Annotated in this window: 56 protein-coding genes, 1 tRNA gene, 1 pseudogene and 1 other annotated feature (1 of these 59 running past the window's edge); of the genes and pseudogenes, 48 read left to right on the top strand and 10 right to left on the bottom strand. The window is 44.5% G+C overall.

From position 1 onward, the window contains the following. From B5G33_RS10370 to B5G33_RS10335, 9 genes are all read left to right on the top strand, one after another. Positions 1-169 carry the 3' portion of an ABC transporter ATP-binding protein gene (locus B5G33_RS10370; RefSeq protein WP_087417598.1) on the top strand. The gene continues 719 nt to the left of window position 1, outside the view, so 169 of the gene's 888 nt are visible here — the last part of the coding sequence; the start codon falls outside the window, past its left edge; it ends in the stop codon at positions 167-169. After that, positions 99-1,427: an ABC transporter permease gene (locus B5G33_RS10365; RefSeq protein ID WP_204247372.1), complete on the top strand. Its 1,329-nt coding sequence runs from the start codon at positions 99-101 to the stop codon at positions 1,425-1,427. The genes B5G33_RS10370 and B5G33_RS10365 overlap by 71 nt, the downstream gene beginning before the upstream one ends. Next, on the top strand, positions 1,384-2,004 hold the full coding sequence (locus B5G33_RS10360; protein ID WP_087417596.1) for a hypothetical protein: 621 nt from the start codon (positions 1,384-1,386) through the stop codon (positions 2,002-2,004). Before B5G33_RS10365 ends, B5G33_RS10360 begins: the two co-directional genes overlap by 44 nt. A 59-nt stretch (positions 2,005-2,063) precedes the next feature. Next, positions 2,064-2,417, top strand: a complete 354-nt coding sequence (locus tag B5G33_RS10355; protein ID WP_087417595.1) for a nucleotidyltransferase family protein — start codon at positions 2,064-2,066, stop codon at positions 2,415-2,417. After that, on the top strand, positions 2,402-2,824 hold the full coding sequence (locus B5G33_RS10350) for a HEPN domain-containing protein (RefSeq protein WP_087268256.1): 423 nt from the start codon (positions 2,402-2,404) through the stop codon (positions 2,822-2,824). The genes B5G33_RS10355 and B5G33_RS10350 overlap by 16 nt, the downstream gene beginning before the upstream one ends. A 95-nt stretch (positions 2,825-2,919) precedes the next feature. Further along, the gene (locus B5G33_RS21935; RefSeq protein WP_242974646.1) at positions 2,920-3,372 is read left to right on the top strand and encodes a hypothetical protein; all 453 of its coding nucleotides are present in this window, start codon (positions 2,920-2,922) and stop codon (positions 3,370-3,372) included. Beyond that, positions 3,293-3,778 carry a carcinine hydrolase/isopenicillin-N N-acyltransferase family protein gene (locus B5G33_RS21930; RefSeq protein ID WP_330396683.1) on the top strand — a complete coding sequence of 162 codons (486 nt, stop codon included), beginning with the start codon at positions 3,293-3,295 and terminating at the stop codon, positions 3,776-3,778. The genes B5G33_RS21935 and B5G33_RS21930 overlap by 80 nt, the downstream gene beginning before the upstream one ends. A gap of 301 nt (positions 3,779-4,079) precedes the next feature. Next, positions 4,080-5,000, top strand: a complete 921-nt coding sequence (locus tag B5G33_RS10340) for a helix-turn-helix transcriptional regulator (protein ID WP_087417594.1) — start codon at positions 4,080-4,082, stop codon at positions 4,998-5,000. An 11-nt stretch (positions 5,001-5,011) separates the two neighbouring features. Further along, positions 5,012-5,650: a GyrI-like domain-containing protein gene (locus B5G33_RS10335; protein ID WP_087417593.1), complete on the top strand. Its 639-nt coding sequence runs from the start codon at positions 5,012-5,014 to the stop codon at positions 5,648-5,650. Between the two features lie 8 nt (positions 5,651-5,658). Here the strand turns inward: B5G33_RS10335 and B5G33_RS10330 are convergent, their stop codons facing one another. The 5 genes from B5G33_RS10330 to B5G33_RS10310 all read right to left on the bottom strand — a co-directional run bounded on the left by B5G33_RS10330 (position 5,659) and on the right by B5G33_RS10310 (position 11,719). Next, positions 5,659-8,091, bottom strand: coding sequence for a CPBP family glutamic-type intramembrane protease (locus tag B5G33_RS10330; RefSeq protein ID WP_087417592.1), 2,433 nt, complete (start codon positions 8,089-8,091; stop codon positions 5,659-5,661). After that, the gene (locus B5G33_RS10325; protein ID WP_087417591.1) at positions 8,088-8,819 is read right to left on the bottom strand and encodes a LytR/AlgR family response regulator transcription factor; all 732 of its coding nucleotides are present in this window, start codon (positions 8,817-8,819) and stop codon (positions 8,088-8,090) included. The genes B5G33_RS10330 and B5G33_RS10325 overlap by 4 nt, the downstream gene beginning before the upstream one ends. Before the next feature lie 74 nt (positions 8,820-8,893). Continuing rightward, positions 8,894-9,679, bottom strand: coding sequence for an ABC transporter permease (locus B5G33_RS10320; protein WP_087417590.1), 786 nt, complete (start codon positions 9,677-9,679; stop codon positions 8,894-8,896). After that, positions 9,676-10,590 (bottom strand): ABC transporter ATP-binding protein, encoded by a 915-nt coding sequence (locus tag B5G33_RS10315; protein WP_087417589.1) that lies wholly within the window; start codon positions 10,588-10,590, stop codon positions 9,676-9,678. Before B5G33_RS10315 ends, B5G33_RS10320 begins: the two co-directional genes overlap by 4 nt. A 13-nt stretch (positions 10,591-10,603) precedes the next feature. Continuing rightward, complete coding sequence (locus B5G33_RS10310) at positions 10,604-11,719, bottom strand: helix-turn-helix domain-containing protein (RefSeq protein WP_087417588.1); 1,116 nt, start codon at positions 11,717-11,719, stop codon at positions 10,604-10,606. Positions 11,720-11,990: 271 nt separating this feature from the next. On the opposite strand from B5G33_RS10310, the gene B5G33_RS10305 reads away from it, so the two are divergent. The 22 genes from B5G33_RS10305 (at position 11,991) to B5G33_RS10200 (ending at position 34,200) form a co-directional block, all read left to right on the top strand. Further along, positions 11,991-12,443: a DUF2975 domain-containing protein gene (locus B5G33_RS10305; protein WP_087417587.1), complete on the top strand. Its 453-nt coding sequence runs from the start codon at positions 11,991-11,993 to the stop codon at positions 12,441-12,443. 15 nt (positions 12,444-12,458) lie between these two features. Next, on the top strand, positions 12,459-12,677 hold the full coding sequence (locus B5G33_RS10300) for a helix-turn-helix domain-containing protein (protein WP_087268225.1): 219 nt from the start codon (positions 12,459-12,461) through the stop codon (positions 12,675-12,677). A 2-nt stretch (positions 12,678-12,679) separates the two neighbouring features. Beyond that, positions 12,680-14,011, top strand: a complete 1,332-nt coding sequence (locus B5G33_RS10295) for a DUF4153 domain-containing protein (protein ID WP_087417586.1) — start codon at positions 12,680-12,682, stop codon at positions 14,009-14,011. Between the two features lie 201 nt (positions 14,012-14,212). Beyond that, complete coding sequence (locus tag B5G33_RS10290) at positions 14,213-15,100, top strand: MurR/RpiR family transcriptional regulator (RefSeq protein WP_087417585.1); 888 nt, start codon at positions 14,213-14,215, stop codon at positions 15,098-15,100. A gap of 203 nt (positions 15,101-15,303) precedes the next feature. Then, positions 15,304-16,074 carry an ABC transporter ATP-binding protein gene (locus tag B5G33_RS10285; RefSeq protein WP_087417584.1) on the top strand — a complete coding sequence of 257 codons (771 nt, stop codon included), beginning with the start codon at positions 15,304-15,306 and terminating at the stop codon, positions 16,072-16,074. 4 nt (positions 16,075-16,078) lie between these two features. Further along, on the top strand, positions 16,079-17,710 hold the full coding sequence (locus tag B5G33_RS10280; protein WP_242974644.1) for an ABC transporter permease subunit: 1,632 nt from the start codon (positions 16,079-16,081) through the stop codon (positions 17,708-17,710). 21 nt (positions 17,711-17,731) lie between these two features. Next, the gene (locus B5G33_RS21925; RefSeq protein ID WP_330396682.1) at positions 17,732-18,298 is read left to right on the top strand and encodes an ABC transporter substrate-binding protein; all 567 of its coding nucleotides are present in this window, start codon (positions 17,732-17,734) and stop codon (positions 18,296-18,298) included. A gap of 108 nt (positions 18,299-18,406) precedes the next feature. Continuing rightward, complete coding sequence (gene phnW / locus B5G33_RS10275) at positions 18,407-19,498, top strand: 2-aminoethylphosphonate--pyruvate transaminase (protein ID WP_087417583.1); 1,092 nt, start codon at positions 18,407-18,409, stop codon at positions 19,496-19,498. A gap of 4 nt (positions 19,499-19,502) precedes the next feature. Next, entirely contained in the window at positions 19,503-20,270 is a 768-nt protein-coding gene (gene phnX, locus B5G33_RS10270; protein ID WP_087417582.1) for a phosphonoacetaldehyde hydrolase, read from the top strand. A 108-nt stretch (positions 20,271-20,378) separates the two neighbouring features. Further along, positions 20,379-22,619, top strand: a complete 2,241-nt coding sequence (locus B5G33_RS10265) for a glycoside hydrolase family 3 protein (RefSeq protein WP_204247371.1) — start codon at positions 20,379-20,381, stop codon at positions 22,617-22,619. 49 nt (positions 22,620-22,668) lie between these two features. Beyond that, positions 22,669-22,912: a binding site (T-box leader), on the top strand. Between the two features lie 134 nt (positions 22,913-23,046). After that, on the top strand, positions 23,047-24,072 hold the full coding sequence (locus B5G33_RS10255; protein ID WP_087417580.1) for an ABC transporter substrate-binding protein: 1,026 nt from the start codon (positions 23,047-23,049) through the stop codon (positions 24,070-24,072). A 31-nt stretch (positions 24,073-24,103) separates the two neighbouring features. Continuing rightward, positions 24,104-25,015 carry an ABC transporter permease gene (locus tag B5G33_RS10250; RefSeq protein ID WP_087417579.1) on the top strand — a complete coding sequence of 304 codons (912 nt, stop codon included), beginning with the start codon at positions 24,104-24,106 and terminating at the stop codon, positions 25,013-25,015. Then, positions 25,008-25,781, top strand: coding sequence for an ABC transporter ATP-binding protein (locus B5G33_RS10245; RefSeq protein ID WP_087268198.1), 774 nt, complete (start codon positions 25,008-25,010; stop codon positions 25,779-25,781). Before B5G33_RS10250 ends, B5G33_RS10245 begins: the two co-directional genes overlap by 8 nt. A 103-nt stretch (positions 25,782-25,884) precedes the next feature. Continuing rightward, a complete protein-coding gene (locus B5G33_RS10240; protein ID WP_087417578.1) occupies positions 25,885-28,173 on the top strand; it encodes an adenosylcobalamin-dependent ribonucleoside-diphosphate reductase in 2,289 nt (762 codons plus the stop codon). A gap of 14 nt (positions 28,174-28,187) precedes the next feature. After that, positions 28,188-28,427 carry a kinase gene (locus B5G33_RS10235; RefSeq protein WP_087268192.1) on the top strand — a complete coding sequence of 80 codons (240 nt, stop codon included), beginning with the start codon at positions 28,188-28,190 and terminating at the stop codon, positions 28,425-28,427. 21 nt (positions 28,428-28,448) lie between these two features. Continuing rightward, the gene (locus tag B5G33_RS10230) at positions 28,449-29,183 is read left to right on the top strand and encodes a class I SAM-dependent methyltransferase (protein ID WP_087417577.1); all 735 of its coding nucleotides are present in this window, start codon (positions 28,449-28,451) and stop codon (positions 29,181-29,183) included. 212 nt (positions 29,184-29,395) lie between these two features. Continuing rightward, positions 29,396-30,304, top strand: a complete 909-nt coding sequence (gene nadA / locus B5G33_RS10225) for a quinolinate synthase NadA (RefSeq protein WP_087417576.1) — start codon at positions 29,396-29,398, stop codon at positions 30,302-30,304. 16 nt (positions 30,305-30,320) lie between these two features. Further along, on the top strand, positions 30,321-31,622 hold the full coding sequence (locus B5G33_RS10220) for an L-aspartate oxidase (RefSeq protein WP_442856607.1): 1,302 nt from the start codon (positions 30,321-30,323) through the stop codon (positions 31,620-31,622). Beyond that, complete coding sequence (gene nadC, locus B5G33_RS10215) at positions 31,619-32,470, top strand: carboxylating nicotinate-nucleotide diphosphorylase (protein WP_087417574.1); 852 nt, start codon at positions 31,619-31,621, stop codon at positions 32,468-32,470. The genes B5G33_RS10220 and nadC overlap by 4 nt, the downstream gene beginning before the upstream one ends. A gap of 73 nt (positions 32,471-32,543) precedes the next feature. After that, positions 32,544-33,050: a transcription repressor NadR gene (locus tag B5G33_RS10210; protein WP_087268520.1), complete on the top strand. Its 507-nt coding sequence runs from the start codon at positions 32,544-32,546 to the stop codon at positions 33,048-33,050. A 47-nt stretch (positions 33,051-33,097) separates the two neighbouring features. Then, on the top strand, positions 33,098-33,700 hold the full coding sequence (locus tag B5G33_RS10205; protein WP_087417573.1) for a cytidylate kinase-like family protein: 603 nt from the start codon (positions 33,098-33,100) through the stop codon (positions 33,698-33,700). An 8-nt stretch (positions 33,701-33,708) separates the two neighbouring features. Further along, positions 33,709-34,200, top strand: coding sequence for a GNAT family N-acetyltransferase (locus tag B5G33_RS10200; protein ID WP_087417572.1), 492 nt, complete (start codon positions 33,709-33,711; stop codon positions 34,198-34,200). Between the two features lie 76 nt (positions 34,201-34,276). On the opposite strand, the pseudogene B5G33_RS10195 reads toward B5G33_RS10200, so the two are convergent. Then, positions 34,277-34,783: pseudogene (locus B5G33_RS10195) on the bottom strand (MATE family efflux transporter); the annotation flags it as partial. A 108-nt stretch (positions 34,784-34,891) separates the two neighbouring features. Here B5G33_RS10195 and fliB point away from each other — a divergent pair. Then, a complete protein-coding gene (fliB, locus tag B5G33_RS10190; protein ID WP_087417571.1) occupies positions 34,892-36,040 on the top strand; it encodes a flagellin lysine-N-methylase in 1,149 nt (382 codons plus the stop codon). A gap of 14 nt (positions 36,041-36,054) precedes the next feature. Continuing rightward, entirely contained in the window at positions 36,055-36,348 is a 294-nt protein-coding gene (locus B5G33_RS10185) for a cysteine-rich small domain-containing protein (protein ID WP_087268167.1), read from the top strand. 7 nt (positions 36,349-36,355) lie between these two features. On the opposite strand, the gene B5G33_RS10180 is transcribed toward B5G33_RS10185, so the two are convergent. Continuing rightward, positions 36,356-37,015 carry an HAD family hydrolase gene (locus tag B5G33_RS10180; RefSeq protein ID WP_087268165.1) on the bottom strand — a complete coding sequence of 220 codons (660 nt, stop codon included), beginning with the start codon at positions 37,013-37,015 and terminating at the stop codon, positions 36,356-36,358. 175 nt (positions 37,016-37,190) lie between these two features. Here B5G33_RS10180 and yaaA point away from each other — a divergent pair, with 175 nt between their 5' ends. The 3 genes from yaaA to B5G33_RS10165 are packed head-to-tail and all read left to right on the top strand — an operon-like array spanning position 37,191 to position 39,113. Next, entirely contained in the window at positions 37,191-37,946 is a 756-nt protein-coding gene (gene yaaA / locus B5G33_RS10175; protein WP_087417570.1) for a peroxide stress protein YaaA, read from the top strand. Next, entirely contained in the window at positions 37,943-38,416 is a 474-nt protein-coding gene (locus B5G33_RS10170; protein WP_087417569.1) for an NADH-quinone oxidoreductase subunit NuoE family protein, read from the top strand. Before yaaA ends, B5G33_RS10170 begins: the two co-directional genes overlap by 4 nt. A 4-nt stretch (positions 38,417-38,420) precedes the next feature. Then, the gene (locus tag B5G33_RS10165; protein ID WP_087417568.1) at positions 38,421-39,113 is read left to right on the top strand and encodes an HAD-IA family hydrolase; all 693 of its coding nucleotides are present in this window, start codon (positions 38,421-38,423) and stop codon (positions 39,111-39,113) included. 123 nt (positions 39,114-39,236) lie between these two features. Here the strand turns inward: B5G33_RS10165 and B5G33_RS10160 are convergent, their stop codons facing one another. Further along, positions 39,237-40,154: a DMT family transporter gene (locus tag B5G33_RS10160; protein ID WP_087417567.1), complete on the bottom strand. Its 918-nt coding sequence runs from the start codon at positions 40,152-40,154 to the stop codon at positions 39,237-39,239. Positions 40,155-40,250: 96 nt separating this feature from the next. Then, positions 40,251-43,469 carry a carbamoyl-phosphate synthase large subunit gene (carB, locus tag B5G33_RS10155; protein ID WP_087417566.1) on the bottom strand — a complete coding sequence of 1,073 codons (3,219 nt, stop codon included), beginning with the start codon at positions 43,467-43,469 and terminating at the stop codon, positions 40,251-40,253. A gap of 214 nt (positions 43,470-43,683) precedes the next feature. On the opposite strand from carB, the gene B5G33_RS10150 reads away from it, so the two are divergent. From B5G33_RS10150 to B5G33_RS10095, 12 genes are all read left to right on the top strand, one after another. Continuing rightward, positions 43,684-44,385 (top strand): ABC transporter ATP-binding protein, encoded by a 702-nt coding sequence (locus tag B5G33_RS10150; RefSeq protein WP_087417565.1) that lies wholly within the window; start codon positions 43,684-43,686, stop codon positions 44,383-44,385. Continuing rightward, positions 44,386-45,957, top strand: a complete 1,572-nt coding sequence (locus B5G33_RS10145) for a putative ABC exporter domain-containing protein (RefSeq protein WP_087417564.1) — start codon at positions 44,386-44,388, stop codon at positions 45,955-45,957. A gap of 19 nt (positions 45,958-45,976) precedes the next feature. Continuing rightward, the gene (locus B5G33_RS10140; protein WP_087417563.1) at positions 45,977-46,999 is read left to right on the top strand and encodes a nucleoid-associated protein; all 1,023 of its coding nucleotides are present in this window, start codon (positions 45,977-45,979) and stop codon (positions 46,997-46,999) included. Between the two features lie 53 nt (positions 47,000-47,052). Then, complete coding sequence (locus tag B5G33_RS10135; RefSeq protein ID WP_087417562.1) at positions 47,053-48,420, top strand: sodium-dependent transporter; 1,368 nt, start codon at positions 47,053-47,055, stop codon at positions 48,418-48,420. 226 nt (positions 48,421-48,646) lie between these two features. Continuing rightward, complete coding sequence (gene pyrH, locus B5G33_RS10130) at positions 48,647-49,342, top strand: UMP kinase (RefSeq protein WP_087268133.1); 696 nt, start codon at positions 48,647-48,649, stop codon at positions 49,340-49,342. 48 nt (positions 49,343-49,390) lie between these two features. Continuing rightward, a complete protein-coding gene (frr, locus tag B5G33_RS10125; RefSeq protein ID WP_087417561.1) occupies positions 49,391-49,948 on the top strand; it encodes a ribosome recycling factor in 558 nt (185 codons plus the stop codon). 68 nt (positions 49,949-50,016) lie between these two features. Continuing rightward, complete coding sequence (locus tag B5G33_RS10120; RefSeq protein ID WP_087417560.1) at positions 50,017-50,724, top strand: isoprenyl transferase; 708 nt, start codon at positions 50,017-50,019, stop codon at positions 50,722-50,724. Between the two features lies 1 nt (position 50,725). Continuing rightward, positions 50,726-51,538, top strand: coding sequence for a phosphatidate cytidylyltransferase (locus tag B5G33_RS10115; RefSeq protein WP_087417559.1), 813 nt, complete (start codon positions 50,726-50,728; stop codon positions 51,536-51,538). Between the two features lie 13 nt (positions 51,539-51,551). Then, positions 51,552-52,694, top strand: coding sequence for a 1-deoxy-D-xylulose-5-phosphate reductoisomerase (locus B5G33_RS10110; RefSeq protein ID WP_087417558.1), 1,143 nt, complete (start codon positions 51,552-51,554; stop codon positions 52,692-52,694). A 1-nt stretch (position 52,695) separates the two neighbouring features. Then, positions 52,696-53,976, top strand: a complete 1,281-nt coding sequence (rseP, locus tag B5G33_RS10105) for an RIP metalloprotease RseP (RefSeq protein ID WP_087417557.1) — start codon at positions 52,696-52,698, stop codon at positions 53,974-53,976. Positions 53,977-54,220: 244 nt separating this feature from the next. Next, positions 54,221-56,407: a PTS transporter subunit IIABC gene (locus B5G33_RS10100; RefSeq protein ID WP_087268113.1), complete on the top strand. Its 2,187-nt coding sequence runs from the start codon at positions 54,221-54,223 to the stop codon at positions 56,405-56,407. A 62-nt stretch (positions 56,408-56,469) separates the two neighbouring features. After that, positions 56,470-57,294 (top strand): PRD domain-containing protein, encoded by an 825-nt coding sequence (locus B5G33_RS10095; protein ID WP_087268112.1) that lies wholly within the window; start codon positions 56,470-56,472, stop codon positions 57,292-57,294. Positions 57,295-57,378: 84 nt separating this feature from the next. On the opposite strand, the gene B5G33_RS10090 is transcribed toward B5G33_RS10095, so the two are convergent. Next, a tRNA-Gly gene (locus tag B5G33_RS10090) sits at positions 57,379-57,449 on the bottom strand. Positions 57,450-57,671 lie beyond the last annotated feature (222 nt).

Raw genomic sequence — 57,671 nt, 5'->3', positions numbered from 1 at the left:
TAAAGAAGAATATAATGTCACAGAAATCCATTCTTCAGGGAATAATGCGCATGTCCGTTTTCTGGCAGAAGAACTGCCTTTTAAGGGGGCGATTTCCTGTGAAGCAGGAACAGAAGACGCCTATATGTATCTCATGGAGAAGAAGGCAGGTGAGAAAATTGTTCTTTGAGCTTTTTAAAAAAGAATGTGCACAGACAGGAAAAAGTCTGATCTACTGGGTTTATGTTCTCTGCCTGCTGCTGTTTTTCTTCACCCAGATGGGGAATCCGGGATTTGATTCTCAGAGAAAGCCTGTAAAAGGGGAGGTAGATACTTATGGTATGGTGACTTCTACAGATAAGGAGGTGATCATGGAACAGACCTTGGGAATCCTGGGGCAGAACCTGTACTATGATGAATGGAGCACCTATCCGGCAGGCTTTGTAAAATATGTTTCTTTAAGCAGCCGGGAGAAAGAGGAAATTTGGAATATCCTTGGGGAATGCACCGGGCTGGCCTTAGAAGAACTCAGGGGAAAAATAGATACGGAAATGGAAAGCTATAAACAGGCTGAGGGCTATCTGGATGCCTATATGCAGCCTCTGATCCTGGAGCCTTCGGATACTTTATCTTACGATGAATTTCAGGAGAAGATGGAGCGGATCTGCCAGATATTAGGACCTGGTTCGGACTTTGAAAAAAGCAGTTATGAACAGGGGTACTCGGTTCCTGCTACTTACGAAGAGGCAATGGAGGAATATAATAGTTTTTTATATGACGATAAGATTACAGGAGGCTACGCAAGACTCTTTGGCGACTATATGGGTATCGCCCTGGGAATCCTGCCGGTATTTCTGGTAGTTACCAGAGAACTGAGAGACAGAAGAGCCGGAATGGAAGAACTGATCTATACCAGAACCGCCTCTTCAGGCAAGATCGTTCTAAGCCGCTGGCTTTCCATGAATTTTATGATGATCCTGCCTGTATTGCTGGCCTCCTTTTACACATTGTTCCAATGTGCCGCATATGCCAGAGGACTGGAGGTTTCTGTAGATTATCTGGCATTTATGCCGGTTGTATTCGGATGGCTTCTGCCGGAGATACTCATCGTCTCTGCCCTGGGAATGTTCCTTACAGATATTGGCAGCAGCCCTCTGGCCATTCTGGTCCAGGGAATCTGGTGGTTTGGAGATGTTTTTGCAGGATCAAATACAGGCCTGGCCACAGGGGATTTTGGACTCCATCTGGTCCTCCGCTTTAACAGTATAGGAGGCAGACAGATATTTCTGGACCATTTCTCCCAATTAGCGGCTAACCGTATTTTTTACTTTCTGCTGGCCCTGGCGCTGTTGGTCCTTACCGTAATTGTTTACAGTGAAAAAAGAAAGGGAAGGTGGGATTTCCGTGGAAAAATACGCAGCTATCGGAAAAGAAAATCTGAAGTTTAATCTTCCGGCGCATTTTTTGCTCTGTGCAGCCTTGCTTCTTCTATCCCCTCTTTTTATTGGTCTGGAAAATCTGAACCAGCAGGAAAGCGCAAAGGTACTGGAATATTATCCGGTATTTCTGGGAGTGATTCTTATTACCCCGGTGTTTCTTCCGGAACAGGACCAGAATATCCGTGACCTGACAGATTCCAAATATACAGGAGCCTGGATGGTCTATGGGATCCGGGTATTGGAGGCGGTAGGTGCCCTTATGGCGCTCCTGGCCCTTTACATGGCCGTGATGAAGATGGGAAACTGCCAGTTTGCCTTTGGAAAAAACTATCTGGGAGCGCTGGGCGGCATGCTCTTCCTGGGAGGCCTGGGACTGCTTATCTATGCCTTGACAGATCAGATCGTTATTGGCTATATGATTCCTGTTCTCTACTATATGCTCTGTATCTCTGCAGGGAGAGAGAAGCTGGGCGTATTCTATCTCTTCTCTATGACCTTGGGAGACTATACCGGGAAGGCGGTACAGGGAGCAGCAGGAATATTGATGATCGGACTGGGAATCTGGGTGAGGAGCAGGAGAAGATAAAAATGGAATGACAGAAATACTTTTCGATGTTATAATTTTTTTAGAAAGGGGGCAAAAGGATGGAGTTGAGAAGTGTACGGCATGATAAAGCTTTGCGTTTGGCAGAGCAGAAAATACTTTGTTCCAGGCTTGCCCGTTATGTGAAAGAATTGTATATCTATGGCAGCACTGCCCGTGGAGCAGAAAAATGGAACAGTGATATTGATCTTCTGCTTGTTCTTGATCCTGAGAAAAAAGGAAATCGTGAAATCAAAAGAGAAATCATATATTTAAAAGGCAGCATAACAGAAGAAGATATAGATGCGCCAGAGATAGATCTGAAGGTTGTGTTTGGAGATGATTGGAAAAAAAGCAGCCAGACTTATTATAGAAATATTTTGCAGGAAGGAAAACAAATATGGCAAAAGATCTGAAGACATATTATGATTTCGCAGATAATAATTTTAATTTTTTAATAGCAGCATATGAACAGGGTTTAGTAGGAAATGCCATGGGAGCAATGGCACAGGAAACATGCGAAAAATATTTAAAACATATCATTGAAGAGTATATTGTTCCAAATGATTCCAACGAAAATGCAAAAAAGACAGAGTTATTAAGGACCCATAACTTAACAAAACTTTCTAAATATATTTTAAGCTATCTGCCGGATATAAAATTAGACCGTCAGTCCTTGAACCTTGTTAATGGATTGTATTTTACTACAAGATATCCGGGAGATGAAAGCATTGTAGTAGAAAAAGAAGATATTGAGGAGTATGTGGAAGCTGTAAAAAAATGCAAAAAAGCAGTGGATGAGTTCATTCAGAGCAGAGAATAGCTGAAAAGTGAAAAGCATTGACAATAAATTTATATTCCGTTACTCTGTACATAGAGTTGCCGGCGGCTCTCACTATTGATAAAGGAGAGTTTATTATGAATCATTTAAGATTTAAAGGGCACCACTATGAAATCGGTTTTCGGTGGGGTTCTCTGCTGGCAGGTTACGGAAATTATATTTTAGATCAGGTGCCTTTTCCTATTACAGAAGAGAGGATAGCTTTTGGAAGGCAGTGCCGTCCCGTTTATGAGAAGTTTTTCCCGGAAATACTGGAAGAAATCCGGGGACTTTCAGAAGGGCAGAAAAGCAGCTCTGAAAAGATTCAGGCAGTGTTGTTCAGTATGTATGCCATGCCTCCGGCAGAACACTGTTCCTGCTTTTCGGTTTCCAGCAAAGAGCAGTTATTTCTTGGACGGAACAGTGATTTTCTGACAGAAATTGAAGAATTCAATAAAAATGTGATTTACGATTTTACCTCAGATTCTTATAGTCATAAAATGGCTGTACAAAATTCCTATTGCTTCAGCACAGACCTTTACAGTAGCTGACCTGACGGGAGATATCTCTGTGATTGAGTGCTGTGCAGATGGTATCCATATACGGAAACCAGAAGAGGAGCGGCCTTATGTATGCACGGTCAACCGTTTTCATTCGCCGGAGCTGGAAAAATGGAATACAGGGGAAGTGGACGATTGGCTTTCTTCGCAGAGATATGAGACCATGGAGAAAACTTTAAGCCGGGAAGCTCCGCAGATGGATATTTCTATTGCAAAAGAACTTTTGTCAGGGAAAAAAGGTTTTATCTGTCAGTATGACAGAGACACAGGAAAGGATACGGTCTGGTCTGTAATCTATGACCTGAAGCATCACAAAATATACAGGGCAGAAGGAAATCCGGCAAGATGCGTATACCAGGAAGATCAAAGGGTAGTGTTTCAACCCAACAAACAATAGACAGCACCTTTGGCAAACTGCCTGTTGTTATGAAAGATGTATTGTAGGCTGCTGTCAGGGCAGCGTAAAGAGAGGGCTATCAGTATTTGACTGATAGTCTTCTTTTACTATGGCACTGATTATTTGTGAGAGGAAGCTTGAAAATTACGGGGAATAGGATTGAAATAAACTGCGGCCTGGTCGCATGGCTTTTTTCGGAAAAGAAATCAGAAAAAGAAACATGACATACTGTTGTCACGGATATCATGGTATACTTTAGAAAAGTAGCAGAGAATCAGGATTTGGGAAAAGAGGTGAGAGCATGAAAATTGACCGTATGATCGGGATTCTGTCAATCCTGCTTCAGCAGGAAAAGGTAACGGCCCCTTATCTGGCGGAGAAGTTTGAGGTATCCAGACGGACAATAAATCGGGATATAGAGGACTTGTGCAGGGCAGGCATACCTGTTCAGACTGTCCAGGGGCCAAAGGGCGGGATTTCCATAATGGAAGGCTATAAATTAGACAGTACCCTCCTGACCTCTTCGGATATGCAGGAGATCCTGGCAGGACTTCGGAGCCTGGACAGCGTCAGCGGAACAAAACATTTTGTCCAGCTCATGGAAAAGCTGTCGGCAGGCTCTTCTGTCCTTATACCGGGAGGGCAGAACATCCTGATTGACCTTTCCTCCTGGTATAAGGATTCTCTGGCTCCTAAAATCGCAAAGATACGAAAAGCTATGGACCACTGCCAACTGCTGTGTTTCCGCTATTTTGCTCCAAAAGGAGAGACCAGAAGATGTATAGAGCCCTATTACCTGATCTTCCAATGGGCAAGCTGGTATGTGTGGGGATATTGTCAAGACCGGAAGGACTACCGGCTGTTTAAACTGAATCGTATGGAAAGCCTGGAGATAAAAGAAGAATTCCAGAAACGTTCTGTACCTCTGCCAGACCTTCGCAATGAAAGAATATTTCCAGGGGGCATCCAGGTAAAGGCTCTTTTTGAACCTTCCTGCAAATGGCGGCTGGTGGAAGAGTTTGGTCCAGGGTGTTTCGTGGAGCAGCCAGACGGAAGACTTCTGTTCCAGGCGGATTATACAGATAAAGAAAATCTTGTTACCTGGCTCCTCACTTTCCGGGAGCAGGTGGTTTTGCTGGAGCCTGAGGAAATCCGCAGGGAAATCCTGGATTCTTTGAAAGGTATGCTGAAGAAATATGGAACTGGATTCGATACCATGTAGGAGGAAAAGCAATGGCATTTGATTACAAAAAGGAATACAAAGAATTTTATCTGCCCCCGAAGAAACCTCAGATCATAGAGATTCCACCTATGAATTTTCTGGCGGTCCGCGGCCAGGGAAATCCTAATGAAGAGGGCGGTGCCTATAAAGAATCCATTGGACTTCTCTATGGAGTGGCCTATACCATTAAGATGAGCAAAATGGGCAGCCATAAGATGGCAGGTTATTTTGATTATGTGGTTCCACCCCTGGAAGGCTTCTGGTGGCAGGAAGGCAAAGAGGGAATCGATTATACAAGAAAGGAAGATTTTCAATGGATTTCTCTGATCCGGCTGCCAGAATTTGTTACAGAAGAGGAATTTCAATGGGCAGTAAAAGAAGCCGAAGAAAAGAAGAAACAGGATTTTTCAAAGGTAGAATTCTTTACCTATGATGAGGGGCTATGTGTTCAGTGTATGCACATAGGCCCCTATGACAATGAACCCGAGACCCTTGAAAAAATGAAGGACCATGCCCGGGAACAAGGATATGAGCCGGACTTTTCCCAGGGGAGATTTCACCATGAGATTTATCTCAGCGACGTGCGCAGGTGTAAGCCTGAGAACCTGAAAACCGTCATCCGGCAGCCGGTTTTAAAATCAGTACAGTGAAAAAAGATTTATTTCACAGGTGTCAGGGCTGCAAAAGCAGCGATAAATTCCAGTACAGTAAAAAGCAGAAACCAGAATCCGGTAAAAGCCCAGATGCAGTACTTCTTTGGAATGGGATTTGCTTTCAGCCATGCCCGGATAGAATCTTTCTTTTTATAAAGGAATATGCAGGCGATTACCGTGAAGACTCCCATTGTGCCGTAGCTTATGAGATTGGCCGCCGCTTCCGGCAGGCCTTCGGTGAACCGGCTAAGCAAGTCGGAAAATACCAGGTTGTTCAGGATATGTAAGAGAATCGACCAGACGATGGAATATTCCATAGCCAGATAGCCGAAAATCAATCCTGCTGCAGCAGCAAAAAATATCTGAGCCAGGTTTCCATGCATGATGCCGAAGAGCAGGGATGAGAAAAGTATGGCAAAGAAGGAGCCGTACTTTTCCAGTCTCCGCATAACAAAGCCCCGGTATATAAGTTCTTCTGCCACGGGTCCGGCAATTCCTACATATAAAAACATAGACAGAGTGGATGAAGTTCCTGTAGCTGCCGCCGCAGACTCTGCCATGGAATAGCCAAACAGATGGAAGAGCTCCTCCATTCCTACGGAGGCAATGGAAGAAAGAAGCTGCACCATCATAAATACAGAGAGAAGCCCCAGGAAAACCAGCGGCCTTATTTTCTTTTTGGAACGGAAAATTTCCCGGTGAGTACCGGCTTTTCTTTCCCATAGGAAGTAGAGGACTACACCTACCAGGACCCCTGCAATACTGGAGACGCCGGAGGAGCCGATACGTTCCATAAAGGAGGCTTCGGCCTGGGCGGTAGGCTCCAGATCAGGAAACTGAAGGAGAAATCCCACACTCTGAAAAATTGTAAAGAGTAAGACTACTCCTATAAGGATCAGATTATAAAATAATACCCGCCGGGCCACTTTTCCAGTTTCTTTTTTAAACATCTTTCTCTGGATTTTTTCGTCTGAATTTTTCAGATCTAAATTTTCATTCATAAACATACTCCCTTCATTCTTTTGAGATAAGGATAAAGGAAAAATTTTGTCCTCAGTATTTTTTTGTTGTGAACTGCCAGAATTTTGTTGTGAATGACAAGAGGCTGTATTTAAAAGGACCTCCAGACGAAAGGTTTTTTCTTCTGCCTGGGATAAAATCTCTGTATGAATGCCGCCCTGGTACTTTTCTGCTGTCTGTCGGATATTGGAAAGGCCAATTCCCTGATGATACTGGGGATTTTTAGAAGTTTTGCCTTCTTTTGGAAGAGAAAACTCTTCCGGTACAGGATTTTCAAAAACCAGGCAGAGAAGACTGCCCTGGTTTTGGATCCCAATATGAATCCAGGGAGCAGAAAGTCCGGTCTCTTCCAGAGATTCCAGAGCATTGTCCAGGGCATTGGCAAAAATTGTGCAGATATCTATGGGCTGAAGGACAGCCTTTGGAGAAATCTTTCCGTCGGCTGTAATGGAAAATCCTTTTTCAGCGGCAATGCGGGCTTTTTCCCAGCAGATGGCATCTGCCAGAGGATTCCCAAGAGATATCTCTCCGGCCTTTTTGGACAAACCGGCGTTCAGCTTTTCAAGGTAAGCTTCCAATTCTTCTTTTTCTCCTCTGGAAAGAAGGTCCTGGATACAAAACAGGTGATTTTTCATGTCATGGCGGATACGGCGTACCATATCCTGTTCCTGCTGGCGGGCCTGGAAATAGCGAAGCTCTGCCTGAAGATAGTACTCATTTTCCAGAGCTTTTTGCTCATAGTATCTTTTCTGGTTTCCCTGGAGGACCAGAAATAAGATGGAGAGATCAAGGAGAAGAGTGCTGATTCCTCCTGCCAGAAGAAAGGTCAATCCCTCTTCCTGAACTGTAAAAATATCACGGAAGGAAAGCAGCATAATGACCAGGACCAGAAGAAAAAGACCGGAGCAATTCAGGAGCCGCTTTTCCCATGGACTTAAGGTACGGCTGCCTCCGTTTTCTTCCAATTGTTTTCGCCACTTTTTGCCTGCAAAGTAGAAAACAAGCAGCAGGACCCACACAAGAATATCTTCCAGCGGATACCATTCAGAGGTTGTTTCCAGGTCATAGTGTCCTGTAAGGAGCGGAATAAGAACAAGAAATAAAAATATGGAAAAAACAAATCCAAGTATGGGAAATAACAGAAAGATGCCCCGGATGCGTCTGGTTTCCCTGGTAAGGAATATATAGACAAAGAACAGGAAAATTACAGTCAGCAAGAGAAAGCCGTCCGTAATACCGAAGACTTTATCCAATATTCCATAAAAAAAGGATATGAAAATTGTGATACCCCAGAAAAGCTGCCGATTTTTTGAGGAAGAAAACCCTTTTTCCAGATAAATGTATCGGGCAAAAAGGCAGAGAATTAAAATAAGCTGTATAAGCCCCAGAGCACTGCTGAAAATTTTCAATATAATCATAATCCCTTCTCCTTGGTTTTCCAGGCGGCTCTTCCGGCCATACTGTGGATAATAGCCTCTTTTAAGGCTTCTCTGCGGTTGCGGCTGACAGGAAGGACTGCCTGATCTTCCATAGTTACAGCCTTGCCTGTGTAAGAAATTATTTTTTGAAGATTCACCACATAACTGCGGTGGATCTGACAGAACATGGAAGAAGGGAGGAGAGGGAGAATCTCTTTCAGCTTTTTGCGGATTAAATGGGATTCATTTGCCGTGACAAGAGAAAGATAAATATTTTCACTTTTTATATAGAGAATATCCCCTATAGGCAGAAATAATTCTCTGCCGTCTTTTGTAACCAGGATTCGCTTTTGGTCCTGAGTTTCTGCCTCCAGATCAGTCAGGGCCCGATAGAGACGGTCCTGTTCCACAGGCTTTGCAAGGAAACGGAAGGCATTCAGTTCATAGCCGTCCATAGCCAGGTCCCGGTGGCTGGTGAGAAAAATCACCGGAAGGTTCCGGTTCAGCAGTCGGAGCCTTCTGGTGGTTTCCATACCGTCTATTCCAGGCATTTCAATATCCATAAAGACACAGAAAAAACCATAAGGATCTGCACAGACAGCTTCCAGTAAGGCTTCACCTGAAGAAAAAACTTCTATCAGAACATCAAGGCTGCGGTAGTACCTGTCCAGCTCTTCTTTTATTTGTCTTTGAAAAATAAGGTCATCATCGCATACCGCTATTTTCATTTTCTTTCCCTCATACTGTACTTGTCGGTTAACTTTGTGTTCATCATTGTATCACAGCAAGAGACAAAAGAAAACTATCTCAAAAGCATTTCATAGGTAAAGCCTTTCACAGCTTTTTTAAGAAGCAGCCAGGCCAGTCCTATACATAAAAAGCTCAGAATCAGAAGAATCCAGGCGTTGAGAAGCATTACTCCCGTAAACTGTCCTGCTATGAGCAGGAGCACCGGCATGATCAGGAAAACTGCTCCCTGCTGAGACTCTTCCATGGTCCGGGCCTTGGCAGAACCTCTTACGATAAGAGTCACTGCTATGAGAGAGACTCCAGGAGAGAGAAGAGCCAGGAGGATCAGCCAGTTTATCTTTGGCAAAAGAAAACTTCCAAAAAGAAACAGGATTTCCGCTTCTACCACGATGGTCATGACAAGAAAGGAAAATAAGGATACCAGCATACTCAGAAGAAAGGAGGCCAGGACCTTGGAGCGGAAAATCTGATGGAGAGTCAGGGGGCTGTAGAGCAGAGTTTCCAGAGTATGCTTTTCTTTTTCGCCTACAAAGGAGCTGGCCGCCATGATGGAAGAGGCCATAATAGGGATGATGAGAAAAAACACCGGAAGTATATAGTTAAAAATCAAGTCCATCAGGAGCAGGGATGTACTGTCCGAACCTGGGGATACGGGCAGCAGTTTCAGCATCGCCTGAATGTCCGGATCATCGGGCACAAAATAAGCGCTAAGTACAAAAACGCTGGGAAGAAATATAGTAAGGACCAGAGGCACGATCAGAAGAGAAATAAAAAGACGGCGGTTACTGGCAACACTCTGAAAATCCTTTTTAATAATGGCCTGCATAGCTTTGTTCATTTCCGTTCCTCCTTGTTGTTGGCAGTCAGTGAAAAATAGATATCTTCTAAAGAGGGAAATTTTGTTTCTACAGAATAAATGTCCCCGCCGCTTTCCACGATCTGGCGGATGAGAATTGGGACCTCTTCCTTAGATAAAATTTCTTTTTCATATCTCATCTCTCCGATTTTGCGAAAAGCTGCAGTTTCCGGGATATTTGCAGCAGAGATCTGAAGAAGGGCTCCCTGCCGGACCTGTTTTTGCAGCTCTTCCAGAGTACCCAGGGCCAATAGTTTTCCCTCTTCAATAAGTCCGTACCGGGTGCAGAGTTCCTGGGCATATCGGAGCTGGTGAGTACAGAGAAAAACTGTGGTGCCTTCTTCCCGGGCCAGATTCCGTATGAGAGAATTTACGCTCTGGGCGCTTTCCGGGTCAAGGCCGGAAGTGGGTTCGTCCAGAAAGAGGACCTGAGGATCATGGATAAGAGCTCTGGCCAGGGACAGTCTCTGACGCATACCTGTGGAATAGGTGGCCAGAGGCTGATTGGCTGCATCCCAAAGGCCAAGACGCTCGAGAAGATTCCGGGTCCGGTCTTTTCCCTCCTGGGGAGAAAGATTAAAAACCGAGGCGTAAAACAGCAGATTTTCCAGGCCCGTAAGATGGTCGTACATCTGGGCGTGCTCCGTAACTACACCTGTCAAGGAATGAGTTTTCTCAGGTTCTTTGGAAGGATCATATCCCATGACCAGGCAGGACCCTTCTGTAGGGGTAAGAATCCCGGTAAGAAGTTTTACGGTAGTGGTTTTTCCAGCTCCGTTTGGCCCTAAAAATCCAAAGACCTCTCCGGCCCCAAGGGAAAGGCTCATGTGACATAAGGCCTGTTTTCCTCCGGGATAGGTTTTTGAAAGATTGTCTGAAAGAATCCTTTCCATATTAATTTTCCTCCTATTTTTCCTTTAGCTTCTGGATCATTTCCAAAAAACATGGCTCCTCTAAAAGTGAAGCAAAGGCAGGATTATCTGCCAAAGCCTGAACGATGCTGCTGCGGATGACAGCTTCATTTCTCGGGGGATAATCGCCCAGAACCGAGGTCTGCCGGAACCATTCATCCAGCAGATAGAAATATTTGTCCCCATGGAGCTTCAGAGGATAGATTTCCCCTGCAGCCAGACGGGTATACCTATTTAACGTCTCCAGTGCCTTTTCTTTTTCACCTGCAATAAGGAAGCCCTGGGCCATGGTAATATAGCAGGAAAGCAGGAACCCCGGATGCAGTTCATCCAGATGAAAAGAATCACAGAGATTCTGAATCCTTCTGCAGCTTTCTTTTACAGCTTCGGGATTATCTGAACACAGGCTGATATAAGATGACATTTGATTTACAAGGGACAGAAGAGCTCTGTAAATACCAATCTGCAAGACTCGTTTGGCTTCTTTTACATTTCCACTCATCTGCCATGCAGAAGCCAGAAGAGGTTCAAAAGGACCGGTTATTTCTGCTTCTGACAGATTGGGGGAAAGAAGGTCCAGGACCTCTTTGGGACGGCGGCAAAGGAGCAGGCAATAAGCTTCCATCTGCACTGCACCGCTTATAAGGCCGGGCTCTTCAGCCTGGGTTTTCACATTCTTAAAAAGTTCTGTGGCTTCTCTGAGGAGAGCGTTTTTAATCTCCTGGGAAGGTGTCAGATTTATATGATTGACCCAGAGAACACCGATCTGGAAGAGAAAAGGATAGCAGGAACTGTATCTTCTGATATATTCTCTGCACTGCTCCAGAACTTCTGAAAAAGGAAGGACGGTGAAAGCTTCTGCCAGGCGGCAGTAGATTTGGCGTATTTCTTCCCGGCTAAGCTGAGGTTCATATCCCATAAGCTCATCGATGGTAATATCAAAAAAAGAGGCCAGTCGGGGAAGAAGCTGGATGTCGGGATAGGCAGCTTCGGTTTCCCATTTGGAGACGGCGGCTTTTGAAACACCCAGAAACCGGGCCAGCTCTTCCTGTGTAATTTCTCTTTGACGGCGGTTTTCTATCAGAACCTGGCCAAGATGTATTTCTTTCATAGGCTTTACCCCCGAATTTTCTTATCTTTTGCAATATATTTTACATGGAAACTCCAGCAGCTGCAATGGAGCAGTATTCAATTTTGGTAGAAAAAATCAACTGACAGGAAACTCCAGAAGAAAAATAGGCGGAAAAGGTATTGCATTACAATGTGATAATCTTGAAAAACAATAATTACTTATCGAAAAACGATAAAAATATCTTGTAAAACAGCAGAGAGTGTGATATCCTAATGAAGAAATCAGAAAGAATCATAAGGAGGAATAAAGTATGAAGTGGAATGACGATAAAAGCCTGCTCCTTACCAGAGTCTGTGTATGGCTCAGTGCTGTAGCCCTGGTACTTCTCTGTGTAAGCGCACCCTGGCTTTTTTCCTGGTTTATTCAGAAGAGGCTGATCCTGCCGCCTCAGAGCAGGGATTACTTCCTGGTGACTACCTATACAGTAGCGGTTCCGGCAGCCGTGGCCCTTTATATGATGAACCGGCTTCTGGCAAATATCCGGAAGGAGGAAGTATTTACAGAGAAAAATACCAGATACCTTCGGGGAATGTCCTGGTGCTGTCTGGCTGCAGGCCTGATTTTCCTGGTAAGCAGCTTTTATTATCTCCCTTTCTTTGCACTCTGTGCCGCCGCTGTATTTATGGCTCTGATCCTGCGGGTGATCAAAAATGTCTTTGCCCAGGCGGAAGAGATCAAGAAAGAAAACGACTATACTATATAGAGAGGAAGGATGGCTATGCCTATTATCGTAAATCTGGATGTTATGATGGCAAAAAGGAAAGTCAGTGCCGGCGATCTGGCGAAAGCCATAGGGATTACTCCGGCCAATCTTTCCATATTAAAGAACGGCAAAGCGAAAGCAGTGCGGTTTACGACTCTGGAGGCTTTGTGCCGGGAACTGAACTGTCAGCCGGGAGATATTCTGGAATATGTTCCGGAAGAAGGGAGTGACTGAATATGGAAAATCAGGAAACAAGAAGCACTGTGAACAAAGAGATGCTTTTTCTGGAGGAAGTAAAACCTGTGGTGGAAAAGCTTCCTGCTGACCGATGGGATAAGATTTTTGCAGGGATTTACCTTCTTCTGGGAATCATTATGTGGAACTGTCTGGTCATGGAAAATTTCACCAGAGGACTGTCTATGTTTTCTGTATTGTATGTAGTTACGGTTCTGGTTTACCTCAGACTGAAAAAGATACCAATGACCGGAGAAAAGATTTTCTGGACACTGATCCTTCTGGGAATCAGTCTTCCTTATAGCTTTTACAGTATCTTTGATTTTGGTCAGACCCTGATGATCTTTGTTACAGCCGCATACTGGACACTGGCTGTAACGGAGGGCCTGCTGTGGAAAGGAAGGACCTCTTCCTGGGTTCTGCTGGATGGATGGAACGGTCTGATCGCCCTTCCTGTTCTGAATTTTTTCTGCCAGATCCGGCTGATCTTCCAGTCCTTTTCCAATAAAAAGGAAGATAAGAAAGACTGGAGAATGGTCCTTCTGGGGGTGGTCATATCCATTCCGGCCCTGCTGATCATTATCCCGATCCTGTCCCAGGCAGATATGGGATTCCGGAATCTGGTTTCCGGTGTGCTGGAAGCCCTGGGAGAAGATATGTGGGCTTTTTTGGGACGATGTATTGTAGGAATCCTTCTGGGATCTCTTATGTTCGGTACACTCTATGGAGGCGTTTATAAGCGGCATGTAGGGGAAGAGGAATGTATCAGATTTCATGAAGAATCTGGCAGGGTTTTCCGGTTTGTACCTGATACGGCGGTCCTTACTTTTGGGGTTATGGTTTCAGCAGTCTATGTCCTGTTCATAAGTCTTCAGACAAAATATCTGTTTTCCGCCTTTTTCGGCATCCTGCCAGAGGCCTACACTTATTCAGAGTACGCCCGTCAGGGATTCTTTGAACTCTGTGTCATTGCCCTTTTAAATGCCAGTTTTCTCATTGCCATGAACGGCTGTGCGAAAACTCCCCGGAAAGACAGCAGAGGACTGATACTGGAAAATCTGATCCTGGGGGCCCTAACCCTTCTCCTTCTTACTACAGCGGCCAGTAAGCTGGGTATGTATATAGTTGCCTATGGATTCACAGTGAAGAGATGTATTTCTCTGGTCTTTTTGATCTGGCTTTTCCTGGTTTTCATTCTGGTCCTCTGCTGCCAGAAAAAAGAAATCCCTCTGGTGCGGTGGTCAGTTTTTACAGGAGCGGTACTGTTTACTCTTCTGTGTGTACTGCCTGTGGAACAGCTTGTAGCTCTGATTCCTTATCATCCGGTTTCATAATGGAATTTTACAGAGCTGTGCTTGTTTCCAGGAGAAAAAAGAGCTAATATGGAACCATAACCAGAAAATTATCTTTTTAGGAGTCTTTTATAATTGTATTTTTTTAAGTACAATCTTTGGAAAAGAATTTTAGAAAGTGTTGACTGAAGAAAGGAAAAGTGATAGGAAAGGAGAAAAACTGTAAGTTTTCTACGTATAAATATGAAGAATAATCGAGTGAAGATCAAGATCCAGCAAATATATGCAGGTCTGAGGCCTTCTGAACAGAAGGTGGCAGATTATATCCTGGAATACGAGGGAAAGGCCAGCAAGCTGCTGATGGAGACCCTGGCACAGGAAACCGGGGTCAGTCAGCCTACAGTTATACGTTTTGTAAAAGCGGCTGGATACGAGGGTTTTAAGGACTTTAAGTATGCCCTTGTACAGGAAGAAGCAAAGGAACAGCCTGAAGACAGTGATAAAATCAGCCTGTATGGTTTTCAACTGTCGAAAAAAGACCGGCTGGAGGATGTTCCGGGAAAGATAGTGACCACCTCTATAGATATGCTGGAAGAAACGCTGAAAAATATTTCCATGAAAGAATATAAAAGGGCTGTGGAAGCAGTTCTCGGGGCAGAGAATATTGTGATATACAGCGTGGAAAACTCTGTATGCACCGCCAATGACCTGCTGACAAAGCTTACCTATCTGGGACTGAACTGCAGGATTTACGGAGATTATTATCTTCAGAATGTCAGTGCAGTTAATCTCACCAGAAAGGACCTGGCTATCGGGATTTCTTATTCCGGATGTTCCAGACATACAGTAGAAATGCTGGCACTGGCCCAAAAGGCAGGAGCCACGACCCTGGCGCTGACTAATTTTGAAAATTCTCTTCTGGCAAAATATGCAGACATTGTCCTATGTGCCAGCAACCGGCAGTTTCTATATGGAGATACTATATTTTCCAGGATTACCCAGCTTGCTCTGGTTGACATGATTTATGCAGGAGTCCTGAACAGGGATTATGACAGATGCTCCAAAAAACTGAATAAGACCAGTTCTATTGTGAACAAAAGGGCTTATGGAGAAAATGAAGAAGTCTTGTAGAAAATCTACAGGGCTTCTTTTTTGCTTTTACCTGGCCTTTACATAGAGTTCACTCTGGCTTGATTGAAAGCTGTTTTTTTTTTCACTTTATAATACAAACTGCCAGGGGGAACAAAAACCTGGTCACAAAACGAAATACTTCACTCTCTTTGGGAGTGTCAGGTGGAAACATAGTGGTCAGTGAAGAAAGGAGAAGAGTATCTATGCTGGAACTGAGACATATTAAGAAATCATATGACAATGTAACAATTCTGGAAGACATTAATCTGAAAATACAGGACGGTGAGATCGTATCTATCCTGGGACCTTCCGGATGCGGAAAAACAACTTTACTGAATCTGGTGCTGGGACTTACTCCGGCAGACCAGGGACAGATTCTTTTTGACGGAAAAGATATTACCAAAGTACCTATGGAAGAGAGAGGATTTAATATTGTATTTCAGGACTATGCTCTGTTTCCAAATCTGAACGTATACAAAAATATTACTTATGGACTGCGGAATAAACCGGATATTTCCACAAAAGAAGAAGTTGATGAATTTATCGAACTTCTTGGATTGAAAGAACATCTGAATAAAAAAATCGACCAGCTTTCCGGAGGTCAGAAACAGCGTGTGGCTCTGGCAAGGACTATGGTAATGAAACCAAAGATCCTGCTTCTGGATGAGCCCTTAAGCGCACTGGACGGTGTGATCAAAGAATCTATTAAAGAAAAGATCAAAGAAATCGCCAGAGACTTCCATTTGACTACTATTATTGTAACCCATGATCCTGAAGAGGCTCTTACCTTGTCCGATAAGGTGCTGATCGTAAACCAGGGACATATTTCTCAGTATGGAGCGCCGGAAGAGATCATTACAGCTCCTTCCAATAACTTTGTTAAGGAATTTATCCTGAATCAGCTGGAAATCAAGAGAAACAATATTTTCGCCCTGTTTCATCAGGATCTGACCAGAAACGCACAGGTGGTATAAGAAAATGATCAGAAAAGAAAGAGAAATAAAAGTAATTTATGTTTTGGTACTTGCTATTTTTGCAGTATTTCTTGCCATTCCCATAGTAAGGCTCCTGCTGGAGTCTTTCCTGGGAGAGGCGGGAGCAGGAATCAGCAACTATGTGGAGGTCCTGACAGGACGAGGCTTTCTGCAGGCTCTGGGAAACAGTGTGGCAGTCTCCATTTCCAGTGCTTTGATTGCCACTATACTTGCTTTTTTTATGGCTTATAGTATACAGTATACAAATTTGCCTGGAAAATTTAAAGCAATAATCCGTACTCTGGCAGTACTGCCCATGCTTCTTCCTACGATTACCTATGGTTTTGCCATTATTTATTCCTTTGGAAAGCAGGGACTGCTTACGAAACTTTTCGGCAGACAGCTATTTGACATCTATGGATTTAACGGACTGCTTTTCGGATATGTGATTTATACTCTGCCTATATCCTTTATGCTGATTTTGAATACCATGGGATTTATTGACAAGAAGTTTATGATCGTATCCAGAGTCATGGGAGACAAGTCTGTTCAGACCTTCTGGCAGACTATTATCCGCCCGCTTCTGGGAACTCTGGCGGCCTCTATGGTACAGTGCTTCTTCCTCTGTTTTACAGATTACGGTATTCCTGCCTCTGTAGGGGGAGAATACGAGGTGGTGGCTACGGTCCTCTATAATGAAATGCTGGGAAGTATCCCTAATTTTAACCGAGGTGCAGTAGTAGCCATGATGATGCTGATCCCTTCGGTTGTGAGTATTGCTCTTCTGAAATATCTGGAGCGGTACAATGTGAGATATACAAAGATTTCTCAGATTGAAATGAAGAAAAACAGACTGAGAGACGGAATCTGCGGTGCAGGCTCAGCATTTATCATCCTGTGTATCCTGGCAATCTTTGCAGTAATCTTTGTGGTGCCTCTGGTTCAGGAATGGCCATACCAGATCAGCTTTACCCTGGAACATGTACAGGCGGTGCTCAATGATCAGAGCCTTTTCGGAGTATATCAGAATTCCCTTTTTGTAGCTTTCTGTACAGCTCTTCTGGGACTGCTGGTTACCTATGGAGCGGCTCTTGCAACAGCCCGAAGCGGACTGAACAGCAAACTGAAAGGTGTCATAGACGCCATAGCTTTGATCACAAATACAATCCCCGGAATGGTTATCGGTATTGCCTTTATGTTTATCTTTTCAGGAACAGCTCTTCAGAATACATTCTTCCTCATCATTTTATGTAATGTGGTACATTTTTTCTCTACCCCTTATCTGATGATGCGGAATTCTCTGTCCAAGCTGAACAGTTCCTGGGAGACTACAGCTTCCTTAATGGGAGACACCTGGATCAAAACTATCGTAAGAATTGTTACGCCTAATATGACCTCTACAATTTTAGAGGTATTCAGCTACTATTTTGTAAACGCCATGGTAACCGTCAGCGCCGTAATCTTTATCGCAGGTGCCAGGACCATGGTTATCACGACTAAGATCAAAGAACTGCAGTATTATACCAAGTTTAACGAAGTGTTTGTACTGTCCCTGTTTATCCTGGGAACAAACTTGATTGTCAAAGGAATTCTGGGATATGTAATAAAAAGAAAAGAAGGAAAAAAGGAGAAATAAAAATATGAAAGCGAAAAAAGTATCAGTAATTCTTATGGCAGCGGCAAAGACCTGACAAAGCCTGAGTACAAAGATCTGATATCTGTAACAGATATTAAAAGTTCATCAACAGCATGGCTGCTGATCCAGGCTCTGGTAAGTGAATATGGAGATGACGGAGCCAAAGAAGTTCTGTCCGGCATCTACGAAAACGCAGGCCCTCATATTGAATCCTCCGGCTCTGCTCCTCTGAAAAAGGTTCGTGCAGGAGAGGTAGCTGCAGGCTTCGGTCTCCGTCAGCAGGCAGTTGCAGACAAAGCAGAGGGACTTCCTGTAGACTTTGTAGACCCGACAGAAGGAAATTTTTCACTTACAGAGTCTGTAGCAGTAGTGGATAAAGGAGAAGACACCAATCCTCTGGCTCAGGAGATGGCAGAATGCATCATTACCAAGGGAAGAGCGGAACTTCAGAAATACTATCCAAACGCGATTTATGAAGGTGAGACCACCGATGAAGCCAACAGCTCTGCAAATCCCAAGACTTTCCCAGAACCACTTACTCTGGATCTTCTGGAAAAACACCAGGAACTGTCTGAGAGCTGCAAATAATTTATAAAAGCTGTTCCATTACTTAAAATCGAGAATATTTATACATTTTATGCGAATCTGTCAAGAATAGCTTAAAAATTTAAAATGTGATATAAGGAGAAGAAAAAAATGCCAAACTATAAACTGCTGACACCGGGTCCTCTGACTACTACGGATACGGTAAAAAAAGAAATGCTTTTTGACCACTGCACATGGGATGATGACTATAAAAAAATCACCCTTTCTATACGGGAAAAACTGTTGAAGCTTGCACATGTCAGCGAACCGGAATACACAGTAGTCCTTATGCAGGGAAGCGAGACTTTCGGTGTGGAGTCAGTGCTTACCAGTGTCATCGGAAAAGAGGATACCCTTCTCATCGCGGCAAACGGAGCTTATGGAGAGAGAATGGGAGATATTGCAGAGCATGCGGGAATTTCTTATCTGATGTATAAGGAAGAGTATGATCAGATTCCTTCCGGAGAAAAAATCGGAGAAATTTTGAAAGAACATCCGGAGATCACCCATGTTTCTATGGTGCACAGTGAGACCACCTCTGGTATTTTAAATGATATTGCATCTGTTGCAAAAGTGGTAAAGGCAGCGGGAAAAACCTTTATTGTAGATGCTATGTCCAGTTTTGGCGGCGTTGATATTCCTGTCGGAGAGCTGGGAATTGATTTTATTATCAGCAGCGCCAATAAATGTATTCAGGGCGTTCCAGGATTTTCCTTTATTATCTGCAACAGGGAAAAACTCATGGAAAGCAAAGGAAAAGCCAGAAGCCTGTCTTTGGACCTTTATGACCAGTGGGAAACTATGAATAAAGATGGAAAATGGAGATTTACCTCTCCGACCCATGTGGTGCTGGCGTTCGCCCAGGCCTTAAAGGAAATGGAAGAAGAGGGAGGCATTCCGGCCAGAGCGAAACGCTATGAGGAAAATAACAGGCTGCTGATCCAGAATATGGCCCAGATGGGGATTTATCCATACATCGGCAGTGAGCATCAGGGTCCTATCATTACTACATTCCTGTATCCAGAACATCATAATTTCTCTTTCCAGGAAATGTACCAGTACATTAAGGACAGAGGTTATGCCATTTATCCGGGAAAGGTAACCGACGCAGATACCTTCCGTATTGGAAACATCGGTGAAATCTATAAAGAAGATATAGAGAAACTCTGCAGCATCATCAAAGAATTTTTGGAGGAGAAATAAGGCTATGAAATTCGATGGAATTATTTTTGACTGGGCAGGAACAACAGTGGATTATGGATGCTTTGCCCCTGTAAAAGCTTTTATTGAGGCCTTTGAGCAGTTTGGCATTACCCCTACCCTGGAAGAAGTAAGAAAACCTATGGGAATGCTGAAGATCGATCATGTAAGGACTATGCTGTCCATGGACCGGATCTCCAGACTCTGGGAAGAAAAACAGGGCAGAAAATGGACAGAGGAAGACGTCCAGAGGGTTTACGAACTCAGTGAGAGCAAGATCCTGGAAATCGTACATAACTATGCAGAGCCCAAGCCTTATGTAGTAGAAACTGTAAAAAAATTAAGAGAGATGGGGCTGAAGATCGGTTCCACTACAGGCTACACCGATGAAATGATGGCCCTGGTAGTGCCAAAGGCTGCAGAGCTGGGATATTCTCCCGACTGCTGGTTCAGCCCGGACTCTACAAATAAAAAGGGCAGACCCTACCCCTATATGATCTTCCGGAACATGGAAAAACTGGAGTTAAAGGATGTGTCCAGAGTCATGAAAGTGGGAGATACAGTTTCCGATATCCTGGAAGGAAAGAACGCAGGACTGGTAACTGTAGGAATCCTGGAGGGAAGTTCTGTGATGGGACTGACTCAGGAAGAATACGAGGCACTGTCACCGGAAGAGCGGGAAGCAGCAGGTAAAAAAGCAGAGCAGACCTATCTGGAAGCAGGAGCTGATTACGTAGTGAGAGATGTGCGGGGAGTCCTGGATTTCATAAAATAAACCATCGGGGGAAATTATACGAAAACAAAGAAAAATAATTCTTGCAGACCTTTTTGCAAATCAGTATGATAGAGTGATGAGATACTGTAAAGGAGGACTGCAAGAATCATGAAAGAAAAAGCAAGCAACAGAATCCATTATTATGAAAATCCCCAGGGGCCGGTGATCGGTACCTGCAGCGATAAGGTCATCCAGGAGGATGGCCTGTATTTCCGTGATATTAACGGAGATGGGAAATTAAATACATATAAAGACTGGAGAAAGGCTCCGCAAGAGAGAGCACAGGCTCTGGCAGAAGAACTTTCTGCAGAAGAAAAAATCGGCCTTCTTTTCCTGAATTCCTGGAAGATGGGAATGGAGCAGGAGGATAAAGATTTTGTAGATGAGACAGGGCTTCTGGATGAAAAACCGGTGGAGAAAGGCTCCTCTATTTTCGCTACAGCTTCCACAGTGGGAACCACAGAAACAATCAAAGACTGGAAGGTACGTACCTTTATTTTAAGAAGCAATCCAAAGCCAGATGAGCTGGCAGACTGGATCAATGAGATGAACAGCCTGGCAGAAGAAGGGGAACATTTTATTCCGGTCATGGTGGTATCTAACTCCAGAAATGAGAACGGCGAGGTAGTCTTTGGCATGAATGATGCCTCCGGTGTATTTGCCGCCTGGCCTGGAACCATGGGGATCGCCGCTGCAGTAAAAGGAGACGGGCTCCATATTATTGATGATTTTGCTGACTGTATCCGGAGAGAATGGGATGCAGTTGGTATGAAAAAAGGATATATGTATATGGCGGACTGTGCCACAGACCCCAGATGGCAGAGAACTTACGGTACTTTCGGAGAGGATTCCAAGCTGATCAAAGAGATTTTTGAGCGACTGATCCCCGGAGTACAGGGAAGCCAGGAAGGCCTGACCCCAGATGGCGTGGCTATGACGGTGAAACACTTCCCGGGAGGAAGCGCCAGGGAGAATGGCTTTGACCCTCATTATCGTCAGGGACAGTGGAATGTTTATCAGACAGAAAACAGCCTGGAGACTTACCACATTCCTCCTTTTGAGGCAGCCATTGAGAAAAATGCCGCTTCTATCATGCCTTACTATGCGAAACCTTCCAGAGAGAAGAGCGCAGATCAGTATGACCTTCAGGGAAATCCTATTGAATGGAAACCAGTGGGATTTGCCTTTAACGATTATTTTATCCAGGAACTTCTGAAGAAGCAGATGGGATTTAGGGGCTATATCAACAGTGATTCCGGAATTGTTCAGAACATGGCCTGGGGCGTGGAAGAGCTGGAAGTCTGCGAAAGGGTGGCTCTGGCCGTTCATGCTGGAGTAGATATTATCAGCGGCTCTTATGATATCGAGGCTGCAAAGGAAGCCTACAGAAGAGGAAAAGAAGGCTATTATACCACTCAGGGACATAAGGTTCCGGAAGGCTATACAGTAGAGCAGGTGACTCTTTCCGACCAGGCTCTGACCCAGGCGGCAGCCCATACTCTCAAAGAGAAGTTCGAGCTGGGCCTTTTTGAAAATCCATACAGAAATCCTGAGAAAGCTGTGGAAATAGTAGCTGCAAAGAAGGACTGGGACAATGCGGCAGATGTACACAGAAAGTCTGTAGTTCTTCTGAAAAATCAGGAAGTCCTGCCTTTGACCGAAGAAAAAACAGCAGGCAAAAAGGTATATGCACAGTGCTTTAACAAGAAGGAAGAAGACGGCATAAATGCTACAAAAGAGCTGAAGAAAATGCTGGAAAAAGAGAAGGGGATCACTCTTACAGACAAGCCGGAAGAGGCAGATTATGCCCTTCTGTTCCTTACCCCAAGCTCAGGAGAATACTTTAATGCCACTCCCGGATATCTGGAGCTGGAAATCTGCGACGGCAAAGAGGTTTGTGACGTAGATGAGGAGGGAAGACCTGCCCAGACTACCCATAAAGAGACCACTCTTTTCGGGGCAGGAAGGATTCCTGAGATCGCAAAAACTGTCCATGACAGAGGCGGAAAAGTGATCGCCAATATTAACTTTACACTGGCCTGGGAGGTAGGAAGCGTAGAGCCATATACAGACAGTCTTCTGGCTGGTTTTGATACCTATCCCTGGGCTGTGCTGGATGTGATCTTCGGCAGATTTTCACCAACAGGAAAGATGCCTATCACCCTGCCAAAGGAGGATTCTGTCCTTGCAGTAAATGCTGAAGGTGTATGTATTTCCCCAAATGATGTTCCAGGCTATGACAAAGATAAATATATGCCTGAGGATATGAAAGATGAGAATGGAAAGGCATACGCCTACAGAGACAGTGCAGGAAATTACTATGAGCTGAACTTTGGCCTGCATTATTAAAAAACTGTTGACAAAATCCTGTTCAGGGCATAGAATGATACCAACAAAAGCAAAACCGTTGAGAAAGAGGAGTAAGCTTTAAAAGAAATCACAGAGAGCGGCAGGTGGTGAGATTGCCGTATGGATTTTTCTGCTGAATGGACTTTCGAGGGCAGTCCGAAATGAAAAGAGTAGGCGCTGCCGGGAACCGAACCCGTTATCAATCAGGAGCGTATGTTAGTACGTGAGAAAGTGGGCGAACTGCCAAATTGAGTGGTACCGCGATAATAAAGATTTTTATTACCGTCTCAAGTCGTAAATTGACTTGAGGCGGTTTCTTTGTTTTACAGATCAGTTTGGAGAACTTTTCTCTAAAACAAAAAAGTTCCTCAGGGACTTTATATACCGGGATTTGCTTTTGAAATCATGAATAAAGGAGACAGAAAAAATGAAAAAAAGAGTATTAGCAGTGATTTTAGGGGCAATGATGACAACAGCAGGACTGACAGGCTGCGGTGGAGACACAGGAAGTTCTGAAAGCGCCAGTGAAGGCCAGGAGATGTACACCATAGGAATTTCCCAGTTTGCAGAGCATGGTTCTCTGGACAACTGCAGAGAAGGCTTTATCCAGGGTCTGGAAGAAGAGGGGCTTGTAGAAGGAGAAAATCTGGTGATTAAGGTAAACAATGCAGATTCTGATACAGCAACTGCCGCTCAGATTGCTGATACCTTTGTAGCAGATAAGGTAGATCTGATCTGCGCTATCGCTACTCCAAGCGCTCAGGCAGCTTATAACTCCGCCAGAAATTCAGAGATTCCTGTAGTCTATACGGCAGTGACCAATCCAGAAGAAGCCCAGCTTGCAGATGATGAGGGAATGCCTGTAGGCGCAGTAACCGGAACCAGCGACCAGCTTCCCGTACAGGCCCAGCTGGAAATGATAAGAGAGCTTCTTCCGGAGGCCAAGACCATTGGTATTCTCTATACTACCAGCGAAGCCAACTCTGCCTATAGTATCAGCCAGTATGAAAAATACGCCGAAGAATATGGTTTTACTCTGGAGACCGCAGGCGTTACCAATACCTCAGAGGTTTCTCTGGCAGCGGCCAGTCTTCTGGACAAAGTAGACTGCCTTACAAATCTGACAGACAATACAGTAGTCAGTGCTCTTCCTACAGTCCTGGATCAGGCTAACGAGAAAAACATTCCGGTATTTGGCAGTGAGATTGAACAGGTGAAACTGGGATGTCTGGCAGCCGAAGGCCTGGACTATGTGAACCTTGGAGTTGAAACAGGAAAAATGGCAGCCCAGATTTTAAAAGGCGAGGCACAGGCAGAAGATATGGAATATGAGCTTCTCACAGACAGCAGCCTGTATATCAACCAGGCAGTGGCTGAAAACCTGGGAATCACCATTCCGGATGAAATGCGTGAAAATGCAGAAGAGACCTTTACGGAAATCTCTCAGGAATAGCCGGCAGGCAGAAATTTAAGGAGGCATCGAAATGGATTTTGCATTAAGTATATTGGAACAGGGGCTGATCTACGGGATCCTGGCCCTGGGCATTTACATTACCTATAAGATCCTGGATTTTCCGGATCTGACTGTAGATGGAAGCTTTCCCCTGGGGTCGGCGGTGACAGCAGCCCTTCTTACAAAAGGAGTGAATCCCTACCTTTCACTTTTGATTTCTTTCCTGGCAGGAGTCCTGGCAGGAACCTGTACTGGACTGATCCACGTAAAAGGTAAGGTGAGGGATCTTCTCTCCGGAATCATTATGATGACGGCTCTGTATACAGTAAATCTGGTAATCGCAGGAAGCAATAACGTACCTCTTTTCGCCCAGAAAACCATATTCAGCAACTCTTTTCTGGAAGGCATTACAGGAGGAAATATTCCGGATTATACGGTGATCCTTCTGGTAGCGGTGGTCAGCAAACTCCTTCTGGATTTTTACCTGAAAACAAGATCCGGCTACCTTCTGCGGGCAGTAGGGGATAATGAGGTTTTAGTGACTTCTCTGGCAAAGGATAAGGGGAGTGTAAAAATCCTGGGACTGGCCATTTCCAATGGTCTGGTTGCCCTGGCAGGTTCTGTATTCTGCCAGCAGCAGGGAGTCTTTGATATCTCCTCAGGCACTGGTTCCATGGTCATCGGACTTGCCAGTGTTATAGTGGGAACCAGCCTCTACCGGGTTTTTACAAAGCTGAAACCCTTCCGGAAAAAAAGCTATATCAAGGTGACTACCTTTGTATTTCTGGGAGCAGTTTTATATAAAGCCTGTACAGGTCTGGCTATCCGGTACTTTATGCCCCAGTCTATGAAGATGATCTCAGCCCTGTTCCTGCTGGCAGTGCTTCTTCTCATGCTGGTATTTGATAATATGGATAAAAAGAAGGTGAAGAAAAATGCTTGAGCTGCGTCATATTCATAAATATTATAATCCGGGAACCATTAGCGAGATGTGCCTTTTCCAGGATTTTAATCTGGAGATACAGAAGGGAGAATTCGTTTCTGTAGTAGGCAGCAACGGCTCGGGAAAAACCTCTATGCTGAACCTTATCTGTGGCAGCATCGGCCTGGATGAGGGACAGATTTTAATAGATGGGAAGGACATTACAAGGCAGAAAGAATATAAACGGCTGAAACGGATAGGCCGGGTTTATCAGAATCCTGCCATGGGTACCTGTCCGGAAATGACCATACTGGAAAATCTTTCCATGGCAGACTGTAAAGGAGGATTTTTCGGTCTTCAGAGAGGTACAGATAAGAAACGGATTCCTTATTATCAGGAACTCCTTTCTCAGCTGGGACTGGGGCTGGAGGATAAACTCTATGCAAAGGTAGGAACCCTCTCCGGCGGACAGCGTCAGGCTATGTCCTTACTTATGTCTGCCATGACGCCTATTGATTTTTTGATTCTGGATGAGCATACAGCAGCTCTTGACCCCAAGACGGCGGATCTGATCATGGAGCTGACAGAAAAAATTGTACGGGAGAAAGAACTGACTACCATTATGGTGACCCATAATCTGCGGTATGCTGTGGAATATGGAGACAGACTTCTGATGATGCATCAGGGAAAAACAGTCATGGACATTTCCGGAGAGAAAAAGAAAAACCTCCAGGTGGAGGATATTTTGGATAAATTTAATACCATTAGTATCGAGTGCGGAAACTGAAAGGATTTTGTATAAAATCACGAATCTGAAATACTGGCTTGAAACCAACCATATATTGTGCTAACATTATTGAGGTTAACAAAATCTAGTGGAGGTTGAGCACATGACAACAGAAGAGTGGCTGGGCAGTGAGAACCAGCTGGGAATGGACATCTGGACCAGAAAATACCGAAACAACGGCGAGGATTTTGAAAGCTGGGTCCAGAGGATCAGCGGCGGAAATGAAGAAATAGGGAAGTATATTAAAGAAAAGAAATTTTTATTTGGGGGAAGAATTTTATCTAACAGAGGACTGAACAAACAGGGAAGGAAGGTTACTTATTCCAACTGTTATGTGATCGCTCCTCCTGAAGATAATATTGAAAGTATATTTGACTGCGCAAAAAAACTGGCACGGACTTACAGTTACGGCGGAGGCTGCGGAATCGATATTTCCAAGTTGAGCCCAAGGGGAGCCAAGATCAATAATGCAGCAAAGGAGACCAGCGGAGCCGTATCCTTTATGGAACTGTATTCTCTGGTAACAGGGCTTATCGGACAAAACGGCAGGAGAGGAGCTTTGATGATTTCTATCGACTGCTCCCATCCAGATGTGCCGGAGTTTATTGAACTGAAAACCGACCTGGAGAAGGTGACAAAAGCAAATATTTCCATCAGAGTCCATGAGGATTTTATGGAGGCTGTTAAGAAAAATCAGGAGTATACCCTTCATTATACCAGGGAAACTACCGGAGAAGTCATTGAGAAGAAAGTAAATGCCAGAGAACTTTTCCGCAGGATTACAGAGACAAACTGGGATTATGCAGAGCCGGGAGCTTTGTTCTGGGACAGGATCACAAGCTGGAATCTTTTAAGCAATACGAAAGAGTTTTCCTATGCAGGAGTGAATCCATGTGCAGAAGAGCCGCTTCCTGCAGGAGGCAGCTGTCTTCTGGGAAGTGTGAACCTGGCAGAATTTGTTCAGAATCCTTTTACGGAGGAAGCATTTTTTGATTTTGAAGGGTTAAAAGAGTGTGTGGGCGCTTCTGTCCGTGCATTAAATGAGGTTCTGGAGGAGGGCCTTCCTCTTCATCCTCTGGAGGAGCAGAGGGAAAGCGTAGAGCAGTGGAGACAGATCGGTCTGGGCATTATGGGACTGGCTGACGCCCTTCTGAAGCTGGGTCTGACTTACGGAGAAGAGGATGCTGTGGAAATGTGTGACAAGATCGGCTTTGCCATGGCAGACACAGCCATTGCAGCTTCTGCAAAACTGGCAAAGGAAAAGGGAGCTTTTCCAAAGTGCAATGTAGATGAAATCATGTCTACACCTTTCTTCCTGGCCAATACTACAGAGAAGACCAGAGAACTGGTGAATAAATATGGTCTGAGAAACTCTCAGCTTCTTACCATTGCCCCTACAGGCACACTTTCTACTATGCTGGGAATTTCCGGAGGGATTGAGCCTGTATATGCCAATTACTATGTGCGCAAGACAGAATCTCTCCATGGCACCGATGTATACTACAAGGTTTACACAAAGATCGTAGAAGACTATATGAAGCAGCATAATCTGAAAGAAGACAAAGAACTGCCGGACTACTTTGTTACAGCTATGACATTGGATTACCGTCAGAGGATTGATATGCAGTCCATATGGCAGAAACACATCGATGCTTCTATCAGCTCTACGGTAAACGTACCCAACAGCTTTACAGTAGAGGAGACAGAAAGTCTTTATCTTTATGCCTACGAGCAGGGACTGAAAGGCATCACCATTTTCCGTGACGGCTGTAAGAGAGTTGGCATCCTGAATACAGAGCAGAAGGAAGAAAAGAAAGAAAAGAAAATAACTGCAGGGGAAGGCCTGAAGAGAGGCGAAATCCTTCTGGTAACTGATGACGTGGTAGGCAAGAAGAGAAAATTGATGACCGGCTGTGGAAGCCTTCACTGTATTGCTCTTTTTGACCCTCATACAGGAGCTCTTTTGGAAACCTATCTGAGCAAAGGATCTACCGGGGGCTGCAATAACTTCATGGTAGGACTTTCCAGAATGATCTCGATCAGCGCAAGAGGCGGCATCGACATCGAAACGATTGTAGACCAGTTAAATTCCAGCGGTTCTTGTCCTTCCTATACTGCAAGGAGAGTGACCAGAAAGGATACCAGCAAGGGAGCATGCTGTCCTATGGCTGTAGGAAATGCCCTTATGGATATGTACAAGGAAATGCAGGAAGAGCTGAGTCAGAAGGAACAGGGAAAGGATTCCATTAAGCCTAAAAAAGCTCCAAAACCTAAGGCAGTAACTCCTGTGGAGGAAACAGATAAGATGTACTGTCCAGAATGCGGAGAACCTCTGGTTTTTGAGGAAGGCTGCAATATCTGCAAAAACTGCGGATGGAGCAAATGCCACTAACAGGAGGAGAGAAAATGCGGCTGGAAAAAGTACAGAAGGTTTTGAAAGAAAAGAAATTTCCATATAAATACGCGGAGGAAGACGGCTGCGGAAGCATAAATTTTGAATACAGGGGAGTCGTATATCATATCTGGGAATTTCAGGACAACGGCCAATGGGGAGCTGAGACGAATGTCCGTATAGTCGGACGTCATGAGGATATTCTGGGAGACTATGAAGAAGAGATCATAAAGCTGATCAGCGGCTGGAATTAGACCAGGGAAAGCAGGCAGAGCATGAAAGAAAATAAGTATGATGATTCGGTGTTTTTTCAGAAATACAGTGAGATGAGCCGTTCAAAATACGGCCTTCAGGGAGCCGGGGAATGGCAGGAATTCCAGAAGATGATGCCGGATTTTTCAGACAAAGAGGTGCTGGATCTGGGCTGCGGCTATGGATGGCACTGTGCCTATGCAGCGGAAAAAGGCGCCAAGAGAGTGCTTGGGATAGACCTTTCTGAAAAAATGCTTCAGAAAGCCGAGAAAATCAACAGTCACCAAAAGATTACCTATAAAAGAGGAGCCATGGAAGACTTGGAACTTCCGGAGAGTTCTTTTGACATTGTGCTCAGTTCTCTGGCCTTTCACTACGTCAAAGATTTTCCGGCCCTTGTAAAGAAGATCAGCAGCTGGCTGAGACCGGAGGGAATCTTTATTTTTTCTGTGGAGCATCCGGTATTTACTGCTTATGGATCCCAGGATTGGTATTATGATGATAGGGGAGAAATCCTTCACTTTCCTGTAGATAATTATTACTATGAGGGAAAACGGGAAGCACTGTTCCTGGGAGAAAAGGTTATAAAATATCACAGAACCCTGACTACCTACGTAAATTCCTTACTGCAAAACGGATTTATGCTGGAAGGTCTGGTGGAGCCTGCTCCACCGGAAAATATGCTGGAGCTTCCGGGGATGAAAGACGAAATGCGCCGGCCCATGATGCTGCTGGTCCGGACAGTAAAACAAAAATAGATTTTTATATAACAAGGAGTGTCCAATGTCACCAGAGATGATGTTGAACACTCCCTTTTCATTTCTAAAAACTTTACAGTTTAATACCACCGTATCATAAATGACAAGATTCTGGAAGACAGCTCTTACAGAAAAAATTAACAAGTGTCTTGTCACATGTAAAAACATGGTGTATAATTTCTGTTAAAATTGTGTTAACAGGAGGGACAGGGATGGAGTCCATAAAAGAAGAAATAGAGAAGTTGAAGAAGGAAAAAAGAGCCATTATCCTAGCTCATTATTATGTGCCTGGAGAGGTTCAGGAAATCGCCGATTATATAGGAGATTCCTATTTCCTGAGTAAAAAAGCCAGGGAGACAGAAGCAGAAATGATTCTTTTTGCAGGTGTGTCTTTTATGGGAGAAAGCGCCAAAATTCTGAATCCGGAAAGAACTGTGCTGCTTCCAGATGCCCAGGCAGACTGTCCTATGGCTCACATGGCTTCCAGGGAGAAGATCAGGGAAATGCGGGGAAAGTATGAGGATCTTGCTGTGGTCTGCTACATTAATTCCACTGCAGAACTTAAAACGATGTCCGATGTATGTGTCACTTCTTCCAATGCTGTAGACATTGTAAAAAAACTGCCAAATAAAAATATTTTCTTTATACCTGACGGCAATCTGGGGGCTTATGTGGCAGCTCAGGTGCCTGAAAAAAATATTATAGTCAATGAGGGATATTGCCCTGTGCACAGAGAAATCCAGGAAGAGGATGTAAAAAATGCAAGGAAAGAACATCCTAAGGCCTCTGTACTGGTACATCCGGAATGTGTTTCAGAAGTGGTCCGTACTGCGGACTTTGTGGGAAGCACTTCAGAGATCATCCAATATGCCTGCCAGTCAGAAGAAAAAGAATTCCTGATAGGTACAGAGGAAGGCGTGCTCTGGGATTTGGAGAAAAAATGTCCCGAAAAAGCCTTCTATCCGGTAAAACCAGGCCAGTGCTGTCTGGATATGAAAAAAGTTACCCTGGAGAAGGTAAGAAATGCGCTGAAAGAAGAAAAATACCAGGTTTCCCTGGAGCCGGAGACCATGGAAAAGGCCAGAAGACCTCTGGACAAAATGCTGGAACTGGGAAAATAGGAGGAAAAACATGGAGATGAAAAATACAGATATACTGATTGTTGGAACAGGAGCCAGCGGACTTTTTGCCGCTCTCCATATTCCAGAGAATCTTCAGGTGCTGATGATCACCAAAGGTCAGGTGAAAGAAAGCGATTCTTTTCTGGCCCAGGGGGGAATCTGTGTGCTGAGAGACGAAGAGGATTATGACAGCTTTATGGAAGATACTTTAAAGGCAGGCCATTATGAAAACCGCCGTGAATCTGTTGACATTATGATCCGCTCTTCCAGGAATGTGATCCGAGAGCTGATTGAATACGGAGTGGACTTTGCCAGAAAAGACGGGGAGCTGGATTATACCAGAGAGGGCTGCCACTCTAAACCCAGAATTCTCTTCCACGAGGATATTACAGGAGAAGAAATCACCAGCAAGCTGTTAAAAGCAGTGCAGGCCCTGCCTAATGTGGAAATACTGGAGCAGGTTACTATGCTGGATATGATCGAAAAAGAGAATACCTGCCTGGGGATCATAGCGAAAACGGAAGAAGGAGAACATCTGGGAATTCAGGCCCGATATACCATTTTTGCAACGGGAGGAATCGGCGGGCTCTACCGTCATTCTACAAATTATCCACATCTGACAGGAGATGCACTTGCCGTTGCCATGCGCCATGGGGTAGAATTAGAACATATTGATTATATCCAGATTCATCCTACCACGCTGTATTCTCAGAAGCCTGGACGGAGATTCCTGATTTCTGAATCTGTGCGGGGAGAAGGGGCTAAGCTTTATAATGCCAAGGGAGAACGTTTTGCCAATGAGGTGCTGCCCAGAGATCTGCTTACCGCCAAGATACAGGAACAGATGAAAAAGGACGGGAAGCCCTATGTATGGCTGGATATGACCGTTCTGGGAGAAAAGGTGATCCTGAACCATTTCCCTCACATCTATGAAAGATGTCTGGAAGAAGGCTATGATGTGACAAAAGACTGGATACCGGTAGTTCCAGCCCAGCATTACTTTATGGGAGGCATCCATGTGGACAGCAGCAGCAAAACTACCATGGAACATCTTTATGCTGTGGGAGAGACCAGCTGCAATGGTGTCCACGGAGCTAATCGCCTGGCGAGCAACTCTCTTTTAGAGAGTCTGGTATTTGCCCAACGGGCGGCCCAGGATATTGGAGAAAAATGGCAGTCTGAAGGGGAACAGGAAAAGGACTTTGCTGAACTTCTTCAGAAAACAGAAAAATGTATCTGCAAACAGGAGAAAAACCTGGCAGATACCTATAAACAGGAAGTATTAGGAGAAATTGAAAGGGAGAGACAGGCAAAATGAATGAGATAACTATGAAATTAAATGCAGACCGTCTGATCCGGATGGCCCTTGAGGAGGACATTACCAGTGAGGACATTACCACTAATTCGGTTATGAGAAAGAAAGAGATTGGAGAGGTCCAGCTTCTGTGCAAAGAAGATGGAGTCATTGCCGGACTCTGGGTTTTTGAGCGGGTATTCACCCTTCTGGATGAGAACACAGAGACAGAATTTTATGTAAAAGACGGCGATAAAGTGAAAAAAGGACAGCTGCTGGGAATGGTGAGAGGAGATATCCGGGTTCTTCTTTCCGGAGAACGGACTGCACTGAATTATCTCCAAAGAATGAGCGGCATTGCTACCTACACCAGACAGATTGCCGATATGCTGGAAGGAAGCAAAACAAAACTATTGGATACCAGGAAAACTACTCCCAATATGCGTATTTTCGAGAAATATGCGGTAAAAACAGGAGGAGGCTACAACCACAGATATAATCTGTCTGACGGTATTTTACTGAAAGATAATCATATCGGAGCAGCAGGAAGCGTGAAAAAGGCTGTGGAGATGGCAAAAGAGTACGCTCCTTTTGTAAGGAAGATTGAGGTAGAGACCGAAAATCTGGATATGGTAAAGGAGGCTCTGGAGGCAGGGGCAGATATTATTATGCTGGACAATATGTCTCCGGAAATGATGAGAGAAGCGGTAGAACTTATAGACGGCAGGGCCCAGACCGAGTGTTCAGGCAATGTAACAAGAGAAAACATTGAAAAACTGGTTTCCATAGGAGTAGATTATATTTCCAGCGGGGCTCTGACCCATTCTGCGCCGATTTTAGACCTTTCCTTAAAGAACCTTCATGTAGTATAATAGAGACAGAAAATCAGGCGTACATAGATTTCATAAAAAGTATTCCTGGATATAGGAGGAGATGACAGGTCAGATGGCAGGAGAAAAACGGAGACAGGAAATTTTAAGATACATAGAAGAAAGCGAAAAGCCGGTATCCGGGCAGAAACTGGCAGAAATCTTTCATGTGAGCAGACAGGTGATCGTCCAGGATATCGCCCTGCTGAGAGCCGGTGATAAAGAAATTTTCTCCACCAACAGAGGATATATCTGCAGGGAAAAGAAAAGAGCAGTGAGGATTTTCCGGGTTTTCCATTCAGATGAACGGATAGAAGAAGAATTGAACCTGATTGTGGACTGGGGCGGAAAGGTAGAAGATGTATTTGTAGACCACGAAGTCTATGGAGAGCTTCGGGCGCCTCTCAATATCAGTTCCAGAATGCAGGTCCGGAAATTTCTGGAAGAGATCCGAAGCGGGAAATCCCGTCCCCTGAAGAATATTACCTCTGGATATCACTGTCATACTGTCTGGGCAGACAGCGAGGAAGTACTGGATAGAATTCAGGAAAGCCTGAAAGAGGCAGGAATCTTAAGCAGGTAAGCCTGACAGTTTTGCATTTCTTGCTTTACTGAGAAAGGAGAAGGATTATGGGAAAAAGGGTGATCACTATCAGCCGTGAATTCGGCAGTGGAGGAAGAACTATCGGAAAGAAAACTGCAGATCGTCTTGGAATTCCCTATTATGACAAGGAATTGATCAGGAAGATTGCAGAGGAAACAGGATTCTGCCAGGAGTTCGTGGAAAAACAGGGAGAGGAGGCGTCAAGCTCTAACTGGTTTTTCTACAGTCTTACTCAGGGTCAGGCCATAGGACCAAACGGAATGTCCATGGCAGACTATCTCTGGTCTGTCCAGTATGATATCATCCGGAAGCTGGCGGAGAAGGAACCATGTGTGATCGTAGGCAGATGTGGAGACTATGTATTGGAGGACAGAGAGGACTGCCTCCATGTATTTGTCCATGCGCCTTTGGAATTTAAGAAGGAAAGGATCATCCGCCTCTATGGGGAAAGAGAAGAGAAACCAGAGAAAAGGCTGGAGGAAAAAGATAAAAAGCGAAAGCTTTACTACCAGCATTATACAGGGAGAACCTGGGGGATGGCTCAGAACTATCACCTGTGTCTGGACAGCAGCCTGATCGGGATTGACAATTGCGTGGACATTATAGAAAAACTGGCGAAAGGAATTTAGACAAAAACATGACAGATGTAGTGATCAGAATGGCAAAGCCCCAGGAGGCCCAGCTTCTGGCAGAAATAGAAGGAATCTGCTTTCCTCCTCTGGAGGCGGCTTCCCCCGCCCAGATTGAAGAGAGAATGAAGGCTTTTCCGGAAAATTTTGTGGTGGCAGAGGCAGAAGGGCAACCTATAGGATTCATTAATGGAGGCACGACAGATAAACCATGTCTTCCTGATAAGATGTATCATGATGTAAGTCTTCACAATTCCCAGGGGGCCTATCAGACAGTGTTTGGCCTGAATGTACTCCCTGCATACAGACATCAGGGAATCGCAGGAAAACTGGTGGAGTATTTTGCAGAGCTGGCCCGGAAAAGGGGAAAGAAAGGTGTGATCCTTACCTGTAAGGAAAGGCTGATCGGTTTTTATGAAAGCCATGGATTTCAGTGCTTCGGTGTGGCGGATTCTTCCCACGGAGGAGCCAGATGGTATGAAATGAGAAGGATATTCTAAAGAAACAAAAGCCGGACAGGCTTGGGGAAAACGATAAATTTTCCCACAGACCTGTCCGGCTTTTGCTTATAAAAATTTAGAATTCACGGGTAATATTTTTCAGCCACTTATAGCTTTTATAATGCCGGTATACAAAGGGTAGCTTTACAAATTCATCTGTGCAGATGAGGAAATATACCCACATAGGCGGCAGCTTAAGAATAAAAGCGGAAAGAAAGCCCAGGGGAACTGCATATACCCACATGTCAATAAAGTCACAGATAAATCCCCATCGAGAATCTCCTCCAGCCCGGAAAATACCGCTGATGACAGCAGAATTCATAGCCTGTCCTATAACATAATACATGTTTATAAAAAGCATGATATTCAAATATCCCTGGGATACAGCACTCAGATCAGACATATTCATAAACACAGGACGGAGAAGAAAGATCAGGATACCTCCGGCATTGGCAATACCAAAGCAGAGCACGGTTCCCAGATTTCTAGCTACCACTACTACGGCGTTTGCCGCTACCATGTCGCTTCCCAGGTGTCCCATGATCACCGAGTACATAGAAAAGGCGACTCCCCAGGACACTTCTATTGTTGGGGAACAATGGATCAGACTAAGATTGTCCCGGGGAGGATTGTAATTTTAAAGAAAACGTGATACCCTGATGTTGATAATTAAAGAAAGCAGGAAAAATCGATGCGTTACAAAAAACCACAGTTTTATGACAGCTTCCATTGTATTGCTGGCAGATGTCCGGATACCTGCTGTGCAGGATGGCAGATTTTGATAGATGAAGAATCTCTGGAAAAATATAGCAGTGTAGAAGGCCGCTTCGGCACCCGGCTTTTAAACTCAATTGACTGGTATCAGGGGGCTTTTGAACAGTATAATAAAAGATGCAGTTTTTTAAATGATGAGAATCTGTGTGAGCTCTATCAGGAACTGGGCCCAGAGGCTTTGTGCCAGACCTGTCGGATGTATCCCAGACATGTGGAAGAATTTGAGGACCTGAGAGAATATTCCCTTTCTCTTTCCTGTCCGGAGGCGGCCAGGATCATGTTGTCTACAGAAGAAAAAACAAAATTTATAGAGACAGAAGATACTTTGGAAGAGGAAGAGGATTATGAGGATTTTGATCTGCTGCTGTTTGACAGGCTGGAAGAAGCCAGAGACCTTATTTTTTCCATGATCCAGAACAGAACTTTGTATTTTTCTAAAAGGATGGCCGTTCTTCTGAGATTTTCATATGAAATACAGGAAGCCCTGGATAAGGGGGAACTTTTTGAACTGAATCTGGAAGACTGTATGAACAGAGCTCTGGAGAAAGAAGAGTGGGAGAGTCTTGAGGCCAGATTTAATAATATGAAGGATATGGCTAAAGATTTGGAAAAACTGGAAGTGCTCCGGGAAGACTGGGGGAAAGAGCTTGCAAATCTCCAGCACCGGCTTTATGATAAAGGAGAAGTGGCTTATAAGGAGATTCAGAAAGAATTCTTTGAAAACTTGAAATATGCAGGGAAGGAACAGGTCTGGGATATATGGGGAGAACAGATACTGGTCTTCTTTGTCTATACCTATTTCTGTGGAGGGGTATATGACGATATGATTTATACGAAGGCTGTTCTGGCAGTTTTCTCTGTACTGTGGATCAGGGAGATTATCATGGAGAGATGTTATGAACAGGGAAGGCTTCCGGAACTGGAACTAGTCTGCCAGGCTGCCTGGCAGTTTGCCAGAGAAATTGAGCATTCAGATGAGAATCTGAATCTTCTGGAAGAGTTTTTTGACGGCTCTGAACGTTATATGCCGGAGAATCTCATACCGGGTATAGTTTATCATTTATAAAAAGGAGAAAATCTATGAGCGAAGAAAAACCTTATTGGGAAGGGAAAAAGTATTCTTTTTTCAGTCATAAAGAATGTGAATATTTTCCATGTCATAAAACGAATGACCCGGAAAACTTTAACTGTCTGTTCTGCTACTGTCCTCTGTATGCTCTGGGAGATAAGTGCGGAGGAAACTTTAAATATACAGAAAAGGGCGTAAAGGATTGTACAGACTGCCTCCTGCCCCACAAAAGAAAAAATTTCGGTTATATCATGAGTAAATATAAGGAGATTATGGAGCTGGCGAAGGCAAATCATGAAAAGTAATCTAAGCTTACCTATGATTTATATCTTTGATAAGAGGGATTATCTGAGATAGATCCTCACATACATAGTCGCAAAATGGCAGGAGTTCTTCGGTATAAGGTGTCAGATCCGGTACCATACAGGAGATGCCTCCCGCAGCTCTTGCGGCTTTCAGACCATTGATGCTGTCTTCTACGATCAGGCAATTTTCAGGCGGTATCTGGAGGGCTCGGGCGGCTTTCAGGAAAATATCAGGTTCCGGCTTGCAGGCAGCTACCTCGTTGCCACATACAGAGGCAGTGATAAAAGAAGTGATTCCGGCCAGTTCCCAGTAATGGGAAGCAGTATTGCGGTCTGTAGAGGTAGCCACAGCAGCAGGAAGTCCTTCTTCTTTTAAGAAAGCCAAAAGTTCTTTCAGGCCCTTCTTTTCCGGAATAGAATACTTATCAATATATTCTTTGGTATACTGGCTGCGGATCTGACGTCCCCTGTTATAGTCTACTGTGCCATGGTACCATTTTTCGAATAGGGCAGCACTTCTGTCCCGGGAACTTCCTCTCATCTGGCGCAGATGTTCTTCTGTGATAGTAAACCCCATTTCTCTGCCAGCTTTCATCCATCCCTCTTTCATCAGTCGTTCTGTGTCAAAAAGAACACCATCCATATCAAAAATAACAGCCTTTATCATTGAAATTTCTTTCCTTTCGTCATATATATTTTCCAGTTTGTTTCAAAATTCATTTTACCATGGAAAAAAAGGAAAGTCTATTGGCGAAAAAGGAAGTGACGGGAGCAGAAGAACATGGTAAAATACCGAAATAGGAATCTAACAGGAAGAAATATGCAGATTTGGAGTTAATGAAATGAAAATCATTATATCACCGGCAAAGAAGATGAATAGGAAAGAAGAGGAGATTGACAGGCTTACCAGACCTGTATTTTACGAAGAGGCCTGCTGTTTAAGAGAAAAGATGAAGGCTATGGATTTTGGCTCTCTGAAGACTCTCTGGAACTGTAATGATAAAATCACAGAGGAGAACCTGGAACGTCTGAGGCTTTATGAGATGGATAAGAATCTGACAGGGGCAGTGATCGCCTATGAAGGAATCCAGTATCAGTATATGGCGCCTCAGGTGTTTACAGAGCGTCAATGGGAGTATATAAAAGGACATCTGCGGATTCTGTCCGGACTCTATGGACTTCTGGGACCCCAGGACGGGGTAATCCCCTATCGGCTGGAAATGCAGGCAAAGCTGCAGATAGGAGAACACAAAGACCTGTATAGCTTTTGGGGAGACAGATTGTATCGGGAGCTGACAAGAGAGGACCGGACAATCCTGAATCTGGCATCTAAGGAGTACAGCAAAGCCATAGAAAAATATCTGGAGAAAGATGTTCGGTATATCACCTGCATTTTCGGGGAATATATTCAGGGAAAGATCAAAGTAAAAGCCACGAAAGCAAAAATGGCCAGAGGAGAAATGGTCCGCTGGCTTTCAGAAAATCAGATTGAAGAGCCGGAAGAAATTAAAAATTTCCATAGCTTAAACTATGCATTTCGGGAAGAATATTCCTCTGAGAGAGAGTTTGTCTTCCTGGAAAAGGAGGAAGTTCAATGAAAAAGGAAACAGAAGTAAGAGAAATCATAGAATACTATGCCGGTCAGAAAGAGGCAAAATCCCAGGAAAACCTTACAGCTATGCTTCGGGAAATCCAGGAGAAAGAAGGATGGATCCCTGCAGAGGCTTGCAGCATAGCAGCAGAAAAGATAGGAATCAAAGAAAGTATGCTGGCCTGTATCATAAAACTGTACCCCAGTTTAAAATCTGCACCCTATGTCCATGAGATTCTTTTGTGCACAGGGGAACGATGCCAAAGAAAAGACAGTCTGGAGCTTCTGGCAGCTGTAAAAGAAAAGCTGCAGACAGATAAAGAGGGATTGTCTAAAGATAAAAGGATTCTTCTGACCACTCGGAATTGTCTGAAAAAGTGCAGCACTTCTCCTAATATTTACGTGGATAAAGTCCATTATCCCAATATGACAAAAGACAAACTATTGAAACTGATCGATAAATTGAGACAGGAGTAGGAAGATGAATTATCAAGGAATATTATTTGACCTGGATGGAACCCTGACAGCCTCAGGAGAGGGGATTACGAAATCTGTACAATATGCCCTGGAGAAAATGGGAAAGCCGGAGCTTGGAGAAGATCTGAAGAAACTGGAAGTTTTTGTTGGCCCGCCTCTTCTGGAACAGTTTATGGTGTATGCCGGGTTTTGTGAGGAGGAGGCAAAAGAAGCCGTTCGGTATTACCGGGAACGGTATAATGTCACAGGAATTTTTGAAAATAAGCCATATCCCGGAATAGAGGAATTGCTGGGAGCTCTGAAAAAGCAGGGACTTATTCTGGCGGTGGCCTCTTCTAAGCCGGATCCAATGGTAAAGATCGTTTTAGAGAATTTTCATCTGGATACATATTTTGACGTTATCAGAGGCAGCGATATCAGCCGGCCCAAAATGACAAAGGCAGAGGTAATCCTTCAGGTATTGGGGGAAATGGGATATGGGGATAAAAGAGATCAGGTCATTATGGTAGGTGACCGGCATTACGATGTTCTTGGCGCAAAAGAGACTGGACTTTCCTGCATTGGAGTGACTTATGGGTACGGGACCCGGGAAGAGCTTTTAGAGGCAGGAGCTATACAGACAGCGGACAGTGCCTGGGAACTGGAGAAAATCCTGCTGCATCGTCCGGCAGGCGACCAGAAAAATCCCGAAGAATGAGCCATCGGGGGATCTGACTGAAAAATCAATGGAAAAAGGCTGGTGTAATTTGCAGACAGAAAAATCTGTGGAAATTACACCAGCCTTAGCTGTTCTAATAAAAAATGTTTTTTCGGAATGGACCTAAAAAGACTCTGTTTCGGAAGTTTTCTTCAAAGCCGGGGAAACCTGTGCCAGAATGATCGCTCCGAACATCAGTAAACAGCCTGCAATTTCCCTGGGAGTAAGAGCCTGTCCAAGGAGGATCCAGCCAGCCAGTACAGAAACTACAGATTCCAGGCTGAGGATCAGAGAAGCGATGGTAGGGTCGGTGCCTTTTTGACCGATGATCTGCAGGGTGTAGGCAATTCCGCTGGAAAATACACCGCCGTAAACAATGGGCAGCCAGGCAGCCAGGATTTCTGAGAGAGCCGGCTTCTCAAAAAGAAACATCAGCACAGAGGAAAGGAGAGCACTTACAAAAAACTGTATGCAGGACAGTTTCACTCCGCTGACCCTGTCTGTAAAATGGTCGATCACCAGTATGTGCAGGGCAAAACAAAGAGAGCAGAGCAGGACCAGCAGATCTCCCTGTCCCAGAGAAAAACTGCCCTGCATACACAGCAGATACAGCCCTGTAAGGGCAATGGCTACACTGATCCATATCTGAAAAGAAACCTGTTTTTTAAGGAATATTCCCAATATGGGTACTAAAATAATATATAAAGCGGTAATAAACCCGGCTTTTGCTACAGTAGTATACTGAATCCCGACCTGTTGGAGAGTGGTAGAAAGAAACAGCATAAAGCCGCAGAGTACACCGCCTATGAGCACATCTTGGGGCCGGTCCACAGTATGTCCGTGGGTTCGGTCCGCCTTTTTTCTCTCTCCGAAAAGAAATACACAGGGAACCAGTACAATACCGCCCAGTAAAGAACGGACGGCATTAAAAGTATAGGGACCGATGTAGTCCATGGCCACGCTCTGGGCTACAAAGGCGACTCCCCATATAAGAGCTGTTAAAAACAGCAGGATAAAATTTTTAGAATGTTTCGCTGACATAATATAAGTCTCCAAAATGGTGTAATAAATTTTTCAGGGCTGTCACATTAAATATTCACGATTTTTGTTTAATGGGGCAGCCCTGAGATTGTAATCTTACTTCAGCATTTTGTGATATTCCTGGAGAGATTTTAAAGGTGAAGCCTCTTTATTCAGCACTGCGTGGATTCCTTTGGCGCTGGCCAGAGCCGCAGACATAGTAGTGATATATGGAATTCGTTTATTAATCGCAGTTTTCCGCAGATAAGAGTCATCATATTTACTCTGTTTGCCAGCAGGTGTATTGACGATCAGATCGATCTGTCCGTTCACCATGGCATCATAGATATTGGGACGGCCCTCCTGGAGTTTCTTCAATGCTTTGCATGGAACGCCGTTTTCATTGAAGTAACCGGCGCATCCTTCTGTAGAAACAATTTCAAATCCCAGCTCATGAAGCTGTCTGGCTACGGTAAGAGCGTCGGGACGGTCTTTTTTGTTTACGCTGACAAGAGCAGTTCCGCCCAGAGGAAGCTTGGCATTTGCAGCTTCTTCCGCCTTGTAATAGGCCATTCCGAAGGATTCTCCCAGACCCAGAACTTCTCCTGTGGAACGCATTTCCGGCCCAAGAAGAGGGTCTACCTCCGGGAACATATTAAATGGGAAGACGGCTTCCTTAACTCCATAGTAAGGATGCTCTTTTTCTTCGTATTTTGTCACATCAGGACGAGTGCCGGTAAGTTCGTAGGTCATTAATTTTGTTGCAATATTTGCCATATTGATATTGCAGACTTTGGATACCAGAGGAACTGTACGAGAGGCTCTTGGGTTGGCTTCCAGAACATAGACTTTGCCTTCACAGATAGCATACTGCATGTTCATCAGTCCCACAACGCCCATTTCGCAGGCAATGGCAGTGGTATATTTCCGGATCAGGTCTTTGTGTTCTTCAGAAATCTCTACGGAAGGAATTACACAGGCAGAGTCTCCGGAGTGGATGCCGGCCTGCTCAATGTGCTGCATAACTGTAGGAACAAAAGCGTGTGCACCGTCAGAGATGGCGTCGGTTTCACATTCCAGAGCATTCTGAAGGAATTTATCCATAAGGATGGGACGTTCCGGTGTTACATTAATAGCAGCGGCCATGTAGTCTTTCAGCATATCGTCGTCATAGACTACCTCCATACCTCTTCCTCCAAGGACATAGGAAGGACGCACCATCATAGGATAACCGATGCGGTGGGCGATCTCCAAAGCTTCCTCTACATTTACTGCCATTCCGGATTCCGGCATAGGAATCTCCAGTTTCTGCATCATAGCATTGAACTGGTCTCTGTCCTCAGCCATGTCGATAACTGCCGGAGAGGTTCCCAGAATATGCGCTCCTCGTTTTTCCAGCTCTGCTGCAATATTCAGAGGCGTCTGTCCGCCGAACTGAACGATAATGCCCAGAGGTTTTTCTTTGTTATAGATAGACATAACATCTTCTACAGTAAGAGGCTCAAAGTAGAGTTTATCTGAAGTATCATAGTCTGTAGATACGGTTTCCGGATTACAGTTTACCATGATGGTCTCAAAGCCCAGCTCACGGAGCGTAAAGGCTGCGTGAACACAGCAGTAGTCGAACTCGATACCCTGGCCGATACGGTTTGGACCGCCGCCCAGAACCATAACCTTGCGTCCATTGGAAACCGTGGCTTTGTCTTCTCCGATATAGGTAGAATAATAGTAGGAAGCAGGATCCTTTACAGCGCTTACAGGAACTGCATCCCAGCGCTGGGAAAGTCCCAGAGATTCTCTCCGTTTAAACAGTTCCCATTCTTCTGTGTGAAGGAGCTGAGCCAGATATTTGTCGGAGAATCCGTCTTTCTTTGCCCGGATCAGCAGCTGGTCAGGCAGTTCTTTATCCTGGTATTTCAGAATTTCTTCTTCCAGGTCTACCAGCTCTTTCATCTGCTCCAGGAACCACATTTTGATATGAGTCATATCGTGGAGTTTTTCAAGAGAAGCCCCTTTCCGGATGGCTTCGTACAGAAGAAACTGGCGTTCGCTGGTAGGCTCTGCCAGTCTCCGGTACAGCTCATCCAGGGAAAGGCTGTTAAAATCTGAGGCAAAGCCTAATCCGTAGCGGCCTTTTTCCAGAGAGCGGATGGCTTTCTGAAGAGCCTCTTTGTAGTTTTTACCGATGGACATTACTTCGCCTACGGCTTTCATCTGTGTGCCGAGCTTATCCTGGGAACCTTTAAATTTCTCAAAGGCCCAGCGGGCAAACTTGATAACCACGTAATCCCCTGATGGTTTGTATTTGTCCAGAGTTCCCTCTTTCCAGTAAGGAATCTCATCAAGTGTCAGACCGGCAGCCAGAAGGGCAGATACATAGGCGATAGGGAAGCCTGTAGCCTTGCTGGCAAGGGCAGAGGAGCGGGAAGTTCTGGGATTGATCTCAATGATAATGATACGTCCGCTCTTGGGGTCGTGGGCAAACTGTACGTTGGTACCGCCGATAACGCCGATGGATTCTACAATAGCATGAGCCTGCTTTTCCAGCTCATCCTGGACTTCCTGGGAGATCGTCAGCATAGGAGCGGCACAGAAAGAGTCTCCTGTATGAACACCCATAGGGTCAATGTTTTCAATAAAGCAGACAGAAATCTTCTGCCCCTTTGCGTCACGGACAACCTCTACTTCCAGCTCTTCCCAGCCGATAACAGATTCTTCGATGAGAATCTGGTTTACCATAGAAGCAGCGATACCTCTGGCAGCTACTTTACGCAGCTCTTCTTCGTTGTAGACGATTCCGCCTCCGGTTCCACCCATAGTATAGGCAGGACGGATTACACAGGGATAGCCAAGCTGGCCGGCAATCTTCACGGCTTCTTCTACAGAATAAGCAGGAGCGCTCCGGGCCATTTCAATGCCCAGTTTATTCATGGTATTCTTAAATTCGATACGGTCTTCCCCCCGGCTGATGGCATCGACCTGAACACCGATGACTTCTACGTTATATTTGTCCAGTACGCCGGCATGATATAATTCTTCACAGAGATTCAGGCCGGATTGCCCGCCCAGATTTGGAAGAAGGGCATCAGGCCGTTCTTTTGCGATGATCTCTGTCAGGCGGTCTACATTCAGAGGCTCGATATAAGTTACATCTGCAGTAGAGGGATCGGTCATAATGGTGGCCGGATTGGAATTGACCAGCACAATTTCATAGCCAAGGCTCTTTAAGGCTTTGCAGGCCTGGGTGCCAGAATAGTCGAATTCGCAGGCCTGTCCGATAATGATTGGGCCGGAACCGATGATCAAGACTTTGTGGATATCATTTCTCTTTGGCATAAAATCCTCCTAATATATAAAATTTTTGTAAAACCTATTCACAATGCAAGTATATCACAGTGACAGAAGGAGAAGCAATAAAAGAAGAAATAAAAATCAACCAGAAAGGTTTTCCTTTACAATGACAGAACTTTTTGATATACTGGCCTAAACGTTAATAATTTTCCGATAAATTTTAGAAATTGTTGGAAAAATCATACCAAGGAGGACAGATATGATTGAGGTAAAGAATCTTACCAAGTACTATAAAGAAAGCCATCAGGCAGCGGTGAAAGACGCTTCCCTTACTGCAATGCCCGGTGAAATTACTATACTTCTGGGACCTAATGGTGCTGGAAAGTCTACAACGATCAAGAGTATTGTAAATCTTCTGAGCTATAAAGGGGAAATTCTCATCTGCGGCTGCCCAAACAACAGCCTGGAAGCAAAACAACAATTTGGCTATATTCCGGAGGTTCCGGTACTCTATGACCTTCTTACTGTAGATGAGAGTATTGAATTTATTGGAAAGGCATATCGCCTGGAGAACTATAAAGAGACGGGAGAAAAATATCTGGAGCAGTTTCAGCTGACAGAACAGAGAAATAAACTTGCAAAAGAGCTGAGTAAAGGTATGAAGCAGAAACTGAGCATGATCCTGGCCCTGCTGACGGAGCCTAAGGCGCTCCTGGTAGACGAGCCTATGGTAGGACTTGACCCTGCCAGTATCGAAGAAGTGCTGCAGCTTCTGGTAGAGCTGAAAAATCAGGGCACCTCTATATTGATCAGCACCCATATCATTGATGTGGTCAATGATATCTGGGACTGCGCCTATATTATGAATCACGGGGAGATCATCCGCCGGATCCACAGAGGCGAGGAAGGCAGCGAAACACTGAAACAGATTTTCTTTGAAGCTACAGCGGAGGAAGAATAAATGAGGTCATTGCTATTTCTATCTTTTTTAAAAATGAAGGGAGCAGTCCGGAATCAATTCCGAACCCCGGCTTCTGCACTGATCACGATTTTATTGATCCTTCTTTACGGCGGCCTGGTGATCATGGCTTTTGCTGCATCTTCAGACAATCCAATGGCAAAGGGAACTCTGGACACAAATTCAGCCCTTCTTATAGGCATCGGCATGACTGCTCTTTTTGCTTTTACGGTTATGCTGAACAAAAGAAAGGCTCTGGTATTTGACACAGATGCGTACTACCTTTTCGCTGGTCCCTATACCAGAAAACAGGTGAACGGCTATATCATGCTCCAGTCTCTCAGACAGGGAGTGCTCTACAGCCTTTTAGGATGCTACATGATCGCCATGTTTTCCATGACGGGATATTTTACCATACCCTATTTTCTGGTATGTTTTGTAGTTTTGACCCTGATGCTTTTCTTCTTTCTTCTCCTCACAGATTACATTTATATGTGGGGACTGGTGGACGCAAAATATAAAAAATGGAATTATCTGCCTTTGGCTGTGGCCGTGGTCTGTACGGCACTGGTATTTTTCTGGTCTGTGTATCAGTCAAACTACGATTTGAAAAACGGATTTTTTATATTTGCAGCCAGCCGGGAATTTTATCTGGTTCCTTTCTTTGGATGGGCGAAGTGGGCCATAGATGGCTATCTCCACAGTCAGTATCTTTTTACCCTTGGAGGAACCGGACTTCTTCTTGCCTGCTGTCTGATCATTGTGGTATTCTTTTTAAGATTTAACAAAGACATTACAGAGCAGGCAGTAGCAGATGCAGAGGAGGCCAGTGCCTTCTTGAGAAGAGCCAAAGAAAACGGCGGAAGGGCAAGGATTGAGGATGGAAAAGTAAAAAGGGTGAAAGGAGAATTTGCACCCGGAGCGAAAGCCATTCTTTCCAAAAACATGCTGATCATGCGAAAAACAGGCAATTTTCTGAGAAAGCAGGACGCAGCAGTTATTGTGATGTATTTCGTGATCAGTCTGATCGTTCTTCCAGATAACGTTTTTTATATGTTCTGCTATATGATGATCATCTGGCTGTTTACCCTGATCCAGGACTCTGATCTTCTCCGGGATTTGAACAACTATCAGATTTACCTGATTCCGGACAGTCCCTTAAAGAAACTGGTCTATGCCATGATCCCGGCCTATCTGAAAATCGGCATTATCATGAGCGTTTCTGTAATTTTTGCAGGGATCTTTACCAGAATGGCGCCTTTGGATATTTTTCAGTATCTGATCATGCTTCTGGGCTACAGTCTGATCTTTGTGGCGGGAACAGTGCTGTCTGTAAGGATTTTAAGGAGCCGGGCCAATGTGATGCTGGAATCCTTCCTGCGTATGCTGATCATCCTTGTGGCGGCAGTGCCTTCCCTGATCCTTGGAATGCTGATCATTCTACTGACAGGCATGTACCGGGAGCCTGCTCTGATGATGGCTGTCTTTACCGTGATCAGCCTGGTTATGAATATTTTGGTATCTTTGGTGATCATAATTGCATGCCAGGGCATGATGAACGGAAGAGAAGTATAAAAGAAAAGAGGAAAAAGAGATGTTAAATTCCAAAGAAGAGATCCGCATAGAGCAGGCTGTGGTACATATTATGGACCCTGGGCTTGGAATGCCGGTGCTGTCTGATACGCTTCTGGACCTTGGCTCTGATCTGGCAGATTTCCTGAAAGCCCATATTTACAAGATCGATACCAGCGACGATGTGAAAAACTGCAGTTTTTTGGAAGACTCCCAGATTTTTCCCCTGGTGGAAGAGTGGGAACAGGAGAAATTCCTGGAGACTTCCCAAAAGATCGCAGGCCAGCTTTATCCTATTATGAATCAGAATATCGATATTCCCGGAGCAGACTTGCTGGTGGCAGAGTACAGCGTAGAAAAGCACAGATATCTGGCTCTTTTGAAAATGAATTATAAAACTTCCTATACCCATCTGACCAATTCAGACCCCTGGGGAAACAATAACGATATCATCCAGCAAAAGGCCATTCTCCCAGGAGAGACTCAGAAGCTTACAGAGGCGGCTCTTATTGACCTGGATTCTCCCCAGTATCTGCGGGTGGCGGAGAAAAAATATGAGGTAAATGGGGTAAAGACCAATTATTTTTCCAAAATGTTCCTGAAATGTTCCGCCTCTCTTTCCTCTAAGTCCAAGTTATCTATTGTAAGCAAGGCTGTGGCGGATGTACAGAAAAAATACTTTAGTGAGTCAGAGCAGTTTGAAGTACAGATGGAGACAAAAAGCATTCTGAATCGGGAATTTGCAGAGCAGGGAGGCTTCCAGGTTCCGGAGGTGGTAGATAAGATTTTCAAAGACCATCCGGATATGAAGGAAGAAGTCCATGAAAAGCTGGAAAAATATCATTTGAATGAAGCTGCGGTAGAACCCCAGAATCCGGCCACTACCAAGAAATATATGACTCAGCGTCTTCTGACAGACACTGGCATTGAACTGAAGATTCCTATGGAAGAATATAATAATAAGGACAGGATTGAATTTATAACCAATGCAGATGGGACCATTTCTCTTCTGATAAAAAATATCGGAAGTATTGAAAGCAGATAAAGAGACGTGTTATAATGGGATTCGTCTAAAATTACAAGAAGAGGTAAAGAAAAATGGAAAGAGAAAGATTTTCTTCCCGCATTGGTTTTATCCTGATTTCCGCAGGATGTGCCATTGGTCTGGGAAATGTCTGGCGTTTCCCTTACATTACAGGTAAGTATGGCGGCGCGGCTTTTGTGCTGATCTACCTGTTTTTCCTGATTGTAATGGGCCTTCCTATCATGGTCATGGAATTCTCAGTAGGACGTGCCAGTCAGAAAAGTATTGCCCTGTCTTTTAATGTTCTGGAAAAGAAGGGAACAAAGTGGCATCTCTACCGTTACGTGGGGATCGCAGGAAATTATCTGCTGATGATGTTCTATACGACTATCGGCGGATGGATGCTGGTTTATTTCTTTAAGATGCTGAAGGGAGACTTTGTAGGGCTGGATGCAGAGGGAGTCAGCCAGACTTTCACGAATCTTACTACAGACCTGCCGACTATGCTGATCTGGATGCTGATCATCGTGGCGCTGGGATTTCTTGTGTGCTCTATGGGCCTTCAGAGCGGTGTGGAGAGGATTAATAAGTCTATGATGGTGGTCCTTTTTCTCCTGATGGTGGTGCTGGCTGTGAATTCCAGTCTTCTGCCTGGAGCTTCTGAAGGACTGAAGTTCTATCTTCTTCCTGACTTTGGAAAGTTGACAGATTACCCCATATCAGAGGTTATATTTGCAGCTATGGGCCAGGCCTTTTTTACATTGAGCTGCGGTATCGGCGCCCTGGCTATTTTCGGAAGTTATATTGGCAAGGAGAGAAAGCTTACAGGAGAAGCCATAAATATCCTGATACTGGATACTTGTGTTGCTCTGATCGCAGGACTGATTATTTTCCCTGCATGCTCTGCCTATGGGATTGATCCGGGAGAGGGACCGGGCCTGGTTTTTGTCACCCTTCCAAATGTATTTAATCATATGACAGGGGGCAGGATCTGGGGCTCCATGTTCTTCCTGTTTATGACATTTGCGGCGCTGACTACGATTATTGCCGTATTTCAGAATATTATTTCCTGTGCCACAGATCTCTGGGGCTGGAGTCTTAAGAAAGCTACGATCATCAATGGAATTGCCATTGCAGTGCTTTCTCTGCCCTGCATCTTTGGCTTTACTATCTGGAGCGACTTTACCATATTGGGCAAGAATATCCTGGATTTCGAAGATTTTCTGGTAAGCAATAATATCCTGCCTTTAGGCTCACTGGTTTATCTGCTGTTCTGCGTTACCAAATGTGGATGGGGATGGGATAACTTTATCAAAGAGGCCAATACAGGAAAGGGCATCAGTTTTCCAAAAAAACTGAAGGTTTATTTTAAATTTATCCTGCCTATCATTATCCTGTATATCTTCTTCCAGGGATACTGGAGTCTCTTCCAGACTCTGTGACAGGGTAAGGAAAATCTAAGGATTATCTTACATAAGAAAAGCGGAGACTGTCTTATAAAACTTTACTTTGGTTTTATGAGGCAGCCTCTTTTTTTACAGAACATTTGAATTTCAGAAAATTTTCTTGAAATTATATACTTTTCCCGGTATACTAAAGAAAAGCGTCAGAAATTGCATTTGTGTGTGATGCAGCAGGACACTAAAGTAAGATAAAGGAGCTTGAAAAATGAAGAGAATATTGCTGAAATTAAGCGGAGAAGCTCTGGCAGGACCGAAAAAAACGGGCTTTGACGAGGATACAGTGATGGAAGTGGCAAAGCAGGTGAAGGTCCTGGTGGACGAAGGTATCCAGGTAGGGATCGTCATCGGAGGCGGAAATTTCTGGAGAGGACGGACCAGTGAGAATATTGACCGTACCAAGGCAGATCAGATCGGAATGCTTGCTACAGTCATGAATTGTATCTACGTTTCAGAAATCTTTCGTGCCGCAGGTATGAAGACCAGTGTGCTTACACCTTTTGAATGTGGTTCTTTTACAAAGCTTTTTTCAAAAGACAGGGCAAATAAATATTTTGAGCGGAATATGGTGGTGTTCATGGCCGGAGGAACCGGACATCCCTATTTCTCCACAGATACGGCAACTGTTCTTCGGGCTATTGAGATAGAGGCGGATACAATTTTCCTGGCAAAAGCTGTGGACGGCGTATATGACAGCGATCCGAAGCTGAATCCTGAGGCAAAGAAATATGATGAGATCAGTATTCAGGAAGTCATTGACAAGAAGCTGGCGGTTATGGATATGACGGCATCCATTATGTGTATGGAAAATAAAATGCCTATGCTGGTGTTTGGCCTTAACGAGGAAAACAGCATTGTAAATACTGCCCATGGCAGCTTCACCGGTACAAAGGTGCTGGTATAATCATTAATTCCCAAAAGTAAAAGAAGACAGAAACAGGAGGAAATAATTATGGCAACTGATGAGAGAATTCAAAAATATGAACATAAAATGCAGAAAACCTTGGACGGTCTGGTAAAAGAGTATTCTACTATCCGGGCAGGAAGAGCAAATCCGCATATTTTAGATAAAATCACCGTAGACTATTATGGAAGTCCTACACCTCTTCAGCAGGTGGCGAATATTATGGTGCCGGAGGCCAGAATGATCCAGATCCAGCCATGGGAATCTTCTCTGATAAAGGAGATCCAGAAAGCAATCCTGGCTTCTGATCTTGGCTTAAATCCGAACAATGACGGAAAGGTGATCCGCCTGGTTCTGCCGGAGCTTACAGAGGAGCGCAGAAAAGAGCTGGTAAAAGACGTAAAGAAAAAAGGAGAAGCCGCAAAGGTAGCTGTACGCAATGTCCGCAGGGACGCTAACGATTCGTTCAAAAAGCTGGCCAAACAGGATGTGTCTGAGGATGAGATCAAAGAACTGGAAGATAAGATCCAGAAATCCACAGACAAATATGTAAAAGAAATTGATAAAGCAGTGGAAGAAAAATCTAAAGAAATCATGACTGTATAAAAAACAGTAGAAGGGGCACATACAAAGAACAGGTATTGTGCCTCTTTTATGCGTAGGAGGAAAAAATTATGGTAGTTCCCAGACATGTAGCGATCATTCTGGACGGAAATGGGCGGTGGGCAAAAGCAAAGGGAATGCCCAGGACCTATGGCCATGTCAAAGGATGCGATAACCTGGAAAAGGTTTGTACGATGGCCAAAGAATTAGGAATCAAATATCTTACGGTGTATGCATTTTCTACAGAGAACTGGAAACGATCCAGGGAAGAAGTAGATGGCCTGATGAAACTGTTCCGGAATTATATGAAGAAATGTATTAAAATTTCCAGGGACAATAAAATGCGGGTCCGGGTCATCGGTGATCCGAGAGCCTTTGATCAGGATCTTCAGGATAAGATCCGGGAGCTGGAGGAATATTCCAGTCAGTTTGATGAGCTGCATTTTCAGATTGCCCTGAATTATGGGAGCAGAGACGAGATTACAAGAGCCGTCCGGCATATGGCAGAGGACGTAAAGAAAGGAAATCTGGATCCGGAGTCTATTACAGAGGATACGGTTTCAGATTATCTGGATACCAGAGGCCTGCCGGATCCAGATCTTCTCATCCGTACCAGCGGAGAAGAGAGATTGTCTAACTTTCTTATGTGGCAGCTTGCCTATACGGAATTTTATTTTACAGATGTTCCATGGCCGGATTTTAACAAAGAAGAATTTGTGAAAGCCATAGAGAAATACAATAAGAGAGACCGCAGATTTGGCGGTGTAAAGGAGGACTGACATGTTCTGGACAAGGCTTTTTAGCGGTATTATCCTGGTGATCATAGCTGCCGCTTCTATAGCGGCAGGGGATGTGGTGCTTTTTACTGTACTGCTGGCGGTTTCCATCATCGGGATGAGTGAACTTTACCGGGTTATGGGAGTTCATCAAAAGGGATTCGGCCCTCTGGAAATCGCAGGATATGTGGGAGCCGTAGGATATTATCTTACTCTGTTATGGCGTCAGGGAGAAGAGGTTTCTCTTGTAATCCTGCTTTTTGCCCTGGTGCTGATCATGTGTGTCTATGTGTTTACTTATCCCAAGTACCAGGCAGAGCAGATCATGGCTGCTATGTTTGGAATTATATATGTGGCAGTAATGCTGTCCTACATCTACAAGACCAGAAACCTGGAAGGAGGCGTATGGCTGGTAGTTCTGATTTTTTTAAGCTCCTGGGGCAGCGATACCTGTGCCTATTGCGTGGGAAGACTCATAGGCAGACACAAGATGGCTCCTGTGTTAAGTCCTAAAAAATCTGTAGAAGGGGCTGTGGGAGGCGTGGCAGGCGCTGCCCTCTTAGGGGCAGTGTATGCTTTGATCATTGCCGGTGTAAATCCAGCCCAGGGACATACGCCTTGGATGTATGCCCTAATCTGTGCTATAGGGGCGCTGATCTCTATGGTAGGGGATTTGGCTGCTTCTGCTATTAAACGAAACAAAGATATTAAAGATTACGGAACACTGATCCCCGGTCACGGCGGAATCCTGGATCGGTTTGACAGTGTGATTTTTACCGCGCCATTTATTTATTTTCTGGCAAAGGTACTGATTTAAAGGGGATAAAATTATGACAAAGATCGCAGTATTGGGTTCTACTGGCTCTATTGGAACCCAGACTCTGGATATTGTAAGTAAAAATGAAGATCTGCAGGTGGCAGGACTTGCCGCAGGAAAGAATATTGAACTTCTGGAGCAGCAGATCAGGACCTTTAAACCCAGGCTGGCTGCAGTAGGAGATCCGGCTCTTGCAAAGGAGCTGGCAGTCCAGGTAAAAGATACGGACTGCAGGGTAGTCGGCGGTATGGAAGGACTGATCGAACTGGCAGTTATGGAAGAGACCGACATTTTGGTGACAGCTATTGTGGGAATGATTGGCATCCGTCCGACTATAGAAGCAATCTGTGCCAGGAAGGATATTGCTCTGGCAAACAAGGAGACATTGGTTACTGCAGGACATATCATCATGCCTCTGGCAGAGAAAAAAGGGGTAAAAATTTATCCTGTGGACAGTGAACACAGTGCCATTTACCAGTGCCTTCATGGAGAAAAATCAGAGAGTATCCAGAAGCTTCTGATCACAGCCTCAGGAGGACCTTTCCGGGGAAAGAAACGGGCTGAGCTGGAAAATGTCCGGGTGGAAGATGCTCTGAAACATCCTAACTGGGCTATGGGACATAAGATTACCATTGATTCCGCAACTCTGGTAAATAAAGGTCTGGAGGTGATGGAGGCAAAGTGGCTCTTTGGCGTGGATCTGGATCAGATTCAGGTGGTGGTCCAGCCTCAGAGTGTGATCCATTCCATGGTAGAATTTACAGATGGCAGCGTTATGGCCCAGCTTGGCACGCCGGATATGCGTCTGCCGATTCAGTATGCTCTGTACCGGGGAGAGAGAAGATTCCTGGACGATGAGAGGCTGGACTTTACAAAATTGGGCTCCATTACTTTTGAAGCTCCTGACACAGAGACCTTTAAAGGACTGCCTCTTGCCATAAAAGCTTCAAAAGAAGGGGGTTCTATGCCCACTGTGTTTAATGCAGCCAACGAAAAAGCTGTGGCACTGTTTCTTGAACGAAAAATCGCTTTTCTGGATATTTACAGGATTATTGAGGAAGCTATGGAGAGACATAAAGTGGTTGCGGATCCGGGGATAGAAGAAATCCTGAATATTGAGCAGGAAATTTACAGGTGGATCGAAGGCAGGTGGTAAATTGAGGATTCTTATTGCGATTTTAGTATTTTCTGTAATTGTGATTTTCCATGAGCTGGGACATTTTCTACTGGCTAAGAGAAACGGTATTACAGTTACAGAATTTTCTCTGGGTATGGGGCCAAGACTCCTTTCTACGGTAAAGGGGGAGACCCGATACTCTCTGAAGCTCTTTCCTATTGGAGGCTCCTGCATGATGGTAGGAGAGGATGACGATGACAACAGCCAGGGGTCTTTTAACCGGGCCTCTGTCTGGGCAAGGATTTCCGTGGTGGCTGCAGGGCCGATCTTCAACTTTATTCTGGCCTTTATCTTTGCCATGATCATTACCAGCGTCATTGGCTATGATCCATCCAGGGTCCTTCAGGTAGAGGAAGGCTCTCCGGCCCAGGAGGCAGGGCTTCAGGAAGGAGATGTGATCACAAAATTTCAGGGGAAACACATTTCCATCGGAAGAGATCTGGAATTATATTTGACCCTTCACGGACTTCAAGATGAAAATATTACCCTTACCTATGAGCGGGATGGGGAAGAACATGAGATTTCCTATACTGCAGACAGTCAGACCAGCTACCTGCTGGGATTTTATTATATGCCGGAAGGGGAGCCGGAGATTACCCAGGTAATGGTGGACGGCTCCATGATGGATGCCGGTGTTCAGGCAGGAGATATTGTCCGGGAGATTAATGGAGTAGAAATCAAAATCAGCCAGGATCTGCAGGATTATATCAGTGAGAATCCTCTGGATGGTTCGGAGATTACCCTTGGCATTGAGCGAAACGGAGAAATCCGCCAGATATCCGTGACGCCCAGGATGACGAAACAGGTGGACACCGGGTTTGTCTATAATTTATACCGGGAAAAAACCAATTTCCTGGGAGTGATCAAATACAGTGCTGTAGAAGTGCGGTACTGGATCACCAGCACCGTTGAAAGCCTTGCAATGCTGATAAAAGGCCAGTTCACTGTCAACGATCTGTCAGGCCCTGTGGGAATCATTGATGTGATCGGAGACTCTTATGAGGAGGCTAAGTCAGAGGGAACTGTAATGGTGTGGATGCAGATGCTCTACTGGGCAATCCTCCTCTCAGCCAATTTAGGTGTGATGAACCTTCTGCCTATTCCGGCACTGGACGGAGGAAGACTTGTTTTTCTCATCATCGAAGCCATACGGAAGAAACGGATCAATCCCAATGTGGAAGGAATGGTGCATTTCGCAGGCTTTGTCCTCTTGATGCTTTTGATGGTTTTCGTTATGTTCAACGATATTCGCAGAATCTAAAAATTTTGTAAAATTTTCACAGAAATTTATTGTGAAATCTGTAGGAAATGTGAATTGACGAATCAAAGAATGACCCTTTATAATGTCCCTATAATAAAAGAGCGGATATTATAGGATAGTGTGTAACTGAAAAGGCATGAACTATCTGTTTTTGAGTATACAAAATACTCAGACAGAAAAGTTTATGCCTTCTTTTTTTACCCATTCTTTCCAGTATTAGTATCCGGAATGAAAGGAGAATGAAATGAAGGACAAGATTTTTGGCGTATTGCAGAGAGTGGGCAGGAGTTTTATGCTTCCTATCGCCATTTTGCCAGTGGCTGGGCTTTTGCTGGGAATCGGAAGCTCTCTGACTAACGCAACCACCATTGAAACCTATGGACTGGAAGGGATTTTAGGGGATGGAACCCTTCTGAATGCCTTGCTGACTATTATGAGCCAGGCAGGAAATGTAATTTTTGACAATCTACCCCTGATTTTTGCAGTAGGTGTTGCCATTGGAATGGCAAAAAAAGAAAAAGAAGTAGCGGCCCTGGCCTCTATGATTTCTTTTTTTGTCATGCATACTACCATTTCCGCTGTGCTTCAGGTACAGGGGCAGATTCTGGAAGACGGTTCTATTGCATCTTCTGTACTGCCTGGAACCATTGCAGAGGTCTGCGGTATTCCTACTTTGCAGATGGGTGTTTTCGGAGGCATTATCGTAGGCCTGGGAGTGGCGGCTCTCCATAACCGCTTTTACAAGATCCAGCTGCCCAATGCCCTTTCCTTTTTTGGTGGTTCCAGATTTGTGCCCATTATTTCTACGGTAGTTTATCTCTTTGTGGGTATTGCTATGTATTTTGTATGGCCGGTGGTGCAGAATGGGATCTACGCCCTGGGAGGACTGGTTACAGGAACCGGCTATCTGGGAACGCTGATCTTCGGTATTATTAAGAGAGCTTTGATTCCATTTGGACTCCATCACGTATTTTATCTTCCTTTCTGGCAGACAGCCGTGGGAGGAACTATGGAAGTGGCAGGACAGCTGGTACAGGGAGGACAGAATATTTTCTTTGCTCAGCTGGCAGATCCAAGTACTGTACATTTTAGTGCAGATGCTACCAGATACTTCTCCGGAGAGTTTATTTTCATGATCTTCGGTCTTCCGGGAGCGGCACTTGCCATGTACCGCTGTGCGAAACCAGAGAAGAAAAAACAGGCGGGAGGTCTTCTTCTCTCTGCGGCTCTGACCTGTATGCTTACAGGAATCACTGAGCCTCTGGAGTTTTCTTTCCTTTTTGTGGCGCCGATCCTCTTTGTAGTCCAGGTAATATTGGCCGGTGCAGCTTATATGATCGCACACATTTTAAATATTGCCGTGGGACTTACCTTTTCCGGCGGCTTTATCGATCTGTTTATCTTCGGAATCCTCCAGGGAAATGAGAAGACCGACTGGATGCGGATCATACCGGTGGGAATTATTTACTTTATTTTGTACTTTGTGATTTTCTCTTTCCTGATCAAAAAACTGGATCTGAAGACTCCGGGAAGAGAGGATACAGAGGAGACAAAATTATACACAAAAGCAGACTATAAGGCCAGACAGGAGGGAGGCAGCCAGAGTTCCGGACAGGCTCTGAGCCTGGAAGATGAAAAGAGTATGCTGATCACCAGAGGGTTAGGCGGCAAGAAAAATATTTCCGATGTGGATTGCTGCGCTACAAGACTGAGGTGTACAGTTGTTGATCCGGAGAAAGTAAATGAGTCCATTTTGAAGCAGACAGGACCATCCGGCATTATTAAAAAAGGCCAGGGAATCCAGATCATCTATGGACCCTCTGTGTCTGTGATCAAGTCCAATCTGGAAGAATATTTGGCAGGAGCCCCTGAGGAAGAAGCATTTTATGAAGAGGCAGCTTCCACAGAGCCAGTATCACAACCTGTGGAAAAGGAAGAAGGTCAAGAGAAAGAGTTCCCTAAGAAATCAGGAGCTGTAAGGAAGCTCTGTTCACCTTTTAATGGGAGAGCTGCATCTATTACAGAGACTCCCGATGAAGCTTTCGCAGAAAAAATGATGGGAGACGGCTATGTGGTATTTCCAAGTGAAGGCGTGGTCTATGCTCCGGAAGATTGTGAGATAAGCTTTGTCTTTCCGTCTAAACATGCACTAGGCCTGCGAACCGAAGATGGTCTGGAATATCTGCTCCATATCGGTGTGGATACAGTAAAATTAGAAGGAAAAGGTTTTGAAGTCTTTGTTCAGGAAAATGACAAAGTGAAAAAAGGTGACAAACTCATGGAGTTTGATATAGAATATATAAAAGAGCATGCAAAATCCGAAGCCTGCATAGGAGTCTTCACCAGCCTGGAAGAGGGACAGGAGATTGTGATGAAGGCAGAGGGAGAAATAAGAGCTTTGGATGAAATCGCAGAGATCACAGGTTTTTAAGCTTAAGCTGCCGTAGCCTGGTTCTGGATATAGAGTATGGAAAAGAAAGGGAGCTGCATGGAATGTTTCGGATCATAAAAGTACTGAATAATAACAGCATTCTCGTACTGAGCAATGAGACAAAAAGAGAATATATACTTATGGGCAGCGGCATTGGCTTCGGAAAAATGCCCGGCCAGCAGATAGAATCTGTTAAGGGAGCAAAAGTCTATTCTCTGGTGACCAGAAAGAAAAAACAGTCTGCCTTGAAAGCGGTGAACGCTATTGAGCCGGTATTTCTGGAGATTTCCGGACAGATTATTGACCTGGCGGAAGAAGAGTTTTCTCAGGTGAACCGGGATATTCTTCTGGCTATGGCAGACCATATTGCCCTGGCAGCTAAACGTGCCAGGGAAAACATGCAGTTTCCCAATCCTTTTACCAAAGATATCCAAATGCTTTTCTCCAAAGAATTCCAGGTAGCACTGAAGGGACGGGAGATTATTCAGTCAAAAGCAGGGGTGACAATCTCTGAGGATGAAGTGGGACTGATTGCCCTTCACATCCATGCAGGGCTGTCAGACGAAATGGTTTCGGAAACTCTGGAGACTACCAGGATCATAGATAAATGTATTTCGATTATTGAGGAGCATTTTCACATGGATGTTCCAAAAGATTCTCTGGCCTATGCGCGTATGATGAGCCATCTGTATTATATGGCTGCCAGAGCCAGAAAAAATGAGCCTTTGAAGATTGATATGAACGATTATATCTACGAGAAATATCCCCGCACGGGAAAGGCTGCGGAGCTGGTATGTGCCTATATGGGAAAAGAGATGAAGAAAGAAATCCAGAAAGAGGAGATTGGATTTCTGGCGATACATATACAGAGGATTCTGGGAGAATAAAGATTAAGATGGAAGATAAGCAAAAAGATATGGCCTTAGTGCTGTATCTTTTTGTGTTTTGAAAGTTGTCAGAGAATAAAAACAAGCAGATAACGGGAATCGAACCCGCCTCTTCAGCTTGGGAAGCTGACGTTCTACCAATGAACTATATCTGCATATTTTTAGTATAGCACTTTTTTTAGAAATTTCAAGAATTATTTTGATAACGGTGAATATTCATTTTAATACGAATAAAACCCTTCCATCATATCCCAAAAACCCGTTTTCCGTCGTAGTACTAGGAAATTTCCGGCGTTTCTTTTTTTCTCTTTTTTCGTTTCTTCTTCCGTCCCTCGATTTTTCCTTTATTTACAACAAATTTTTAATGCCCTTTCGGG

The organism is Blautia sp. An81 (assembly GCF_002161285.1).
Taxonomy (GTDB): Bacteria; Bacillota; Clostridia; order Lachnospirales; family Lachnospiraceae; genus Blautia; species Blautia ornithocaccae.
This window is presented reverse-complemented; position numbering and strand designations above follow the sequence as displayed.

Excerpts from the sequence above, each read along its gene's own strand:
- B5G33_RS10320 (WP_087417590.1), bottom strand. The coding sequence starts at position 9,679 with ATGAACAAAGCTATGCAGGCCATTATTAAAAAGGATTTTCAGAGTGTT.
- B5G33_RS10330 (WP_087417592.1), bottom strand. The coding sequence starts at position 8,091 with ATGATTATATTGAAAATTTTCAGCAGTGCTCTGGGGCTTATACAGCTT.
- B5G33_RS10150 (WP_087417565.1), top strand. The coding sequence starts at position 43,684 with ATGATTGAGGTAAAGAATCTTACCAAGTACTATAAAGAAAGCCATCAG.
- B5G33_RS10185 (WP_087268167.1), top strand. The coding sequence starts at position 36,055 with ATGAGCGAAGAAAAACCTTATTGGGAAGGGAAAAAGTATTCTTTTTTC.
- B5G33_RS10265 (WP_204247371.1), top strand. The coding sequence starts at position 20,379 with ATGAAAGAAAAAGCAAGCAACAGAATCCATTATTATGAAAATCCCCAG.
- B5G33_RS10230 (WP_087417577.1), top strand. The coding sequence starts at position 28,449 with ATGAAAGAAAATAAGTATGATGATTCGGTGTTTTTTCAGAAATACAGT.
- B5G33_RS10210 (WP_087268520.1), top strand. The coding sequence starts at position 32,544 with ATGGCAGGAGAAAAACGGAGACAGGAAATTTTAAGATACATAGAAGAA.
- B5G33_RS10170 (WP_087417569.1), top strand. The coding sequence starts at position 37,943 with ATGAAAAAGGAAACAGAAGTAAGAGAAATCATAGAATACTATGCCGGT.
- B5G33_RS10180 (WP_087268165.1), bottom strand. The coding sequence starts at position 37,015 with ATGATAAAGGCTGTTATTTTTGATATGGATGGTGTTCTTTTTGACACA.
- B5G33_RS10235 (WP_087268192.1), top strand. The coding sequence starts at position 28,188 with ATGCGGCTGGAAAAAGTACAGAAGGTTTTGAAAGAAAAGAAATTTCCA.
- B5G33_RS10335 (WP_087417593.1), top strand. The coding sequence starts at position 5,012 with ATGGCATTTGATTACAAAAAGGAATACAAAGAATTTTATCTGCCCCCG.
- B5G33_RS10290 (WP_087417585.1), top strand. The coding sequence starts at position 14,213 with ATGAAGAATAATCGAGTGAAGATCAAGATCCAGCAAATATATGCAGGT.
- B5G33_RS10165 (WP_087417568.1), top strand. The coding sequence starts at position 38,421 with ATGAATTATCAAGGAATATTATTTGACCTGGATGGAACCCTGACAGCC.
- frr (WP_087417561.1), top strand. The coding sequence starts at position 49,391 with ATGGCAACTGATGAGAGAATTCAAAAATATGAACATAAAATGCAGAAA.
- carB (WP_087417566.1), bottom strand. The coding sequence starts at position 43,469 with ATGCCAAAGAGAAATGATATCCACAAAGTCTTGATCATCGGTTCCGGC.
- B5G33_RS10245 (WP_087268198.1), top strand. The coding sequence starts at position 25,008 with ATGCTTGAGCTGCGTCATATTCATAAATATTATAATCCGGGAACCATT.
- B5G33_RS10110 (WP_087417558.1), top strand. The coding sequence starts at position 51,552 with ATGACAAAGATCGCAGTATTGGGTTCTACTGGCTCTATTGGAACCCAG.
- B5G33_RS10205 (WP_087417573.1), top strand. The coding sequence starts at position 33,098 with ATGGGAAAAAGGGTGATCACTATCAGCCGTGAATTCGGCAGTGGAGGA.
- B5G33_RS10310 (WP_087417588.1), bottom strand. The coding sequence starts at position 11,719 with ATGAAAGAAATACATCTTGGCCAGGTTCTGATAGAAAACCGCCGTCAA.
- B5G33_RS10305 (WP_087417587.1), top strand. The coding sequence starts at position 11,991 with ATGAAGTGGAATGACGATAAAAGCCTGCTCCTTACCAGAGTCTGTGTA.
- B5G33_RS10255 (WP_087417580.1), top strand. The coding sequence starts at position 23,047 with ATGAAAAAAAGAGTATTAGCAGTGATTTTAGGGGCAATGATGACAACA.
- B5G33_RS10115 (WP_087417559.1), top strand. The coding sequence starts at position 50,726 with ATGTTCTGGACAAGGCTTTTTAGCGGTATTATCCTGGTGATCATAGCT.
- B5G33_RS10350 (WP_087268256.1), top strand. The coding sequence starts at position 2,402 with ATGGCAAAAGATCTGAAGACATATTATGATTTCGCAGATAATAATTTT.
- B5G33_RS10340 (WP_087417594.1), top strand. The coding sequence starts at position 4,080 with ATGAAAATTGACCGTATGATCGGGATTCTGTCAATCCTGCTTCAGCAG.
- B5G33_RS10135 (WP_087417562.1), top strand. The coding sequence starts at position 47,053 with ATGGAAAGAGAAAGATTTTCTTCCCGCATTGGTTTTATCCTGATTTCC.
- B5G33_RS10100 (WP_087268113.1), top strand. The coding sequence starts at position 54,221 with ATGAAGGACAAGATTTTTGGCGTATTGCAGAGAGTGGGCAGGAGTTTT.
- B5G33_RS10240 (WP_087417578.1), top strand. The coding sequence starts at position 25,885 with ATGACAACAGAAGAGTGGCTGGGCAGTGAGAACCAGCTGGGAATGGAC.
- phnW (WP_087417583.1), top strand. The coding sequence starts at position 18,407 with ATGCCAAACTATAAACTGCTGACACCGGGTCCTCTGACTACTACGGAT.
- B5G33_RS10280 (WP_242974644.1), top strand. The coding sequence starts at position 16,079 with ATGATCAGAAAAGAAAGAGAAATAAAAGTAATTTATGTTTTGGTACTT.
- B5G33_RS10300 (WP_087268225.1), top strand. The coding sequence starts at position 12,459 with ATGCCTATTATCGTAAATCTGGATGTTATGATGGCAAAAAGGAAAGTC.
- B5G33_RS10285 (WP_087417584.1), top strand. The coding sequence starts at position 15,304 with ATGCTGGAACTGAGACATATTAAGAAATCATATGACAATGTAACAATT.
- B5G33_RS10145 (WP_087417564.1), top strand. The coding sequence starts at position 44,386 with ATGAGGTCATTGCTATTTCTATCTTTTTTAAAAATGAAGGGAGCAGTC.
- B5G33_RS10325 (WP_087417591.1), bottom strand. The coding sequence starts at position 8,819 with ATGAAAATAGCGGTATGCGATGATGACCTTATTTTTCAAAGACAAATA.
- B5G33_RS10095 (WP_087268112.1), top strand. The coding sequence starts at position 56,470 with ATGTTTCGGATCATAAAAGTACTGAATAATAACAGCATTCTCGTACTG.
- yaaA (WP_087417570.1), top strand. The coding sequence starts at position 37,191 with ATGAAAATCATTATATCACCGGCAAAGAAGATGAATAGGAAAGAAGAG.
- B5G33_RS10160 (WP_087417567.1), bottom strand. The coding sequence starts at position 40,154 with ATGTCAGCGAAACATTCTAAAAATTTTATCCTGCTGTTTTTAACAGCT.
- fliB (WP_087417571.1), top strand. The coding sequence starts at position 34,892 with ATGCGTTACAAAAAACCACAGTTTTATGACAGCTTCCATTGTATTGCT.
- pyrH (WP_087268133.1), top strand. The coding sequence starts at position 48,647 with ATGAAGAGAATATTGCTGAAATTAAGCGGAGAAGCTCTGGCAGGACCG.
- B5G33_RS10120 (WP_087417560.1), top strand. The coding sequence starts at position 50,017 with ATGGTAGTTCCCAGACATGTAGCGATCATTCTGGACGGAAATGGGCGG.
- nadC (WP_087417574.1), top strand. The coding sequence starts at position 31,619 with ATGAATGAGATAACTATGAAATTAAATGCAGACCGTCTGATCCGGATG.
- B5G33_RS10295 (WP_087417586.1), top strand. The coding sequence starts at position 12,680 with ATGGAAAATCAGGAAACAAGAAGCACTGTGAACAAAGAGATGCTTTTT.
- B5G33_RS21935 (WP_242974646.1), top strand. The coding sequence starts at position 2,920 with ATGAATCATTTAAGATTTAAAGGGCACCACTATGAAATCGGTTTTCGG.
- phnX (WP_087417582.1), top strand. The coding sequence starts at position 19,503 with ATGAAATTCGATGGAATTATTTTTGACTGGGCAGGAACAACAGTGGAT.
- B5G33_RS10315 (WP_087417589.1), bottom strand. The coding sequence starts at position 10,590 with ATGGAAAGGATTCTTTCAGACAATCTTTCAAAAACCTATCCCGGAGGA.
- nadA (WP_087417576.1), top strand. The coding sequence starts at position 29,396 with ATGGAGTCCATAAAAGAAGAAATAGAGAAGTTGAAGAAGGAAAAAAGA.
- B5G33_RS10140 (WP_087417563.1), top strand. The coding sequence starts at position 45,977 with ATGTTAAATTCCAAAGAAGAGATCCGCATAGAGCAGGCTGTGGTACAT.
- B5G33_RS10220 (WP_442856607.1), top strand. The coding sequence starts at position 30,321 with ATGAAAAATACAGATATACTGATTGTTGGAACAGGAGCCAGCGGACTT.
- B5G33_RS10355 (WP_087417595.1), top strand. The coding sequence starts at position 2,064 with ATGGAGTTGAGAAGTGTACGGCATGATAAAGCTTTGCGTTTGGCAGAG.
- B5G33_RS10200 (WP_087417572.1), top strand. The coding sequence starts at position 33,709 with ATGACAGATGTAGTGATCAGAATGGCAAAGCCCCAGGAGGCCCAGCTT.
- B5G33_RS10250 (WP_087417579.1), top strand. The coding sequence starts at position 24,104 with ATGGATTTTGCATTAAGTATATTGGAACAGGGGCTGATCTACGGGATC.